The organism is Streptomyces sp. NBC_01268 (assembly GCF_036240795.1).
GTDB lineage: Bacteria > Actinomycetota > Actinomycetes > Streptomycetales > Streptomycetaceae > Streptomyces.
On sequence record NZ_CP108454.1, the window covers coordinates 6,016,646 to 6,073,787 of the forward strand.

A 57,142-nucleotide genomic window follows, 5' to 3' on the forward strand; every position below is an offset into this window, starting at 1 on the left:
GCCGCTCACCCGCCACGAATCCCTCGAAGTGACGGCCGTCCACTCGGTCGCCGGGATCCTCCCGCCCGGCGAACCCCTCGTCCACCGCCCGCCCTACTGCGCCCCCCACCACTCCGCGACCATGCAGTCCCTCGTCGGCGGCGGCAACGGCCTGCCCCGCCCCGGCGCGGTGTCCCTCGCGCACAGGGGAGTGCTCTTCCTCGACGAGGCGCCGGAGTTCTCCACGAAGTCCCTCGACGCCCTGCGCCAGCCCCTCGAATCCGGGCACGTCGTCGTCGCCCGGGCCGCCGGCGTCGTCCGGCTCCCCGCCCGCTTCCTCCTCGCCCTCGCCGCCAACCCCTGCCCCTGCGGCCGCCACACCCTCCACGGCGCCGGCTGCGAATGCCCCGCCTCCCTCATCCGCCGCTACCAGGCCCGGCTCTCCGGCCCCCTGCTCGACCGCGTCGACCTGCGCATCGAGGTCGAACCCGTCACCCGCTCCGACCTCCTCGGCCAGGGCGGCCGCGGCGAGCCGAGCCGCACCGTCGCCGACCGCGTCCGCGAGGCCAGGGCCCGCGCCGCCGCACGCCTCGACGGCACCCCCTGGACCGTCAACAGCGAAGTCCCCGGCCACGAGCTGCGCACCCGCTACGTCACCGAACCCGGCGCCCTCGCCGCCGCCGAACGCGACATCGAGCGGGGCCTGCTCACCGCCCGCGGCCTCGATCGGGTCCTCCGCGTGGCCTGGACCGTCGCCGACCTCGCGGGCCACGCCCGCCCCGGCGCCGAGGACCTCGCCCTCGCCCTCGAACTGCGCACCGGGATCGCCCGGGGCGTCCCCGTCGGCGCGGGGGAGCGGCCGTGACCGCCCGGGAGCCGGACCGCCTCGCCCGCGCCGCCCTCACCCACGTCGTCGAACCGGGCGACGAGCACGCGGGGCGCGCCCTGCGCCGCCACGGGGCCGCCGGCTTCCTGCGGCTGCTCCGGGAGGGGGGCGGGGAGCCGGGGCCCGACGCCTTCCCCGGTACCGGGGCCCGGCGCGTCGACGGCTGGCGGCGCCGGTCCCGCGCGGCCGTACCCGAGCGGGACCTCGACCTCGTCGCCCGGCTCGGCGGACGCTTCCTCGTCCCCGGCGACCCCGAGTGGCCGAGCCAGCTCGACGACCTGGCGGACGCCCGTCCCGTCGGCCTCTGGGTGCGCGGGCCGGCCGACCTGCGCGGCTGGGCGCTGCGCTCCGTCGCCGTCGTCGGCGCCCGCGCCTGCACCCCCTACGGGGCCCACACCGCCGCCACCCTCGCCGCCGGGCTCGCCGAGCGCGGCTGGGTCGTCACCTCCGGTGCGGCCTTCGGCGTCGACGGCGCCGCCCACCGGGGCGCCCTCGGCTCCGGCGGCGCCACCGTCGCCGTCCTCGCCTGCGGGGTCGACGTGCCCTACCCGCCGGGCCACGCCGGACTCCTCCGCCGCATCGCCGAACAGGGCCTGGTCGTCGGCGAACTCCCGCCCGGCGCCCACCCGACCCGCGGCCGGTTCGTCCTGCGCAACCGCGTCATCGCCGCCCTCACCCGCGGCACCGTCGTCGTCGAGGCCGAGTACCGCAGCGGCTCCCTGGTCACCGCCCGCGCCGCGGCCCGGCTCGGCCGGTACGTCATGGGCGTCCCCGGGCCCGTCACCAGCGGACTCTCCGCCGGGGTCCACGAACTCCTGCGCGGCGAGGCCACCCTCGTCACCGACGCCGCGGAGATCGTCGAACTGGTCGGCGCCATCGGCCAGCTCGCCCCGACGCGCCGAGGCCCGGTACTGCCGCGCGACCTGCTCGCCCCCGACACCGCCCGGGTCCTCGAAGCCCTCCCCGGCCGAAGTCCCGCCCCCCTCGCCGAGATCGCCGCCCGCGCCGGCGGGCACCCCGACCACACCCTCGCCAAGCTGTACGAACTCCACTCCCTGGGGTTCGTCGAACGGCGCCAGGACGCCTGGCAGTTGACGAACACGGGGACAGAACCGTCGAACACCCGGCATGGCGGTACTTGACCTGGAGCATTCGGGTGAAAGGGTGACGGGGATGAGCAATCGAGTTCTCTCGGGCACCCCCGAGGGGCCGACGCGCGCCTCGGCCCCCGTTCGAAGGTGTGGCCGACGGTGCCCACCCGGAGCGGCGCGATCCCCCGGTGTTCGCGCACCGCGACGGTCCACTCACGCTACGCTCACGAGGATCCCCCGCCCGACGGACGGACCTACTCCCTCACACCCGACAGCAGAACGGCTCAAGGCGACGCATGCCCCAGCACACCTCCGGGTCTGACCGCGCTGCGGTGCCCCCCGCAGCCCGGGGCACCGTGCGACCGCCCGCACCGACCTCGCTCGACGAGCTGTGGCGCTCGTACAAGGACAGCGGCGACGAGCGGCTGCGGGAGCAGTTGATCCTGCACTACTCGCCCCTCGTGAAGTACGTCGCCGGACGCGTCAGCGTCGGTCTGCCCTCCAACGTGGAGCAGGCCGACTTCGTCTCCTCCGGGGTCTTCGGACTCATCGACGCGATCGAGAAGTTCGACGTCGAGCGGGCCATCAAGTTCGAGACCTACGCCATCACGCGCATCCGCGGCGCGATGATCGACGAACTCCGGGCCCTGGACTGGATCCCCCGCTCCGTGCGCCAGAAGGCCCGCAACGTCGAACGGGCCTACGCCACCCTGGAGGCGCAGCTGCGGCGCACCCCCTCCGAGCCCGAGGTCGCGGCGGAGATGGGCGTCACCCTGGAGGAACTGCACTCCGTCTTCAGCCAGTTGTCCCTGGCCAACGTGGTCGCCCTGGAAGAGCTGCTGCACGTCGGCGGCGAGGGCGGCGACCGGCTCTCCCTGATGGACACGCTCGAGGACACCGCCGCCGACAACCCCGTCGAGGTCGCGGAGGACCGTGAGCTGCGCCGACTGCTCGCGCGGGCGATCAACACCCTCCCGGAGCGGGAGAAGACGGTCGTCACGCTCTACTACTACGAGGGCCTCACCCTCGCCGAGATCGGACACGTCCTCGGCGTCACCGAGAGCCGGGTCAGCCAGATCCACACCAAGTCCGTCCTCCAGCTGCGCGCCAAGCTGGCCGACGTAGGGCGCTGACCGGGCGGACCGCTCCCGCCGTACAGTGGGTCCGTGCCCAGGATTCGAGCGGCCTCCGTGGCCGAGCACCGGACGATGCAGCGAGGCGCCCTGCTGGACGCCGCGCGATCCCTGCTGTCCGAAGGCGGTACGGAGGCGCTGACCTTCCCCGCCCTCGCCGAGCGCACGGGCCTGGCCCGCTCCTCGGTCTACGAGTACTTCCGCTCCCGCGCGGCCGTGGTCGAGGAGCTGTGCGCCGTCGACTTCCCGGTCTGGGCCGCGGAGGTCGAGGCCGCCATGGCCGGCGCCACGACCGCCGAGGGCAAGGTCGAGGCCTATGTGCGCACCCAGCTGGAGCTCGTCGGCGACCGGCGCCACCGCGCGGTCGTCGCCATCTCCGCGAGCGAGCTGGACGACGGCGCCCGCGAGAAGATCCGCGCCGCGCACGGCGGCCTGGTCACCATGATCGTCGACGCCCTCGACGGCCTGGGCCGCCCTCAGCCCCGCCTGGAGGCGATGCTCCTCCAGGGCGTGGTGGACGCGGCGGTCCGCCGTATCGAACTCGGCGCGGCCGAGGACCCGGCGGTCATCGCCGAGGCGGCGGTCTCCATGGCCCTCGGCGGAGTCCGCGGCGCCTGACCCCGGAGCATCGGCCCCAGGGCCGGCAAGGGCCTCGGCCCGGTCACCGGCAGGAGCCTGGACCGGCCGCCGCGCAGCAGGGCGAGCGGGTCCAGATAGCGGTCGCCGCGCAGCAGGCCCCAGTGCAGGCAGGAGCGTGGGCAGTGCCCGCCTGGGGCGACCCGGGCCACCACCTCGCCCGGGCGGACGGCGGCGCCGGCCCCGACGAGGGGCTCCACCGGACCGTACGTCGTCCGCAGGGGCGGCAGGCCGGTGCCCGTGAGGGTGATCGTGAGGACGCCCAGTCCGCCGACCGGGCCCGCGAAGGCGACCGTGCCCGCCGCGGGAGCGAGCACCGGGGTGCCCGGCGGGGCCGCGAGGTCGACCCCGCGGTGACCGGCCGCGTACGGACCGGGCGGCGGCTCGAAGCCGCGCAGGACCTCGGGGCGGGGCGGTCCGACCGGCCAGACCGCCGTGAGCAGGGACAACAAGGGCAGCAGGAACAGCGTGACAGGGCGCATGGCAGCAGGCTGCCCGGTCCGTCGGCGCCGCCACCGCGACGGCCCGGATCTGTGGACGACCGAGCGGTTGTGGACAGCGCCGTCACCCGCCGCCTCCGGGTTCCCGTACACTTTCCATGGCGACCCGGGTCACCGGGTCGACTTCGCACGCCCCGCCATCGGTCTCCGTGACGGGTGGCAGCGCCTTTCGGTCCTTCGTGGCACGGCGCGCCGGGGCGTCAGGAATACAACCGAGAACCCAAGGAGATACGGCCATGGCCGTCGTCACGATGCGGGAGCTGCTGGAGAGCGGCGTCCACTTCGGTCACCAGACCCGTCGCTGGAACCCGAAGATGAAGCGCTTCATCTTCACCGAGCGCAACGGCATCTACATCATCGACCTGCTCCAGTCGCTGTCGTACATCGACCGCGCCTACGAGTTCGTCAAGGAGACCGTCGCGCACGGCGGCTCCATCATGTTCGTCGGTACGAAGAAGCAGGCCCAGGAGGCCATCGCCGAGCAGGCGACGCGCGTCGGCATGCCGTACGTCAACCAGCGCTGGCTGGGTGGCATGCTCACCAACTTCTCCACCGTCTACAAGCGTCTGCAGCGCCTCAAGGAGCTCGAGCAGATCGACTTCGAGGATGTGGCCGCCTCGGGCCTCACCAAGAAGGAGCTCCTGGTCCTCTCCCGCGAGAAGGCCAAGCTGGAGAAGACCCTCGGTGGTATCCGCGAGATGCAGAAGGTGCCGAGCGCCGTCTGGATCGTCGACACCAAGAAGGAGCACATCGCCGTCGGTGAGGCGCGCAAGCTCCACATCCCGGTCGTCGCGATCCTCGACACCAACTGTGACCCCGACGAGGTCGACTACAAGATCCCGGGCAACGACGACGCGATCCGCTCCGTCACCCTGCTCACCCGCGTGATCGCCGACGCCGTCGCCGAGGGCCTCATCGCCCGCTCCGGCGCCGCGACCGGCGACTCGAAGCCGGGCGAGAAGGCCGCCGGCGAGCCCCTCGCCGAGTGGGAGCGCGACCTGCTCACGGGTGAGAAGAAGGCCGACGAGGCCGAGGTCCAGACCTCCGCCGAGACCGAGAAGGTCGCGGACGCCGAGGCTGCCGACGCCGCCGCCGAGGTCGTTGCCGAGGTCGTCGCCGAGGCTCCGGCCGCGGACGCCGAGCAGGCCTGACCCTTCAGGACCCTGAGGACCTTCGGGTGAAGACGGCGGGGGCCCACGAAGCCCCCGCCGTCCCCCCGTGGACCCGCCCGATCTTTCAGACTTCGAGAGAGAAACAGACTCATGGCGAACTACACCGCCGCTGACGTCAAGAAGCTCCGCGAGCTCACCGGCGCCGGCATGATGGACTGCAAGAAGGCCCTGGACGAGGCCGACGGCGATGTCGACAAGGCCGTCGAGGCCCTGCGCATCAAGGGCCAGAAGGGTGTCGCCAAGCGTGAGGGCCGCTCCGCCGAGAACGGCGCCGTGGTCTCCCTCATCGCGGACGACAACACCGCCGGCACGATCGTCGAGCTGAAGTGCGAGACGGACTTCGTCGCCAAGGGTGACAAGTTCCTCGCCGTCGCCAACGCGCTGGCCGCGCACGTCGCCGCCACCGCCCCGGCCGACATCGAGGCGCTGCTCGCCTCCGAGATCGAGGCCGGCAAGACCGTCCAGGCGTTCGTGGACGAGGCCAACGCCAACCTCGGCGAGAAGATCGTCCTCGACCGCTTCGCGCAGTTCGCCGACGGCTACGTCTCCGCGTACATGCACCGCACCATGCCCGACCTGCCGCCGCAGATCGGTGTCCTGGTCGAGCTGGACAAGGAGAACGCCGAGGTCGCGAAGGGTGTCGCGCAGCACATCGCCGCGTTCGCCCCGAAGTACCTGACCAAGGAAGAGATCCCGGCCGACGTCGTCGAGTCCGAGCGTCGCATCGCCGAGGAGACCACCCGCGCCGAGGGCAAGCCCGAGGCCGCGATCGCCAAGATCGTCGAGGGTCGCCTCAACGGCTTCTTCAAGGACGCCACGCTGCTCGGTCAGCCGTACGCCCTTGACAACAAGAAGTCCGTCCAGAAGGTCCTGGACGAGGCCGGTGTCACCCTGAAGCGCTTCGCCCGCATCAAGGTCGGCATCTGAGTCCGTCAGCAACGGACACCGGACCCCGGTAGGGTCTGAGGCAGCCGCCCGCGTTCGCGTCGGACGGCCGCAGATCTGACGAGGAGGCCATTGCCGTACGGGAAGCCGCAAGGACCCCAGGCAATGGCCTTCTTCGTATGTGCACGAGGAGACCTCCATGAATAGCGCCGCACAGGGCGACGACAACAACGGCAAGAAGACCGGCCGCTACATGCTGAAGCTGTCCGGAGAAGCCTTCTCCGGAGGCACCGGGCTGGGGGTCGACCCGGACGTCGTGCACGCCATCGCGCGCGAGATCGCCGCCGTGGTCCGTGACGGCGCGGAGATCGCGATCGTGATCGGCGGAGGCAACTTCTTCCGCGGCGCCGAGCTCCAGCAGCGCGGCATGGACCGGGCCCGCTCGGACTACATGGGCATGCTCGGCACCGTGATGAACTGCCTCGCCCTCCAGGACTTCCTGGAGAAGGAGGGCATCGACTCCCGCGTCCAGACCGCCATCACCATGGGCCAGGTCGCGGAGCCGTACATCCCGCTGCGCGCCGTGCGCCACCTGGAGAAGGGCCGCGTCGTCATCTTCGGCGCCGGCATGGGCATGCCGTACTTCTCCACCGACACCACCGCCGCGCAGCGCGCGCTGGAGATCGACGCCGAGGCCCTGCTCATGGGCAAGAACGGTGTCGACGGGGTCTACGACTCCGACCCGAAGGCCAACCCGGACGCGGTCAAGTTCGACGCTCTGGAGTACGGCGAGGTGCTCTCCCGCGACCTCAAGGTCGCCGACGCCACCGCCATCACGCTGTGCCGGGACAACAACCTCCCGATCCTCGTCTTCGAACTGCTCGCCGCGGGCAATATCGCGCGCGCGGTGAAGGGTGAGAAGATCGGCACTCTCGTGAGCGACCAGGGCACCCGGGCCTGACCCGAACCGGGAACCGCCCCGCGAGGGGATGGACAGAGCCCTGCCGGTCGTACAGCCGTGCAGGACACAACGCGACGACACGCAGGAGCAAGTGGTGATCGAAGAGACCCTCCTCGAGGCCGAGGAGAAGATGGAGAAGGCGGTCGTGGTCGCCAAGGAGGACTTCGCCGCGATCCGCACCGGCCGTGCGCACCCGGCGATGTTCAACAAGATCGTGGCCGACTACTACGGCGCCATCACCCCCATCAACCAGCTGGCGTCGTTCTCGGTGCCGGAGCCGCGCATGGCCGTGGTGACCCCGTTCGACAAGAGCGCGCTGCGCAACATCGAGCAGGCCATCCGCGACTCGGACCTGGGCGTCAACCCCAGCAACGACGGCAACATCATCCGTGTGACGTTCCCCGAGCTGACCGAGGAGCGCCGCCGCGAGTACGTCAAGGTCGCGAAGACCAAGGCCGAGGACTCGAAGGTCTCCATCCGCTCCGTGCGCCGCAAGGCCAAGGACGCCCTCGACAAGCTGGTCAAGGACAAGGAGGCCGGCGAGGACGAGGTGCGCCGCGCCGAGAAGGAGCTCGACGACACCACCGCGAAGTACGTCGCGCAGGTGGACGAGCTGCTGAAGCACAAGGAAGCCGAGCTCCTCGAGGTCTGATGAACGACTCTTCCTGGGGGGCCCCGGCCGGAACCGGCTTCGGGGGACCCGACCAGGGCCCCGCCCCGGCGGGTCCCGCCTACGAAGGGCGGCAGGCGGCGCAGACTCGGCCCATGCCCATCGTGTCCGACGACGTTCCCGCCGGCGACAACCAGGACGATCACGACCGGGGGGCCGCCCAGCAGGGCGGTCCCCCGTTCCGTGACGAGACGCCGCACGAGCACCCGCAGGAGCCCATGTCCAGCCCGTCCCAGCCCACCCCCGCGCCTTCGCCCCGGCAGCAGCCGCGGCAGAAGAAGAGCGCGGGCCGTGACCTGGGCGCGGCCATAGGGGTCGGCCTCGGCCTCGGTGCCGTCATCATCGCGTCGCTGTTCATCTGGAAGCCCGTGTTCGTCGGCGTCATAACGGTCGCCGTGGTGGTCGGACTGTGGGAGCTCACCTCCCGCCTGCAGGAGCGCAAGGGCATCAAGGCCCCGCTGGTCCCGCTCGCGGTCGGCGGCGCGGCCATGGTCGTCGCCGGGTACGTGCGGGGTGCCGAGGGCGCCTGGGTCGCGATGGCCCTGACCGCGCTCGCCGTGCTGGTGTGGCGGATGACGGAAGCTCCCGAGGGCTATCTGAAGGACGTTACGGCGGGCGTCTTCGCCGCGTTCTACGTGCCGTTCCTCGCGACCTTCGTGGCGATGCTGCTGACCGCCGACGACGGCCCGCAGCGGGTGCTGACCTTCCTGATCCTCACGGTGGTCAGCGACACCGGCGCCTACGCCGTCGGCTGGCGCTTCGGCAAGCACAAGCTGGCCCCGCGCATCAGCCCCGGCAAGACCCGCGAGGGCCTGCTCGGCGCGGTGACCTTCGCGATGGCGGCCGGCGCGCTGTGCATGCAGTTCATGATCGACGACGGCACCTGGTGGCAGGGCCTGGTCCTCGGCCTCGCGGTCGCCGCCAGCGCGACCCTGGGCGACCTGGGCGAGTCGATGATCAAGCGCGACCTCGGCATCAAGGACATGGGCACGCTGCTGCCCGGCCACGGCGGCATCATGGACCGACTGGACTCCCTGCTGCCGACGGCGCCGGTGGTCTGGCTGCTCCTGGTGCTGTTCGTGGGCAGCGGCTGACGGCCGCCGCCCCCGCGCTCCTGTTACGAAGGGCTCGCCGCCTCCTGGGCAGCGGGCCCTTCGGCATCCGCCGTCCGGGTGAGGTCGGCGCGGCTCGCCGGTCCGGGGAGGACCCCGCGGGCAGGATCCCGCCATGACACCGAAGGCTCACTCGGCCCGGAAGCCCCCGGGGGCCCTGACCGTCCTGCTGACCCTCGCGTCGGGACAGTTCCTGATGGCGCTCGACAGCTCCGTCATGAACGTGTCCATCGCGACCGTGGCCGCAGACGTCGACACCACGGTGACCGGCATCCAGGGCGCCATCACCGCGTACACGCTGGTCATGGCGATGTTCATGATCCCCGGCGGCAAGGTGGGGGCGCTGATCGGCCGCAAGAAGGCCTTCATGATCGGCTGCTGCATCTACGGCGTCGGCTCGCTCACCACCGCCCTCGCGCCCAGCCTGCCGGTGCTGCTGATCGGCTGGTCCTTCCTCGAAGGCATCGGAGCGGCGCTCATCATGCCCGCGATCGTGGCCCTGGTGGCCGGCAACTTCCCCACCGAACGGCGCCCCTACGCGTACGGCGTCGTGGCCGCCGCCGGAGCCGTCGCCATCGCGCTCGGCCCGCTCATCGGCGGCGTCGCCACGACCTACTTCTCCTGGCGCTGGGTCTTCGCCGGCGAGGTGCTGCTGGTCCTCGTCATCCTCGTGTTCGCCCGCTCCATCGCCGACGCCGTGTCCGAGGAGCGCCCGCGCATCGACCTCGTCGGCGCGCTGCTGTCCGCCGCCGGGCTCGGGATCTTCGTGTACGGCGTGCTGCGCTCCGACGAGTGGGGCTGGGTCCGGCCCAAGGCCGACGCGCCCGCCTGGCTCGGCGTGTCCATGGTCGTGTGGACGGGCCTGGCGGGGCTGTTCCTCATCTGGCTCTTCCTGCGCTGGGAGACCCGGCTGGTCAAGCGGGGCAAGGAGCCCCTCATCGACCCGCACATGCTGCACAACCGGCAGCTCACCGGCGGCCTGACCATGTTCTTCTTCCAGTACCTCGTCCAGATGGGCGTCTTCTTCGTCGTCCCGCTCTACCTCTCCGTCGCCCTCGGCCTCTCCGCGCTGGCCACCGGCGCGCACATCCTGCCCCTCTCGGTGACCCTGCTGGCCGCCGCGATCCTCATCCCGCGCTTCCTCCCGGACGTCTCACCCCGCCGGGTCGTGCGCCTCGGGGTCCTCGCGCTGCTCGCCGGCGCGGTCGTCCTGATGGCGGCCCTCGACGCCGACGCGGGCGCGGAGATCGTCACCCTCCCCCTGCTCCTGATCGGCCTCGGCATGGGTGCGCTCGCCTCCCAGCTGGGCTCGGTCACCGTCTCCGCCGTCCCCGACCGGCAGAGCGCGGAGGTCGGCGGCATCCAGAACTCCGTCACCAACCTCGGCGCCTCCATCGGCACCGCCCTGGCCGGCTCGCTCATGATCGCGGTGCTCACCTCCTCGTTCCTGACCAGCGTGGAGCAGAACCCGGCCATCCCCGCCGACGTCAAGAGCACCGCCTCCGTCGAGCTGGAGAGCGGCGTCCCGTTCCTCTCCGACGCCCAGCTCACGACCGCCCTCGACGAGGCCGGCGTCAGCCCCGAGGTCGCCGACGCCGCGCTGGAGGTCAACGCCGCCGCCCGCCTCGACGGCCTGCGCGCCGCCCTCGCGATCCTGGCCGCGGCCTCCGCCCTGGCCCTCTTCTTCACCTCGTCCATCCCCAGAACCCAGCCAGGCGCACCGGCGCCCCCACGACCGGACGCCTGAGACGCCTGAGACGCCTGAGACGCCTGAGACACCTGAGATGCCTGAGACGTCGCGGGACCGGCCGGGATCCGCGGGGAACGGGCGCACCGGTCCGCGTCTGCGACACTGGTAGCACCATGCCCAAGCCCGGAGAACTCACTTTCGTCGCCCCGCGCGGAGCCAAGCAGCCCCCGCGGCACCTCGCCGACCTCACGCCCGCCGAGCGCAAGGAGGCGGTCGCCGCGATCGGCGAGAAGCCGTTTCGCGCCAAGCAGCTGTCCACGCACTACTTCGCGCGCTACGCGCACGACCCGGCGGAGTGGACCGACATCCCGGCCGGTTCGCGCGAGAAGCTGGCGGGGGAGCTGCTGCCCGACCTGATGTCGGTGGTGCGGCACATCTCGTGCGACGACGACACCACCCGCAAGACGCTGTGGCGGCTGCACGACGGCACGCTCGTCGAGTCGGTGCTCATGCGCTACCCGGACCGGGTGACCATGTGCATCTCCTCGCAGGCGGGCTGCGGGATGAACTGCCCGTTCTGCGCCACCGGCCAGGCGGGGCTCGACCGCAACCTGTCCACGGCCGAGATCGTGCACCAGATCGTCGACGGCATGCGCGCCCTGCGCGACGGCGAGGTCCCCGGCGGGCCGGCCCGGCTGTCCAACATCGTCTTCATGGGCATGGGCGAGCCGCTCGCCAACTACAAGCGGGTCGTCGGCGCCGTCCGCCGGCTCACCGACCCCGAGCCGGACGGCCTCGGCCTGTCCCAGCGCGGCATCACCGTCTCCACCGTCGGGCTCGTCCCGGCGATGCTGCGGTTCGCCGACGAGGGCTTCAAGTGCCGCCTCGCGGTCTCGCTGCACGCCCCCGACGACGAGCTGCGCGACACCCTGGTCCCCGTGAACACCCGGTGGAAGGTCCGCGAGGTCCTCGACGCCGCCTGGGAGTACGCGGAGAAGTCCGGGCGCCGCGTCTCCATCGAGTACGCCCTGATCCGGGACATCAACGACCAGGCCTGGCGCGGCGACCTCCTCGGCAAGCTGCTCAAGGGCAAGCGGGTGCACGTCAACCTGATCCCGCTGAACCCGACGCCCGGTTCGAAGTGGACCGCGTCCCGTCCCGAGGACGAGAAGGCGTTCGTCGAGGCCATCGCCCGGCACGGCGTGCCCGTCACCGTCCGCGACACCCGCGGACAGGAGATCGACGGTGCCTGTGGACAGCTGGCCGCCGCCGAACGCTGACCTTGTACCCTGAGCTCGAACACATCTTCATATTCCGACAGGGGAGCGCCACAGCGCTGAGAGTGCGGTGACCGTCAGACCGCAGACCCTCTGAACCTCGCCCAGGTCATTCTGGGTAGGAAGTTCGGTCGTAACTCGAGCTGTTGCGCCCTGCCCGCGTCCGGTTTCCCGGGCGCGGGCGGGGCCGCGTCTCTTCCTGGAGACCCCAGGAGGAAAACCACGTGAACACCAAGAAGGCCGCCGCCGTCGCGATCGTCGCGGCGCTCGGCGTCACCACCCTCGCCGCCTGCGGCGGCGGGGACGGCGGCAAGGACAAGGCCACCGGCACGCCCGCGCCGAAGACCGTCACGCTCGTCAGCCACGACTCCTTCAACGCCTCCAAGGAGGTGCTGGCGGAGTTCACCCGGCAGACCGGTTTCACGGTCAAGGTCCTCAAGAGCGGCGACGCCGGCGAGGCCGTCAACAAGGAGATCCTGACCAAGGGCTCCCCCCAGGGCGACGTCTTCTTCGGCGTCGACAACACCCTGCTCTCCCGCGCCCTCGACAACGGCATCTTCACGCCGTACGAGGCGAAGGGCCTGAACCGGATCCCCGCCGCGCTCCAGCTGGACAAGGAGCACCGGGTCACCCCGATCGACTCCGGCGACATCTGCGTCAACTACGACAAGCAGTACTTCGCCGGCAAGAAGCTGGCGCCGCCGCAGTCCTTCGACGACCTGGCCAAGCCCGCGTACAAGGACCTCCTCGTCGTCGAGAACCCCGAGCGCTCCTCCCCGGGCCTCGGCTTCCTCCTCGGCACCGCCGCCGAGTACGGCGACGGAGGCTGGCAGGACTACTGGAAGAAGCTCAAGGCCAACGGCGTGAAGACCGTCGACAGCTGGGAGCTCGCCTACAACCAGGAGTTCTCCGGCTCCGCCGGCGGCAAGAAGGCCAAGGGCGACCGCCCGCTCGTCGTCTCCTACGCCTCCAGCCCGCCGGTCGAGGTGCTCTACTCCGAGCCCCAGCCGAAGGTGGCGCCCACCGGTGTCTCCACCGGCACCTGCTTCCGGCAGACCGAGTTCGCGGGCCTGCTGAACGGGGCGAAGAACCCCGAGGGCGGCAAGGCGCTGATCGACTTCCTGATCTCCAAGAAGTTCCAGGACGACATGCCGCTCCAGATGTTCGTCAACCCGGTCACGACCGACGCGACCCTCCCCGAGCTGTTCACCAAGCACGGCGTGGTCGTCGACAAGCCGGAGACCATGGCGCCCGACAAGATCGCCGCCAACCGTGACCAGTGGATCCAGCAGTGGACCTTGCTCGTCCTGAAGTAGCCCGCCCGGGCCGTACGGGGAACGTGGCGCGGCTCGCCCTCATGGTGCTGCCCGTCGCGTTCTTCGCGGTCTTCTTCGCCTGGCCCGTCGCCTCGATCGTCGAGCGCGGGCTCAGGCCGGACGGGCACTGGGAGCTCGGCCGCTTCGCCCAGACGCTGAGCAGCCCGGAGATCCTCGACGTCCTGTGGTTCACGCTGTGGCAGGCGCTCGCCTCCACCGCGCTCACCCTGCTCGTCGCCCTGCCCGGCGCGTACGTCTTCGCCCGGTTCGACTTCCCCGGCAAGGGGCTGCTGCGGGCCGTCGTCACCGTGCCGTTCGTGCTGCCCACCGTCATGGTCGGTACCGCGTTCCTCGCGCTGCTGGGTCGCCGCGGACTGCTCGACGAGCTGTGGGGGGTCCGCCTCGACACCAGCGTCTGGGCCATCCTCATCGCCCACGTCTTCTTCAACTACGCCGTCGTCGTCCGCACCGTCGGCGGCCTCTGGTCCCAGCTGGACCCCCGCCAGGAAGAGGCCGCCCGGGTGCTCGGAGCCTCCCGCTGGCGGGCCTGGCGCACGGTGACCCTGCCGGCCCTCGGGCCGTCCGTCGCCGCTGCCGCGCTCATGGTCTTCCTGTTCACCGCGAGCTCCTTCGGCATCGTGCAGATCCTCGGCGGCCCCGCGTACTCCACCCTGGAGACCGAGATCTACCGGCAGACCGCCGACCGGCTCCAGCTGTCCACGGCCGCCGTCCTCACCCTGGTGCAGTTCGTCGCCGTCGGCGCGATCCTCGCCGTGCACGCCCGGACGGTGCGCCGCCGGGAGACCGCGCTGAAGCTGGTCCCGCCGGAACGGACCGCCGCCCGCCCGCGCGGCGCCGGGCAGTGGCTGCTGCTCGGCGCGGTCCTGCTCTCCATCGGCCTGCTGATCCTCGCGCCGCTCGGCGTCCTCGTCGAACGCTCCCTCGCCACCTCCACCGGCTACGGCCTCGACCACTACCGCGCGCTGCAGTCCGTCGACGAGAACGGCACCTTCCTCGTGCCGATGACCGACACCATCGTCAACTCCCTCCAGTACGCGCTGGCCGCCACCGCCATCGCCGTCGTCATCGGCGGCCTCGCCGCGGCGGCCCTGACCCGGCGTGCCGGACGTCTGGTCCGCGGCTTCGACGCGCTGCTCATGCTGCCGCTCGGGGTGTCCGCCGTCACCGTCGGCTTCGGCTTCCTCATCACCCTCGACGAGCCGCCGCTCGACCTGCGGGCCAGCTGGATCCTGGTGCCGCTCGCCCAGGCCCTGGTCGGCGTCCCCTTCGTCGTACGGACCATGCTGCCCGTGCTCCGCGCGGTCGACGAACGGCTCCGGGAGGCCGCCGCCGTGCTCGGCGCGTCGCCCTGGCGGGCCTGGCACGAGGTCGACCTGCCCCTCGTGCGGCGGGCGCTGCTCATCGCCGCCGGCTTCGCCTTCGCCGTCTCGCTCGGCGAGTTCGGCGCCACGGTCTTCATCGCCCGCCCCGACAACCCGACCCTGCCGGTGGCCGTGGCCCGGCTCCTGGGTCGGCCGGGCGAGCTCAACTACGGCCAGGCCATGGCCCTCTCGACGATCCTCATGGTGGTGTGCGCGGTGTCCCTGCTGCTCCTCGAACGGCTCCGCAACGACCGGACCTCGGGGGAGTTCTGATGCTGACGCTCCACGACGCGACCGTACGGTTCGGGGACCGTGCGGTGCTCGACGCGGTGGACCTGGAGGTCGCCGACCACGAGATCGTGTGCGTGCTCGGCCCCAGCGGCAGCGGCAAGTCCACCCTGCTGCGGGCCGTCGCCGGACTCCAGCCGCTCTCCGCCGGCCGGGTGCTGCTCGGCGGCACGGACCAGACCGGGGTGCCGGTGCACCGGCGCGGGGTCGGCCTCATGTTCCAGGACCACCAGCTGTTCCCGCAGCGGGACGTCGCCGGGAACGTGGCGTTCGGGCTGCGCATGCACGGGGTCGCCAAGGCCGAACAGGGTGCCCGCGTCGAGGAGTTGCTCGACCTCGTCGGCCTTCCCGGGGCCGGCCGCCGGGCCGTCTCCTCGCTCTCCGGCGGTGAACAGCAGCGCGTCGCCCTCGCCAGGGCGCTCGCGCCCCGCCCCCGGCTGCTCATGCTGGACGAACCCCTCGGCCAGCTCGACCGGGGCCTGCGGGAGCGGCTCGTCGTCGAACTCCGCGGCCTCTTCGCGCGGTTGGGCACCACGGTGCTCGCCGTCACCCACGACCAGGGCGAGGCCTTCGCGCTCGCCGACCGGGTCGTGGTCATGCGGGACGGGCGCATCGCCCAGACCGGCACGCCCCTGGAGGTCTGGGGGCGGCCCGCCTCCGAGTTCGTGGCCCGTTTCCTCGGCTTCGACAACGTGGTCGCGGCCACCGTCACCGGAGCCGCCGCCGACACCGTCTGGGGCAAGATCCCCGTCCCCGACGGCTCCCCCCAGGGCGAACGCCGTCTCCTGGTCCGCCCCGGCGGCGTGCGCCTCGTCGCCCCCGGCGAGGGCCTGAACTGCCGCGTCGCGTCCCGTACCTTCCGCGGCAACCACGTCGCCGTCCGGCTCCACCCGGTCGAAGGCCCGCCCCTGGAGGCGGAGTTCCCGCTGCGCGAGGCGCCGGACGAGGGCGCGGAGGCGGACGTGGTGTTCCGCGCCGAGGACGTGGTGGTGCTGGAGGGGCGGTGACCGGAGGCGTCGCCGACGGCCGACCCGCGCGCGGTCGTGGCCGGCCCTCGCGCCGCCCCGCCCGCCCGTCAACAGCGCCCGCACGCCCTGCGGGTCGCCCGCTGGTGGACGTGGGTCGCCCGGCCCAGGGACAGGCCGAAGACGCAGAAGCCGCCGTAGGCGACGGCGACCACCCAGGGGGCGTGGTCGGCGAGACCGGTCTCGACGACCCCGGTCCAGGCCAGGAGACCGAGCACCGCGAGGAAGACGCCGAACGGGGCCAGCGCGCCCGCCCCGGCCCAGCCGAGGCCCAGCAGCAGCGGCCGGGGCAGCCGCCGGCCCCACGGCCGGGTCAGCGCGACCGCCAGCAGCATCCCGATCACGGCCAGGACCGCCGTGACGTCGACCCCGTGGTCGTACAGCCACAGCCCCAGGTCGCTGGTGTACCGCGGATCGGCACCGGGCCTGCCGACGCCCGTGTACCCGGGCGTGAGACCCAGCGCCCACGCCGTCTTCAGGGCGGTGTACGGGACGAGCGCGGCGACGGCCACCCGTCCCGCACGGCTCGCGTCGCCCGCCACCGCCGCCTCCCGGCCGCCGCAGTACGCGCAGCTCCCGAGCCGCGCGCGACGCCCGGCCAGCGCGGCGCACCCCCACAGCACGGCGCCCAGGATCGCCAGGCCCTGGTTGGACCAGGACGCCCAGTCCATCGGCTCCTGGTGACGCGACAGGAAGAACAGCAGGCGCACCGGGCTGAGCAGGAAGACGAACCCCGAGGTCACGCACAGCCCGACGACCGCCCACGCGCCCGCCGTCAGCCCCCGCGCCCCGGGCCTGCGGAGCAGCGCGTACGCGAGGACGGCGGCGGCCCCGTACAGCCCGGCCGCGGCCGCCTCGAAGCCCGGCCCCGTGCCCTTGCCGAGCAGCGCGTACCCGAAGGCCGGTCCGGTGGCGGCGGCGAGGGCCGCGCCCGCCGCGTACAGCACGGACCAGACGAGGGCGGCGCGACCCGCCCACGACGGCCAGTCGGCCAGGAACATCGCTCTCTTCGTGGTCATGCCACGAGCCTTCCGGCCGGGCCCGGCCCGCGCGTCCGACCAGGGTCGTGACCGGGTCCGCCGCGCGGGGGAGCGACCCCGCGTGCCCACGCCCCTGCGCGTCTAGCCGGCGGCCAGCCGCGCCAACGCCTCCGGCGCCTCGTCGATCGAGTCGACCAGCGCGATCCGCGCCGCCATCGGGCGCCCCTCGGCCAGGGTGCGGAGCAGCGGCCAGGCCGGGAGGCGGTCGGTCCAGTGGGCCCGGTCCACCAGGACCATCGGGGTCGGCTCGCCGCGCGACCCGTAGTAGTTCGGCGTCGCGTTGTCGAAGATCTCCTGCACGGTGCCGGCGGCGCCCGGGAGGAAGACGACCCCGGCGTTCGACCGGGCCAGCAGGCCGTCCTCGCGGGTCGCGTTGGCGAAGTACTTGCCGATGCGGGCGGCGAAGGCGTTGGGCGGCTCGTGCCCGTAGAACCAGGTGGGGATGGAGACCGAGCCGCCGCCGCGCGGCCAGCGCGCCCGCACCTCGAAGGCGGCGCGGGCCCAGTCGGTCACCGAGGGCGTGAACGAGGGGGCCTTCGCGAGCAGTTCCAGGGCCTCGTCGAGGACGTGGTCCTGGAACGGGGCGGTGTACGCGCCCAGGTTGGCGGCCTCCATCGCGCCCGGTCCGCCGCCCGTCGCCACCGTCAGCCCCGCGCGCGTCAGTGACCGCCCGAGCCGGGCGGCGCCCGCGAACGCGTCCGTGCCCCGGCCCATGCGGTGTCCGCCCATCACGCCCACGACGCGGGCGAGAGCGAGGTCCTCGTCCAGCGCGTCCGAGATCGCGTCGTCGTGGAGGGAGCGCAGCATCGAGGAGAAGATGTCGCCGTCGCCCTTGGTCCGCTGGAACCAGTCGTACGAGCGGGCGTCGGGCGTCGAGGCGTACGGCTGGGTGGTGACGCCCTCGAACAGTTCCTCGGGGGAGTAGAGCCGGGCCCGGTACGGATCGAACGGCAGGTGCGGCACCGGCGGGAACACCAGCGCGCCGTCCGCCCGGACCTTGGCGGCGGCCTCGGGCTGCATGGGGCAGCCCAGGAAGACGGCGTCCGTGGTGGAGGCGGAGAGCAGGGCGAAGGTGCGGTCGGTCAGGTCGACGGACTGGATCCGGTACGAGGAGAGGGAGCCGTGCGTGCGGAGCACGGCGTCGAACTCGTCCGGGGAATGGATCTCCCGGTCCTGCCGGTGGGTCGCCATGGAGTCACGATAGGGGGTTCGGCCGCGGGGCGGTGGGGGCTGGGCCGTGTGCGGGCCGTGGACGGCCCGGGGCCGGGGACCGCGCCCGGCCTCCGGCCGGGCCGGGCTCCCTGGATGGCGACGGTGGGCGTGGCCTCTCGCCCCCTCAGCCCTTCAGCGGTACCGCCGCCAGTTCTCCCACCGCCCAGGTCAGGGGGACGAAGACGGTCAGGAGGGCGGCGGCCCTCAGGAGGGCCGTGGTGCGCAGGACGCCCGGTGGGGCGCCGATGCGCAGGAGGGCTTCGGTGGTGTGGGCGCGGGACTGCCTGGATTCGAGGGCCGCGGTCAGGAGGGTCGCCGTCGTGCAGGCCACGACCAGGGCGGCGCCCAGGCCGGCCAGCGGGCCGAAGTCGGTGTTCAGGGCGAGCGCCGCCAGCGCGCCCGAGCCGACCGCGCACACCACGCCCAGCGGGCGTCCGATGCGGCGGGACTCGTCCATCAGGACCCGGCCCGCGAGGAGGCGTACCGCTCCGGGGCGCACCATCTGGAGCAGGCGGCCGCACCAGTGGGTCAGGCCGGGGCCGGCCATCGCCAGGCCGATCGCGGTGAGGATCCAGCCGGCCAGGACGCCTCCGCTGCCGTTGCGGCCTGCGTACGTTTCGAGGGCCAGGCCCACGGCCAGCAGCGCCACGCCCCAGGGGAGGCCGGTGGGGTGCGGGGCGACGTCCGGCCGGGGGCGGGGGCGGGGGCGGAGGGACAGGCCGGCCGCCGTGGCCGCCACGACGGGGAGGATCGCGAGCAGGGTGAGCGCCGCCGCGAGCGGGATGGGCTGGTCGGCGGCGAGGAGCTCCGCCGCGGCACCGTCGAAGGGCAGCCCGGTGATGTCGCCGCGCAGGTGCAGGTAGAACAGGAGGGCCAGGGCCGAGCCGAGGGTGGTGGCGACCGCCGTGGAGGCCGCCGCCAGTGCGGTGAGGCGGGTGGGGCCGAGGCCGACCGCGTCGAGGCCCTGCCGGGGCCGGGTGCTGGGGTCGGTGCGGGCGACCGCCACCGCGAACTGCACCGTCGCGGCGAGCGGCAGCGCGCACCACAGCAGGCGCAGCACGGAGGCGGAGGACTGGGCGGGGTGCCCGACCGCGTGGCCGAGGGCGCAGAGCAGGAGGAAGCCCACCCCGGCGGCCGCCGCGGCCACCAGCAGGCGGCGCAGCTGGACGAGGGGGTGGGCGCCGCGGACTAGACGGAGAGCGAGCACGCCGTGACGCCCTCCGCCCCGGTGGCCGGCGGTACGGAGCCGACGCGGCGTCCGTCGAGGAGCGCGACCGAGCGGTCGGCGAGCGCGGCGACCTCGGGGTCGTGGGTCGCGAGCAGCACGGTGATCCGGTGGGAGCGGGCCGCCGCGGTGAGGGTGCGCAGCACCTGGGCGCCGTCCGCGCGGTGCAGGGCGGCGGTCGGCTCGTCGGCGAAGAGCACCGAGGGGGTGGTGACGAGGGCGCGGGCGAGGGCGATCCGCTGGCGCTGGGAGTGGGTGAGGGCGTGCGGCCGCTTCCGGGCGCAGGCGCCGATGTCGAGCCGGTCGAGCCATTCCAGGGCGGCGGTCTTCGCGGCCCGGTGGGAGATGCCGCGCATCAGCAGGGGGAGGGCGGCGTTCTCCCAGCCGGTGAGTTCTGGGACCAGGCCGGGCTCGGGGTCGATCCAGCCGAAGCGCTCGCGCCGGACGCGTTCGCGCTGGGCGGTGCCGAGGGTGTGGACGGGGGCGCTGTTGAACCAGACCTCGCCCTGCTGGGCGACGGTCTGGCCGGAGAGGCACCTCATCAGGGTGGTCTTGCCGCTGCCGCGCGGTCCGACGAGGGCGAGGATCTCGCCTTCCCGTACGCCGAGGGAGACGCCGGTCAGGACGTCCGTGCCGTCCAGGGTGCAGTGCAGGGAACGCGCCCAGAGCACGTCGTTGTCCGGTGGGGCCATCGCGTACACCTCGATGTCGAAGCCAAACAGAGTCCGTTCCCCCGTCCGGGGGAACGAGGAGACGGTCCTGTCGGTCACTGGGACTCTTCGGGCGTCACTGGGCACCGTAAGGATTCAGATCAGCTTGTACGGACAGCACGCGGCCCGGGCCGCCGCCATCCACTCGGATGGCGGCATGCCCGGGCCGGGGTCACGCCGTGAGGGCGGCGTGGCGCACGTCGAGATCTACAGCTTCGTCCAGGCCTCGGTGAGGGTGGCGCGGAGGATCTGCTCGATCTCGTCGAACGTGGACTGGTCCGCGATCAGCGGCGGAGCCAGCTGGATGACCGGGTCGCCACGGTCGTCGGCGCGGCAGTAGAGGCCGTTCTCGTACAGCGCCTTGGAGAGGTAGCCGTAGAGGACGCGCTCCACCTCCTCGTCGTTGAAGGACTCCTTGGTGACCTTGTCCTTGACGAGCTCGATGCCGTAGAAGAAGCCGTTGCCGCGGACGTCGCCGACGATCGGCAGGTCGTGCAGCTTCTGCAGGGTCGAGAAGAAGTTGCCCTCCTGGTCCAGCACGTGCTGGTTCAGGCCCTCCTTGTCGAAGATGTCGAGGTTCGCCAGGGCCACGGCGGAGGACACCGGGTGACCACCGAAGGTGTAGCCGTGCAGGAAGGTGTTGTCGCCCTTGTAGAACGGCTCCGCGATGCGGTCCGAGACGATGCAGGCGCCGATCGGGGAGTAGCCCGAGGTCATGCCCTTGGCGCAGGTGATCATGTCCGGCACGTAGCCGAACTTGTCACAGGCGAACATCGTGCCGAGGCGGCCGAAGGCGCAGATCGTCTCGTCGGAGACGAGCAGCACGTCGTACTGGTCGCAGATCTCGCGGACGCGCTGGAAGTACCCGGGCGGCGGCGGGAAGCAGCCGCCGGCGTTCTGCACCGGCTCCAGGAAGACGGCCGCGACGGTGTCGGGGCCCTCGAAGAGGATCTGCTGCTCGATCTGGTCGGCGGCCCAGCGGCCGAAGGCCTCGGGGTCGTCGCCGTGGATCGGGGCGCGGTAGATGTTGGTGTTCGGCACCTTGTGCGCGCCGGGGACCAGCGGCTCGAAGGGGGCCTTCAGGGCCGGGAGACCGGTGATGGACAGGGCGCCCTGCGGGGTGCCGTGGTAGGCGACCGCACGCGAGATGACCTTGTACTTGGTGTGCTTGCCCTGCAGCTTGAAGTACTGCTTGGCCAGCTTCCACGCGGTCTCGACGGCCTCGCCGCCACCGGTGGTGAAGAAGACCTTGTTCAGGTCGCCGGGGGCGTAGTCCGCCAGACGCTCGGCGAGCTCGACGGCCTTGGGGTGCGCGTACGACCACACGGGGAAGAACGCGAGCTCCTGGGCCTGCTTGTACGCGACCTCGGCCAGCTCCTTGCGGCCGTGACCGGCGTTCACCACGAACAGGCCCGCGAGGCCGTCGAGGTAGCGCTTGCCCTTGTCGTCGAAGATGTAGGTGCCCTCACCGCGGACGATGGTGGGGACGGGGTTGTTCTCGTACGACGACATGCGGGTGAAGTGCATCCACAGGTGGTCGTAGGCGGTTTTCGAGAGGTCCTGGCTCACGGCTATCGGGTTCCCCACATATAGGTCTGCTTCTTGAGCTTCAGGTAGACGAAGCTCTCGGTGGAGCGCACCCCGGGGAGGGTGCGGATGCGCTTGTTGATCACATCCAGGAGGTGGTCGTCGTCCTCGCAGACGACCTCCACCATCAGGTCGAACGAGCCCGCGGTCATCACCACGTACTCGCATTCGGCCATGGCGGTCAGAGCCTCCGCGACCGGATCCAGGTCACCCTCGACGTTGATGCCGACCATCGCCTGCCGCCGGAAGCCCACGGTGAGCGGGTCGGTGACGGCGACGATCTGCATGACGCCCTGGTCGAGCAGCTTCTGGACGCGCTGTCGTACGGCGGCTTCGGAGAGGCCGACGGCCTTTCCGATGGCTGCGTAGGGACGGCGACCGTCCTCCTGGAGCTGTTCGATGATCGCCAGGGAGACGGCATCGATCGTCGGGGACGAACCGGTTCCGGTTCTGGAGTCTGTGCTTCGACTGGCCACGACCTCACTGTGCACCGAACCTCGTCGGTCTGGCAACCCCAGAGTGATGAAATCCGTTGTTCTGAGGTCCGGATCTCACTGAATCCGAAGTTGGCGGGGGTCGGGCCTGTTGAAAGCGTCAGCGGACCGATTAGGCTGAGGTGTCTCGCCCATCGGGACGCCGCACGATGGAGTGCGGAGTACAGAACGTGACAGGAGGGGTGGCAAGTGACCACCGAGCTGCGTCGGCTGCGCAACTACATCAACGGGGAGTTCCGGGATGCGGCCGACGGCCGCACGATCGACGTGATCAACCCTGCCACCGGTGAGGCGTACGCGACCTCCCCGCTCTCCGGCCAGGCCGACGTCGATGCCGCCATGGAGGCCGCCGCGGCCGCCTTCCCCGCCTGGCGCGACACCACGCCGTCCGAGCGCCAGAAGGTCCTCCTCAAGATCGCGGACGCCTTCGAGGAGCGCGCCGAGGACCTGATCGCCGCCGAGGTCGAGAACACCGGCAAGCCGGTCGCCCTCACCGCGAGCGAGGAGGTTCCGCCGATGGTGGACCAGATCCGCTTCTTCGCGGGTGCCGCCCGTATGCTCGAGGGCCGCTCGGCCGGCGAGTACATGGAGGGCATGACCTCGATCGTCCGCCGCGAGCCGGTTGGCGTCTGCGCCCAGGTCGCGCCGTGGAACTACCCGATGATGATGGCCGTGTGGAAGTTCGCCCCGGCCCTCGCCGCGGGCAACACGGTCGTCCTCAAGCCCTCGGACACGACCCCCGCGTCGACCGTCCTGATGGCCGAGATCATCGGCTCGATCGTGCCCAAGGGCGTCTTCAACGTCATCTGTGGCGACCGCGAGACCGGCAAGGCGATGGTCGAGCACCCGACCCCGGCGATGGCCTCCATCACCGGCTCGGTGCGCGCCGGCATGCAGGTCGCCGAGTCGGCGGCCAAGGACGTCAAGCGCGTCCACCTGGAGCTGGGCGGCAAGGCCCCGGTCGTGGTCTTCGAGGACACCGACGTGGAGAAGGCCGTCGAGGACATCTCCGTGGCGGGCTTCTTCAACGCCGGCCAGGACTGCACGGCCGCGACCCGCGTCCTGGTCCACGAGTCGATCCACGACGAGTTCGTCGCCGCCCTCGCCAAGGCGGCGAGCGAGACCAAGACCGGTCAGCCGGACGACGAGGACGTGCTCTACGGTCCGCTGAACAACGCCAACCAGCTCAAGCAGGTCAGCGGCTTCATCGACCGTCTGCCGGCGCACGCCAAGGTCGAGGCGGGTGGCCACCAGGTCGGCGAGAAGGGCTACTTCTACGCCCCGACCGTCGTCTCCGGCCTCAAGCAGGACGACGAGATCGTCCAGAACGAGGTCTTCGGCCCGGTCATCACGGTCCAGTCCTTCACGGACGAGGCCCAGGCGCTGGAGTTCGCCAACGGCGTCGAGTTCGCCCTGGCCTCCTCGGTCTGGACGAAGGACCACGCCCGCGCGATGCGCATGTCCAAGTCGCTCGACTTCGGCTGTGTGTGGATCAACACCCACATCCCGCTGGTCGCCGAGATGCCCCACGGCGGCTTCAAGAAGTCCGGCTACGGCAAGGACCTGTCGGCGTACGGCTTCGACGACTACACGCGCATCAAGCACGTGATGACGTCCCTGGGCTGATCCGGCCCGCTCCGCGCGGCCCCGGCACGTCGATCGACCTGATCGACAAGGTGTCGGGGCCGTGCCGTCCCGGTCGACGGACCGTCCATTGCCGCTGGTCGCCGGGGGCGACCATGCTGTGCGGGTGACAGCCAGAGCCAGAGTTCCCGCCCGTCCGCACCCGTCCCGCCGCGACCTGGTGCGGGGGATCGGCGGTGCCGGCGCCGCCGCGCTCCTCGCCGGATGCGGGGTGCCCGCCGCGTACGTCGATCCGCAGGACCGGGCCGGGCGGGACCTGTCCGCGCGGGACCGGGTGCTGCACTTCGCGAACTGGCCGCTCTACATCGACACCGACGACGACGACAAGTCGAAGCGGCCCACCCTGGACGCCTTCCAGAAGCGGACCGGGATCTCCGTGCGCTACACCGAGGAGATCAACGACAACGACGAGTTCTTCGGCAAGGTCGGCCCGGCCCTGATGAACCACCAGGAGACCGGCCGGGACCTCATCGTGGCCAGCGACTGGATGGCCGCCCGCTACGTGCGGCTCGGCTGGGTCCAGGAGATGGACCGGGCCAGGCAGCCCAACGTCGCCACGCACCTGGACCCGCTGCTGCGCAACCCCGCCTTCGACGAGGGCCGGCTGCACTCGGTGCCCTGGCAGTCCGGGATCACCGGCATCGCGTACAACCGCAGGAAGCTGGGCCGGGAGATCCGCTCCATCAAGGAGCTGTGGGCCGACGACCTGCGCGGCAAGGTCACCCTGCTGTCCGGGCTCGACGAGTCCTTCTCGCTGCTCATGCAGGGCATGGGCGTCGACGTCACCCGCTGGACCGCGGACGACTTCCACGCGCTGTGCGAGGAGATCGAGGGCCTGGTCCGCCGCAAGCACATCCGCCGCTTCACCGGCAACGACTACATCAAGGACCTGTCCACCGGCGACGTGCTCGCCTGCCAGGCGTACTCCGGCGACATCATCCAGCTCAAGGCCGACAACCCCGACATCGAGTTCGTCGTGCCCGAGGAGGGCGCCGAGCTGTGGGCCGAGTCGCTGATGATCCCCAACCTGGCCCAGCACAAGACCAGCGCCGAGCGGCTCGTCGACTACTACTACGAGCCCGAGGTCGCCGCCGAGCTCGCCTCCTGGGTCAACTACGTCTGCCCGGTCCCCGCGGCCCGCGACGTCCTCGCCGACTCGGGCGACGAGGAGCTGGCGGCCCTCGCCGAGGACCCGCTGATCTTCCCGGACGACGCGATGCGCACCCGGCTCGCCATCGCGCGGGACATATCCGCCGACGAGCGTGCCGAGTTCGCGAAGCGGTGGAACTCCATCGTCGGCCTGTGAGCAGGGGGTCCCGCGCGCGGGACCCCCTTTTTTGAACGCGTTCATGGGGGGCGTACGCTGCCCTCATGAACGACACGAACGGGCCCAGAGCCCTCCTCAAGCGCATTCGCGTCTGGCTGGTCGTCTTCATCGTCTGTCTGGTGCTGAGCGGCGCCACCGCGTTCCCGCTCGTCACCGAACTGCGCCTCGCCGACGGGGCGCTGGACACCTGGGCCGCACCCTTGGCCGACGCCTTCCCCGGCCTCGCCGAGTGGATCTCCCGCGTCCGCACCGGCCTCGAGGGCGCCGACGCCCGGGCCCCGTACCTCCTCTACGGCACCGACTGGCTGGCCTTCGCCCACCTCGTCATCGCCGTCGCCTTCTACGGGCCCTACCGCGACCCGGTCCGCAACATCTGGGTGATCGAGTTCGGCATGATCGCCTGCGTCGGCATCATCCCGCTGGCCCTGATCTGCGGACCGCTGCGCGGCATCCCCTTCTGGTGGTCGGTGATCGACATGTCCTTCGGGGTCTTCGGCATCCTGCCGCTGCTCGCCGTCCGCCGGCTGATCAAGCGCCTCGAAGCCCTGCAGACTTCGGCCGCGCCCGTCCTCACTTCGACGGCAGGCCGTACGCCGACACCATGATCCCCAGTGCCGTCCTGTTCATGTCCTGGCCCTTCGCGTCCGTCGCGTTGACGCTGTAGACCAGGGTCCGCTCACCGTGGCGGGTCGAGGCGATGGCGGTGTTGTACCCCCAGCGGCCACCCGTCTTGCCCCACACCTCGCGCCCGCCCAGCTTCTTCATCGACAGACCCACGGAGTACGCGGCCGGGTCACCGGTCCTGAAGTCCGCCACCTTCGGCAGCGTGAACATCTCCTCCAGGAGCGGTCCGCGCACCACCCGGCCCGCGAACAGGGCCTTCGTGAAGCGCTCCAGGTCCGCCGTGGTGGAGATCAGGTCCCCGGCGGCCCAGCCGTCCGTCGCCCCCCACACGGAGACGTCCCGCAGCCCGGTCGTCCCGTCGTCCAGCCGCATCCACTGGTAGCCGTGGTTGTACCGGCCCTCGATCCGGGGGCTCGCACCGGGGAAGTACGTGTCGCGCAGCCCCAGCGGCCGCAGCACGCGCGCGCTCACCTGGTGCTCGTACGAGTCGCCCGTCACGCGCTCGATGATCAGACCGGCGATGGTGTAGCCGATGTTCAGATAGTGCTGCTTCCCACCGGGAGCGAACTCGCGCGGCTGCGCGGTCGCCGAGCGGACCAGGTCGCGCGGGTCGTACTCCACGAAACGGCGCGCGTACCACTCCTCGACCGTCTCGCCCGGCAGCTCGGCCGCCGGGATGCCGTGCGTGTGGTTCAGCAGCTGGCGCACCGTCACCTCGCCGTACGCCGCCGGGATCAGCTCCGGCAGGTACGAGCGGGCCGTCCGGTCCAGGTCGATCCGGCCCTCGCCGGCCAGTTGGAGCGCCACCGCCGCCGTGAACACCTTCGTCACCGAACCCGCCCGGAACCGGGCCCCCGCCTCGGCCGCGCGACCGGACCTCAGGTCCCGCACGCCCGAAGCGCCCTGCCAGACGCCCTCCGTGCCCCCGACCCGGACCAGCGCCGCCGTCGCGTCCTTCGACGGGAGGCCGGCGATCGCCGCCGCCAGGGCGGTGCCCGTCGCCGGGTCCACCGGGGCACCCGCGGAGGCGGTCCGGGCCGTCGCCGACACCGGGGCCGCGCCCGCCGGCAGGACCGCCGGACCCGCCGCGACCCCCAGGACGAGGGCGGCGGCCAGCAGCGTGCGGGTGGTGCTCTTCATGGTCAACTCCGTGGGTGTGAGCCGTTGTTCTCGATGGCTCCATCCTGCTGACCAGGGGCGATCCGCGGATCGCCCGCACCGGCGGTTCCCGCGGCCGGCTTTCCTCAACCGCGCGGGGGAGTCACCTCGGCACGCCTCCCCCGCGCGGGGGAGGGGGCCCCGCCGCCACGAGCCCCGTCTCGTACGCGCAGATCACCGCCTGGATCCGGTCCCGCAGACCCAGCTTCGCCAGCACGTTCCCCACGTGCGTCTTCACCGTGTGGTCGCTCACCACCAGCTCCGCCGCGATCTCCGCGTTCGACAGGCCCCGCGCCAGGAGCAGCAGCGTCTCGCGTTCCCGCCCCGTCAGCACGTCCAGCCGCGCGTCGGCCGGCGCGTCCGCCCGGCGCGGGGTGCCCGAGGTGTACTGCTCCACCAGCCGCCGCGCCACCGACGGCGCGAGCAGCGCCTCGCCCGCCGCGACCACCCGCACCGCGTGGACCAGGTCGTCCCGGCGCACGTCCTTCAGCAGGAAGCCGCTCGCGCCCGCGTGCAGCGCCTCGTACACGTACTCGTCCGAGTCGAAGGTCGTCAGGATCACCGTCCGGCACTCCGACTCCGCGCTGATCACCCGGCACGCCTCGATGCCGTCCATCCGGGGCATCCGGATGTCCAGCAGCGCCACGTCGGGCCGCAGCCGCCGCACCGTCTCCACCGCCGCGGCGCCGTCGCCGACCTCCGCGACCACCTCGATGTCCTCCTGCACGTCCAGGATCAGCGCGAACCCGCTGCGCACCAGCTCCTGGTCGTCCGCGACCACCACCCGCAGCGTCATCCCCGCACCTCCAGCGGGAGCACCGCCCGCAGCTCGAAACCGCGCCCGTCCGGGCCGGGGCCGGCCGACGCCGTCCCCCCGTGGGCGGCCGCCCGCTCCCGGACCCCGACGAGACCGTGCCCGCCGGAACCCCCGGGGCGCGGCCCGCGCCCGTCGTCCGTCACCCGGACCTCCACCTCGTCCCTCCCGTAGCCGAGGCGCACCGACACCGTCGTGGCCCCCGCGTGCCTGACCACGTTCGTCAGCGCCTCCTGCACGATCCGGAAGACGGTCGCCCCGGTCGCGGCCGGCAGCGGGCGCACCGTGCCGTCCGTCCCGTACCGCACGTCCAGGCCCCCGCCCCGAACCCGATCGACCAGCTCCGGCAGCCGGTCGACCCCCGGCTGCGGCTCCCGCGGCGCTTCCGGGCCGCCGCCCTCGTCCCGCAGCACGCCCAGCATCCCGCGCAGTTGCCGCATCGCGTCCCGCCCGGTCTCGGAGATCGCCTCGAACGCGGCCTCCGCCCGCTCGGGCGCCCGGCGCACGGCCAGCGGGCCGGCCTCCGCCTGCACGATCATCAGGCTCACCGCGTGCGACAGGATGTCGTGCATCTCCCGGGCGATCCGCGCCCGTTCCCGCGCGGCGGCCTGCTCCGCCTCCACCCGGTGGGCCCGCTGCCGGGCGTCGGTCAGCCGCCCGAAGGCGTACGCGGCGCCGAACACGAAGAGCGAGAAGGTCAGTTCGCGCGCCGACTGGGTGTTGAGCCAGACCGACACCGGCACCGCGACGAGCATCAGCAGCACCGTCACCAGCCGCTTCCACGGCGGCGACAGCACGGCGATCGTGTAGACGCTCACCAGGCCGGTGTACGGCAGCGGCTGCCCCGGCCCCTCCAGCGCCAGCTTGTACAGCGCGCCGGCCGCCAGCATCGCGAGCAGCACCGCCAGCGGCGCCCGGCGGCGCCACACCAGCGGCAGCACGCTCAGCGTCGTCAGGCCGTACGCGGGCCAGGTCGCCGGCTCCAGTTCGGGCGGGCGCGGAACGACGAAGGGCATCGTCATCGCCGCCTGCACGAGCAGGGCCAGGGCCGTGTCGACCGCCCAGGGGTGGTCCGCCGCCCAGGCCCTCAGCTCCTGGATCCCGCGGACCTCCCGGAGCCCCAGCCGCCCCTCCCGGATCCCCGCCCCGTCCCGTGCATCCCGAGTCCCCCGTATGCCCATTACGGCTTGCGGCCCACCGCTCCGTACTGCGCCACCTCGACCGCCTCCGGCGCCCGCCAGCGCGCGCACGACACGATGCCCGGCTCCAGCAGCTCCAGGCCGTCCAGGAACGACGCGAAGTCCTCCCGGCCGCGCGCCGTGATCGGCGGGGTCGCGTGGGCGTTCCAGAACTCCATCGCCGCGACGTTCCCCTCGCCGCCCAGCTCCGCGTCGAACGTCGGGTGCGTCAGCACCAGATGACTCCCGGACGGCAGCGCCGCCATCACCGTCCGCACGATCTGCCGGGCCTCGTCCGTGTCCAGGACGAAGTTCAGGATGCCCAGCATCAGCACCGCGACCGGCCGCGAGAGGTCCAGCGTCCGGCCGGCCGCCGCCAGGATCGTCCCCGGGTCGTGCGCGTCGGCGTCCACGTACTCGGTGACCCCCTGCGGCGCGCTCGTCAGGAGCGCCCGCGCGTGGGTCAGGACGATCGGGTCGTTGTCGACGTAGACCACGCGGGAGTCCGGCGCCACCCGCTGCGCGACCTCGTGGGTGTTGTCGGCCGTCGGCAGCCCCGTGCCGATGTCGAGGAACTGGCGCACCCCCGCCTCGGCCGCGAGGTACGTGACCGCCCGCCCCAGGAACGCCCGGTCCGCGCGCGCCACCGCGCCGATGCTCGGGTGGAAGGACGTGACCTGGTCGCCGACCGCGCGGTCCACCGGGTAGTTGTCCTTGCCGCCCAGCCAGTAGTTCCACACCCGTGCGTTGTGCGCGATGTCGGTGCGGATCCTGTCGTTCATCCTCGGCCCTTCCGCAGCACGCCGGCCAGCGTGTCGATCCGGTTGGTGGTGATCGAGTCCACCCCGTCGCGGATCAGCTTACGCATCGTCCAGGCGGTGTCCGCGGTCCAGGCCGAGACCAGCAGCCCGTCCTTGTGCACCCGCTCCACCAGCTCCCGACCGGCAAGGCCGAAACGGTAGTTGAGCCACCGGGGGCGCACCGCGTCCAGCAGCGCGCGGCGCGGCGGGACCAGCGTGTTCCAGGTCAGCGCGATCTCCGCGGCCGGGTCCGCCGCCCGCACCTGGAGCATCGCGACCGCCCCGGCGCAGTAGGAGACGCGCTCGCCCGCCCCGGACTCGCGGACGGTGCCCACGATCGTGCGCACCGAGCCCGCGTCGCCACCCGGCAGATCCAGCATCAGCCGGTGCGCCCCGGCCGCGATCAGCGCCTCGCGCAGGGTCGGCACACCCCCTCGGGTGACCTCCGCGACCTCGGCGACCGTCAGTGAGGAGAGCGGGCGCTCGACCTTCCAGAGGCGCTTGAGGGTGTCGTCGTGGAGCAGGACGGGGACGCCGTCCTTGGTGAGCCGGACGTCGACCTCCACCGCGTCCGCGCCCCGCTCGATCGCCGACAGGATCGAGGGGACGGTGTTCTCGCGGACGCGGTAGGGATCGCCGCGGTGGCCTACGACAGTGACGGGGTCCATGACCCCATTCTCCCGACGCTCAGCGCGCCAGCCACTGCTCCGTGTACGTGTCGATCTCCTCGACGATCCTGGCCTTGCCCGCCTCGTCGAGGAACGAGGCCTCCACCGCGTTCTTGGCGAGCGCGGCGACACCGCGCTCGTCCAGGCCGAGCAGGCGGGCGGCGACGGCGTACTCGTTGTTGAGGTCCGTGCCGAACATCGGCGGGTCGTCGCTGTTGACGGTCACCAGCACGCCCGCGTCCACCATCTGCCGGATGGGGTGGTCCTCCAGGCGCTCCACCGCGCGGGTGGCGATGTTCGAGGTCGGGCAGACCTCCAGGGCGATCCGGTGCTCGGCCAGGTGCTTGAGGAGCTCCGGGTCCTGGACCGAGCTGGTGCCGTGACCGATGCGCTCGGCGCCCAGGTCGTTCAGGGCGTCCCAGACCGTCTCCGGGCCCGTCGTCTCGCCCGCGTGCGGCACCGAGCGCAGACCGGCCGCGCGGGCACGGTCGAAGTACGGCTTGAACTGCGGGCGCGGCACGCCGATCTCGGGGCCGCCGAGTCCGAAGGAGACCAGGCCCTCCGGGCGCAGGTCGACCGCCAGGCGCGCGGTCTCCTCCGCCGCCTCCAGGCCCGCCTCGCCGGGGATGTCGAAGCACCAGCGCAGGATCACGCCGAGCTCGGTCTCGGCGGCCCTGCGGGCGTCCTCGATGGCCGCCATGAAGGCGTGCTCGTCGATGCCGCGGCGGGTGGAGCTGTAGGGGGTGATGGTCAGCTCGGCGTAGCGGATGTTCTGCCGGGCCATGTCCCGGGCGACCTCGAAGGTCAGCAGGCGCACGTCCTCGGGGGTGCGGACCAGGTCCACCACCGACAGGTACACGTCGATGAAGTGGGCGAAGTCCGTGAAGACGAAGTAGTCGCTCAGCGCCTCCGGATCGGTCGGAACCTTGGAGTCCGGGTGGCGGGCCGCCAGCTCGGCGACGATCCGGGGCGAGGCGGAGCCGACGTGGTGGACGTGCAGTTCGGCCTTGGGGAGTCCGGCGATGAAGGGATGCAGGTCGGTCATCGGGTCATCGTAGGCCGGGCCCCTCCGCCGTCAGAGGGAGGTCGTAGCATGGCGTGACCACGATGGGGGAGGCCCAATGTCCGAAAACAGCGAACAGCCGGTGGACCCGTGGGCTCCGCCCAACCCGGACCGCGTCGAGCTGGGCAAGCCCGCGACGCCTCCGGTCCATGACCAGAACACCGTGATCTCGATGCCGGGCGCGGACGTCCCGCCGCCGCCGGCCGCCCCGGGCGGCGCCTACGGCTACCCGACGCCGGCCCCGGTGCCGCCGGCCACGCCGTCCTACGGCTACCCGCCGGCGTCGCCGTACCCGAGCTACGGCGCGGGGTACGCGCAGCCGGGCTGGCAGCAGTCCCCGTCCAACGGCATGGGGACGACGGCGATGGTGCTCGGCATCATCGCCGTGGTCGGCTTCTGCATGTACGGCCTGGGGATCATCCTGGGCGTCCTGGCGCTGATCTTCGGCATCATCGGCATGAAGAAGGCGAACCGGGGCGAGGCGACCAACCGGGGCATGGCCCTCGCGGGCGTCATCCTCGGGTCGGTCGGCATTCTGGTGAGCGCGGTGTTCCTGGCGTTCATGATCTGGGTCATCGTCGAGAGCCCGGAATCCCTGGACGACTCCGAGGACCCGTTCGCCACCTCGCTGAGCGTGGACGCCGGGTCCCGCTAGCCGGTCGTGGGGGGCCACGGGCACCCGGCCCGTCCCCCCTTCCCCTCCGCTCGCCCCGGCCCCGCCGGGGCCCCCGCTCACGTCACCGCAGCCGGTCCCGCGCCTCCATCAGCGCGAAGCCCAGGAGGTTCAGGCCGCGCCAGCGCTCCGGGGCCGTCGCCTTCGGGTCGTCCGCCGCCAGGCCGATGCCCCAGACGCGGTCCATCGGGCTCGCCTCCACCAGGACGCGCGAGCCCGTCCCCAGCAGGAACGCCCGCAGGGCCTCGTCCGCGGCGAACTTGTGGACGCTGCCCCGCGTGACGATCTCGGCGCGCTCCCGCACCCAGACGTCCTCGTCGAAGCCGCGGACCAGGCGGCCGGCCTTCTTGGCCTCCGCCGGGGTCCGCGCCGACAGGGCCTTCGCCTCGGCCTCCGGGTCGCCGAACAGCCGCGCCTTCTCGGCCATCATCCAGTGCTCCGCGGTCGCATACCGCACGTCGTCCACCACGAACGGTGACGGCCACCACTGGCTCAGACAGCTTGCCGAGAGCGCGCCGTCGGGCCGCGGACGGTGGCCCCAGAAATGCAGCCACTTGACCTTCTCACCCCGTCTGACCTGGTCAATCAGCCATTCAAGATCCTTCATGCATGCCACCCTCCCACTCGCCACGGACACTCCGTACGGCAATTTCCCGCTGTCCTCGACACATGGTCGACCGATTCCGTCGCGTAACCAAAAGGCAACAACGGAATCACTTGTTGCACCCGTATGTCTCTGTCAGGATCGGCACTCAATTCGAGCTGGAACAACGGAGAGCGTCATGGGCAACCGCTTCCAGGTGTCGGACCGTTTCGCGGACGGCGCGCAGTACATCGGGGGGCGGCTGTGCCCCGGAACCTCGGGGCAGGAGCACAGCGTCATCGACCCGGCCACCGGCGAGAGCGTGTACACGTACACGCTCGCCTCGGTGGCGGACGTCGACGACGCCGTCGCCGCCGCCAAGGCGGCCTTCCCCGCCTGGGCCGCCGCCACGCCGGGCGAGCGGTCGGAGGCCCTGCACCGGTTCGCGAGCGTGCTCGCCGAACAGGCGGAGGACATCGCGGTCGTCGAGTCGCTCCAGTGCGGCAAGCCCATCAAGCTGACCACCGAGTTCGACGTGCCCGGCACGATCGACAACACCGCCTTCTTCGCCGGTGCGGCCCGTCACCTCCAGGGCCAGTCCGCCGCCGAGTACGACGGTGACCACACCTCGTACGTACGGCGCGAGCCCATCGGCGTGGTCGGCTCCATCGCACCCTGGAACTACCCGCTCCAGATGGCCGCGTGGAAGATCCTCCCGGCCGTCGCCGCGGGCAACACGATCGTCCTCAAGCCCGCCGAGCTCACCCCGCTGACCTCGCTGATGTTCGCGCAGGCGGCGACCGAGGCCGGGATCCCCGACGGTGTCATCAACATCGTCAACGGCGCCGGACGCACCGTGGGCGAGCACCTGGTGGGCCACCCCGACGTGGTCATGACCTCCTTCACCGGCTCCACCCCGGTCGGCAAGCGGGTCGCCGAGATCGCCACCGCCACCGTCAAGCGCCTCCACCTGGAGCTCGGCGGCAAGGCCCCCTTCGTGGTCTTCGACGACGCCGACCTGGAGGCCGCCGCGCACGGCGCCGTCGCCGCCTCGCTCATCAACAGCGGACAGGACTGCACCGCCGCCACCCGCGCCTATGTGCAGCGGCCGCTCTTCGACGCCTTCGTGGCGCGGGTCGCCGAGCTCATGGAGACCGTGCGGCTGGGCGACCCGTTCGACCCGTCGACCGACCTCGGGCCGCTCATCAGCCACGTCCAGCGCGACCGCGTCGCCGCCTTCGTCGAGCGTGCCCGCGGCTACGCCACCGTCGTCACCGGCGGCGAAGTTCCCGGCGGCGACCTGAAGGACGGGGCGTACTATCGCCCCACCCTGATCACGGGAGCGGCGCAGGACAGCGAGGTCGTGCAGTCGGAGATCTTCGGCCCGGTCCTGGTGGCCCTGCCCTTCGACAGCGACGACGAGGGCATCCGCCTCGCCAACGACACCCCCTACGGGCTCGCCGCCTCCGCCTGGAGCCGCGACGTGTACCGGGCCAACCGGGCCACCCGCGAGATCAAGGCGGGCTGCGTGTGGGTCAACGACCACATCCCGATCATCAGCGAGATGCCCCACGGCGGCTCCAAGGCCTCCGGCTTCGGAAAGGACATGTCGGTGTACTCCTTCGAGGAGTACACGCAGATCAAGCACGTGATGTTCGACAACACGGCGGTCGCCGCGAAGGACTGGCACCGCACGATCTTCGGGGACCGATAGCAGCCAGCCGTCCGACCAGCGGCGAACCCATCCCGAAAGGGCACAGCGCATGGAGCAGTACCAGCCCGACACTCTGTCCGCGGCGCAGATCGCGGCGATGCGGCGCACTCTCACGAGCGGCCGGGGCGCGCTCACCCGCCGTTCGGTGCTACGGGCGGGGGGCGTCGGCGCGCTCACGGTCGGCGGGATCGCCGGCCTGAGCGCGTGCGGCATCCCGCCGGCCAAGCGGGAGGGGCAGGGCCCGGCGTCCACGGACGTCTCGGCCAGGGAGAAGACCGTGAGCTTCTCCAACTGGACCGAGTACATGGACGTCAGCGAGGACGAGAAGAGCCGGCCCACCCTGGAGGCGTTCGCCAAGCGGACCGGCATCAAGGTCAAGTACACCGAGGACATCAACGACAACGTCGAGTTCTTCGGCAAGATCAAGCCGCAGCTCGCGGCCGGCCAGGACACCGGCCGCGACCTGATCTGCGTCACCGACTGGCTGGCCGCCCGCATCATCCGCCTCGGCTGGGCGCAGAAGCTGGACGCGTCGAACCTCCCCACGGCGTACGCCAACCTCTCCGCGCAGTTCCGCCGCCCCGACTGGGACCCGGGCCGGGCCTACTCGTACCCCTGGACGGGCATCTCCACCGTCATCGCCTACAACTCCAAGGCGACCGGCGGCAAGAAGGTCGACTCCGTCAGCCAGCTGCTCGACGACCCCTCGCTCAAGGGCCGGGTCGGCTTCCTCACCGAGATGCGCGACTCGGTCGGCATGACCCTGCTCGACATGGGCAAGGACCCCGGGAAGTTCACCGACGCGGACTACGACGCGGCCGTCGGACGCCTCCAGAAGGGCGTCGACAAGAAGCAGATCCGCCGCTTCACCGGCAACGACTACACCTCCGACCTCGACAAGGGCGACCTGGCGGCCTGCCTCGCCTGGGCCGGTGACATCATCCAGCTCCAGGCGGACAACCCGGACATCAAGTTCGCGATCCCCTCGGCCGGCTACATCACCTCCAGCGACAACCTCCTGGTCCCCGCCCAGTCCCGGCACAAGACCAACGCCGAGAAGCTCATCGACTACTACTACGAGCTTCCGGTGGCCGCGCAGCTCGCCGCGTACATCAACTACGTCTGCCCGGTCGACGGGGTGAAGGACGAACTCGCCAAGATCGACCCCGAGCTGGCGAACAACACGCTGATCGTCCCCGACAAGGCGATGGCCCGGAAGTCGCACGCCTTCCGCTCGCTGAGCAGCGCGGAGGAGACGGCGTACGAGGAGAAGTTCGCCAAGCTCATCGGTGCCTGACCGGCCGCCGCCCCTTTCCTTTCGACCCTCCGGGACCGCAACCCATGACTGACAAGAACACCGGCGGCGACGTCCGTCTCTCCGGCATCAGCAAGTCCTACGGCTCCTTCCACGCCGTCCGCCCGCTCGACCTGACGATCCCGCAGGGCTCGTTCTTCGCCCTCCTCGGCGCCTCGGGCTGCGGCAAGACCACCACGCTGCGCATGATCGCCGGCCTGGAGGACCCGACGACGGGCACCGTCTTCCTCGGCGACCGGGACGTCACCGACCTCCCGCCGTACAAGCGCCCCGTGAACACGGTCTTCCAGTCGTACGCGCTCTTCCCGCACATGAACATCTTCGAGAACATCGCCTTCGGCCTGCGCCGGCGCGGCGTCAAGTCGGTGAAGCCGCAGGTCGACGAGATGATCGACCTCGTACAGCTCGGCGAGCACGCCCACAAGAAGCCGCACCAGCTCTCCGGCGGCCAGCAGCAGCGCGTCGCCGTGGCCCGCGCGCTCATCAACCACCCGCAGGTCCTCCTGCTCGACGAGCCGCTGGGCGCGCTCGACCTCAAGCTGCGCCGCCAGATGCAGCTGGAACTGAAGCGCATCCAGACCGAGGTCGGCATCACCTTCGTGCACGTCACCCACGACCAGGAGGAGGCCATGACCATGGCCGACCAGGTCGCGGTGATGAACGGCGGCCGGGTCGAGCAGCTCGGCGCCCCCGCCGACCTGTACGAGAACCCGCAGACGACCTTCGTCGCCAACTTCCTCGGCACCTCCAACCTCATCGAGGCCGAGGTCGCCGAGACGGGCGGCGCCGACGTCCTCGCCACGGCCGGCGGCAGCAAGCTGCGCGTGCCCGGCGAGCGCTGTACGGACGCCGTCCGCACGGGCGGCAAGGTGCTGGTCGGCGTGCGCCCGGAGAAGATCTCGATCGCCCACGCCGACGACGAGGGCTCCATCCCCGACGGCCGTAACCGGGTCACCGGCCGGATCGTCGACTCCTCCTTCATCGGCGTCTCCACCCAGTTCGTGGTGAACTCGCCGGCCGGCGCGGAGCTCCAGGTGTACGAGCAGAACATCGAGCGGGACGCGCGCCTGGTCCCCGGCGCCGAGGTCGTCCTGCACTGGAACCCGGCCCACACCTTCGGCCTCGACGCGGCCCAGGACATCGACGCCGGCGTGGAGACGGTGGAGGACGCCGCATGAGCACGCCCACCCTCGTGAAGGAGGAGGCTGCCGCGGCCGGCGACCCGGTCCCGCGCAAGCCCTCCACCCGCAAGCGGCTCGTCCCGTACTGGCTGCTGCTGCCCGGCATCATCTGGCTGCTCGTCTTCTTCGCGCTGCCGATGGTCTACCAGGCCTCCACCTCGGTGCAGACCGGCTCCCTGGAGCAGGGCTTCCAGGTCACCTGGCACTTCCAGACCTACTGGGACGCCTTCCAGGAGTACTGGCCGCAGTTCATACGCTCGCTGCTGTACGCGGGCACGGCGACCCTGCTCTGCCTGCTGCTCGGCTACCCGCTGGCGTACCTGATCGCCTTCAAGGCCGGCCGCTGGCGCAACCTCCTGCTGGTCCTCGTCATCGCGCCGTTCTTCACCAGCTTCCTCATCCGTACGCTGGCCTGGAAGACGATCCTGGCGGACGACAGCCTCGTGGTGAACGCGCTGAACGCGCTGCACGTCCTCGACGTGACCAGCTGGCTCGGCTGGACCGAGGGCAGCCGGGTGCTGGCCACGCCCATGGCCGTGGTGTGCGGTCTGACGTACAACTTCCTGCCGTTCATGATCCTGCCGCTGTACACCTCCCTGGAGCGGATCGACGGCCGGCTGCACGAGGCGGCGCAGGACCTGTACGCCTCCCCGGCCACCACCTTCCGCAAGGTGACGTTCCCGCTCTCCATGCCGGGCGTCGTCTCCGGCACGCTGCTCACCTTCATCCCGGCGAGCGGTGACTACGTCAACGCCGAACTGCTCGGCTCGACCGACACCAAGATGGTCGGCAACGTCATCCAGTCGCAGTTCCTGCGCGTGCTCGACTACCCGACGGCCGCCGCGCTGTCCTTCATCCTCATGGCGATCGTGCTGCTCATGGTCACCGTCTACATCCGCAAGGCGGGAACGGAGGACCTGGTCTGATGCGTTGGATCCGACAGCACCTCGTGGTCATCGCGGGCCTGCTCACGCTCGCGTACATGATCCTGCCGAACGTCGTCGTGATGGTGTTCTCGTTCAACAAGCCGAACGGGCGCTTCAACTACGCGTGGCAGCAGTTCTCCCTGGACGCCTGGAAGGACCCCTGCGGTGTCGCCGACATGTGCGGCTCGCTGTCCCTCTCGCTCCAGCTCGCCGCGTGGGCGACGGTCGGCGCCGTCGTCCTCGGCACGATGATCGCCTTCGCGCTGGTCCGCTACCGCTTCCGGGCGCGCGGCGCGATCAACTCGCTGATCTTCCTGCCGATGGCGATGCCCGAGGTCGTCATGGCCGCCTCGCTGCTCACCCTCTTCCTCAACATGGGTGCCGAGCTGGGCTTCTGGACGGTCCTGATCGCCCACATCATGTTCTGCCTGTCGTTCGTCGTGACGGCGGTCAAGGCGCGGGTGATGTCCATGGACCCGCGTCTGGAGGAGGCCGCGCGCGACCTGTACGCGGGACCGGTGCAGACCTTCCTGCGCGTCACGCTGCCGATCGCGGCGCCCGGCATCGCGGCCGGCGCGCTGCTCGCCTTCGCGCTCTCCTTCGACGACTTCATCATCACCAACTTCAACGCGGGCTCGACCGTGACCTTCCCCATGTTCGTCTGGGGCTCGGCGCAGCGCGGCACGCCCGTTCAGATCAACGTCATCGGCACGGCGATGTTCGTCATCGCGGTCCTGGTGGTAGTGGCCGGACAGATGGTTACGAACCGGCGCAAGAAATCAGCAACAGCCTGACCGAAAGCCGGTCAGGCACCGAAGGAGTTGGAAACCATGGCCCCAGTCGCCATGCGTCTCGCTGCACAATCTCTCTCCGACGCCCAGCCCGTCCCCTTCTGGCTGGAAGACCCCGGCAAGCCGGGAGCACTGCCCGCTCTCACCGGCAGTGAGCGCTGCGACCTGCTGGTCGTGGGCGGCGGCTACAGCGGTCTGTGGACCGCTCTGATCGCCAAGGAGCGCGACCCCTCCCGGGACGTCGTGCTCATCGAAGGCCGCGAGGTGGGCTGGGCCGCCTCGGGCCGCAACGGAGGCTTCTGCGCCGCCTCCCTCACCCACGGCCTCGGCAACGGGCTCGCCCGCTGGCCGGGAGAGCTCGCCAAGCTGGAGCGGATGGGCGAGCACAACCTCGACGCCATCGAGGAGGCCGTCGCCCGCTACTCCCTGGACTGCGACTTCGAGCGCACCGGCGAGATCGACGTGGCCACCGAGGCCTACCAGGTGGACGAGCTCCACGAGCTGTACGAGGAGGCCGAGCGGCTCGGTCTCGCCGAGGGGCTCGAACTCCTCGACGGCGAGGCCGTCCGGGCCGAGGTCGCCTCGCCGACCTTCAAGGGCGGCCTGTGGGACCGCCGCGGCGTCGCCATGCTGCACCCGGCGAAGCTGGCCTGGGGGCTCAAGCGGGCCTGTCTCGACCTGGGCGTGCGCGTCTTCGAGAACACCCCGGCGCTCGACCTGGTCTCGGCGGGCGGCTCCGGCGGCGGCATGGCCGTGCGCACCCCGTACGGCCGGGTCGCGGCCCGCCGGGTCGCCCTCGGCACCAACGTCTTCCCCTCGCTGGTCAAGCGGCTGCGGCACTACACCGTCCCGGTCTACGACTACGCGCTGATGACCGAGCCGCTCTCCGCCGAGCAGCTCGCCTCGATCGGCTGGAAGAACCGGCAGGGCCTGGGCGACAGCGCCAACCAGTTCCACTACTTCCGCATCACCGCGGACAACCGGATCCTGTGGGGCGGCTACGACGCCATCTACCAGTTCGGCGGCAAGGTGACCGCCGAGATGGACAACCGCCCGGAGACGTACCTGAAGCTGGCCGAGCACTTCTTCACCTGCTTCCCGCAGCTGGAGGGCCTCCGCTTCAGCCACGCCTGGGGCGGCGCGATCGACACCTGCTCGCGCTTCTCGGCCTTCTTCGGCACCTCGCACCAGGGCAAGGTGGCGTACGCGCAGGGCTACACGGGTCTCGGCGTCGGCGCCACGCGCTTCGGCGCGGACGTGATGCTGGACCTGCTGGCGGGGGAGCGGACCGAGCGCACCGAGCTGGAGATGGTCCGCTCCAAGCCGCTGCCGTTCCCGCCGGAGCCGATCGCCTGGGCGGGCATCGGGCTGACCAAGTGGTCGCTGGCCCGGGCCGACGAGAACGGCGGCCGACGCAACCTGTGGCTGAAGACCATGGACAAGCTGGGCCTGGGCTTCGACAGCTGACCGGCCCCGCGCGGGTGCCGGGGCGTGATCCGGATGCGATGCGTCTGTGATCCAGATCACAACCCGCGGGTAGGAAACCCGCGTAAGAGAAACCCCGCACCGCCCTCTCTCCGTACGGACACCCCAACCGAGGTGCCCGTACGGAGAGAGGAGACCGTCGCGATGACTGGTTCGGGGGCCGCTGGGGCCAGGAGTGCCGTGGAGTGGCTGGCCTCGGTCGCGCCGGATCCCGACGCCTGCCGCTGGGAGTGGGAGCGCAACCCGCACGGGGTCGCGCTGCTGCCCGCCGGCAGGCGTTGGGACGTGCTGATCCTGCCGTCCGAGCTCGGCTATCCGACGCTCGACGTGCTGAGCCGCCTGGTGGACCGGCCGGGCCCGGTGCTCGCCGACTTCGGCGACGCCCGGATGGGCTTCTTCGTGCCGCCGGGCACCACCGCGCGCTGGCTCGGCACCGGGGTGCGCGGCGCGGGCGGCGGCACCTGGATCGTCGTCCCGTACCCGGGCCGGGTGACCGGCCGGGTGCGCTGGCTGGTGACCCCGGATGCGGCGGGCACCCTCACGGACGCCTCGCTGCTCGAACTGGCGATGCACGAGGCCGCGGGCCGGCTGGCGCGGGGCGAAGGGGGTGCCGAGGGCAGCTGACGACGCGTCATACCCGGCAAAGGTCTTGACCACTCAATTGGTCTGGACCATGCTGTGGCGCGCTCCACCTCGATTCCCCCCACCCCGGAGGCAGTTGTGGACCGCACCAGACCCCTCACCCTGCTGCTGGCGGGCGTCCTCGCCGCCGGCGGACTCGTGGCGCTCACCCCCCTGGCCCAGGCCGCCGACACCGAACTCGCCCGCAACGGCGGCTTCGAGGCCGGCCTGGACGGCTGGAGCTGCACGGCCGGCAGCGGGGCCGCCGTCTCCTCGCCCGTGCACGGCGGGACGAAGGCCCTGCAGGCCACGCCCGCGGGCAGCGACAACGCCAAGTGCTCGCAGACCGTCACCGTGAAGCCGAACTCCACCTACACGCTCAGCGGCTGGGTCCGCGGCAGCTACGTCTACCTCGGCGCCTCCGGCACCGGCACCGCCGACGCCTCCGCCTGGACCCAGTCGGCCCCGGACTGGCAGCGGCTCGCCACCACCTTCACCACCGGCGCCTCGACCACCTCGGTCACGCTCTACACCCACGGCTGGTACGGCACCGGCGCCTACGGCGCCGACGACCTGTCCCTCCTCGGCCCCGGCGGCGACCCGGTCCAGATCCCGGCGACCCCGACCGGCCTGACCGCGGGCTCCGCGACCTCCTCCTCGGTCACGCTGAACTGGCCGGCGGTCTCCGGCGCCACCTCCTACAAGCTCTACAAGGACGGCGCCGCGCTCGCGACCGTCACCGGCACCTCGTACACGGCGACCGGTCTGGCCGCCGCCACCGCGTACAGCTTCCAGGTCTCCGCCGCGAACGGCGCGGGCGAGTCGGCGAAGTCCACCGCCGTGACCGGCACCACGACCAGCGGGGGCGGCGGCAACCCCGGCGGCTCGCTGCCCGCCCACGCCCTCGTCGGCTACCTCCACGCCAGCTTCGCCAACGGCTCCGGCTACACCCGCATGGCCGACGTCCCCGACTCCTGGGACGTCATCAACCTCGCCTTCGGCGAGCCGACCTCGGTCACCTCGGGCGACATCCGCTTCAGCCTCTGCCCGGCGACCGAATGCCCGGGCGTCGAGTCCCCCGCCGACTTCAAGGCCGCCATCAAGGCCAAGCAGGCCGCCGGGAAGAAGGTCCTGATCTCCATCGGCGGCCAGAACGGCCAGGTCCAGCTCTCCACCACCGCCGCCCGCGACACCTTCGTCTCCTCCGTCTCGAAGATCATCGACGAGTACGGGCTCGACGGCCTCGACATCGACTTCGAGGGCCACTCCCTGTCGCTGCAGACCGGCGACACCGACTTCCGCAACCCGACCAGCCCGGTCATCGTCAACCTGATCTCGGCGGTCAAGACCCTCAAGGCCAAGTACGGCGCGACGTTCGTCCTCACCATGGCCCCGGAGACCTTCTTCGTCCAGCTCGGCTACCAGTACTACGGCTCCGGCCCCTGGGGCGGCCAGGACCCGCGCGCCGGCGCCTACCTCCCGGTCATCCACGCGCTGCGCGACGACCTCACCCTGCTGCACGTCCAGGACTACAACTCGGGCTCGATCATGGGCCTCGACAACCAGTACCACTCCATGGGCGGCGCGGACTTCCACATCGCCATGACCGACATGCTCCTCACCGGCTTCCCCGTCGCCGGCAACACGGACCGCGTCTTCCCGGCCCTCCGCCCCGACCAGGTCGCCATCGGCCTGCCCGCCTCCACCCAGGCCGGCAACGGCCACACCACCCCGGCCGAGGTGAACAAGGCCCTCGACTGCCTCACGAAGAAGACCGACTGCGGCGGCTACCAGACCCACGGCACCTGGCCGGCCCTGCGCGGCCTGATGACCTGGTCGATCAACTGGGACCGCTACAACCAGTACGCGTTCAGCCGGAACTTCGACGCGTACAACTGGAGCTGACGAACAGGACCAGCACCCCCAGGCAGCAACTGGCCAGCACGTCCAGCGGCCAGTGGTAGCCGCGCAGCACCAGTCCGGTGCCCGTCACCGCCGTGAGCACGGCGGCGACGGGCACCAGGCGCCGGGACACCAGGAAGGCCGCGCCGAAGTACGCGACGAGGGCCGTGGCCGTGTGGCCCGACGGGTAGTAGCCGTGGGCCCAGGGTTCGAGGGGGCCGGGGCGGGCGGTCCACTCCTTCAGGGGGACCACCAGGAGCGGGACGGCGGCCATGGCCAGCCCCGCGAAGAGGGCCGCGGCACGGCGGCCGCGCCGGTAGGCGTACGCCATGGCGGCGGCGAGCACCGGCAGCGCGACCGTCAGGTTCCCCAGGTCGGAGGCGGCCTCGCTCAGACCGCGCGGGACGGTGTCCACCAGGGCGCGGGAGAGGCGTGCGTCGAGGCGGGCCAGCGGGCCGTCGGCCAGGACCTGCCAGGTGACGAGGGTGAGGGCGACCAGGGCCCAGAAGACAGCCGACCGCCCCGGAACAGGGGGGGTGGTTCCGGGGCGGTCGCCTTGACCGGGCTGCCGCGCGCCCCGGGGGGTGTGGGGCGGGCGGCCATCCGATCGGTGAGGAGTTCCGGAGCCCAGGGCTCCAGTGGTGTGCGCCAGGGCACGGTGTGGGCGGGGCTGGGGAGGCTCCGCCCGGGGTGTTTCTTTCATCTGCTGAAACCGTACGCCACGAAGAAGGGGACCGACAGCCGGAACTCCATCCCGCCATCGGCCCCCCACAGCTTCTTCACACGGAGCGTCAGATCGTGGCGAACGCGCTCTCGATGACGTCCAGGCCCTCGTTCAGGAGGTCCTCGCCGATGACCAGCGGCGGCAGGAAGCGCAGCACGTTGCCGTAGGTGCCACAGGTCAGGACGAGGACGCCCTCCGCGTGGCAGAACTTGGCGAGCGCGGCGGCGGCCTCCGCGTTCGGCTCCTTGGTCGCCTGGTCCTTGACCAGCTCGATCGCGATCATGGCGCCGCGGCCGCGGATGTCGCCGATGACCGGGAACTTCTCCTGCATGGCCGTCAGGCGGGCCTTCATGAGGGACTCGATCTTCTTCGCCGCGGCGTTGAGGTCGAGCTCCTTCATGGTCTCGATGGCGCCGAGCGCACCGGCGCACGCGACCGGGTTGCCGCCGTAGGTGCCGCCGAGGCCGCCGCCGTGGACGGAGTCCATGATCTCGGCGCGGCCGGTGACCGCGGCGAGCGGCAGACCGCCCGCGATGCCCTTGGCGGTGGTGATGAGGTCGGGGACGATGCCCTCGTCCTCACAGGCGAACCACTGGCCGGTGCGGCAGAAGCCGGACTGGATCTCGTCGGCGACGAAGACGATGCCGTTGTCGTTGGCGAACTTCACGATCGCCGGCAGGAAGCCCTTGGCCGGCTCGATGAAGCCGCCCTCGCCGAGCACCGGCTCGATGATGATCGCGGCGACGTTGTCGGCGCCGATCTGCTTGGTGATCTGGTCGATGGCCTGGGTGGCGGCCTCGGGGCCGCAGTTCTCCGGGCCGGTGGGCCAGCGGTAGCCGTAGGCGACCGGCACGCGGTAGACCTCGGGCGCGAACGGGCCGAAGCCCTGCTTGTACGGCATGTTCTTCGCCGTCAGCGCCATCGTCAGGTTGGTGCGGCCGTGGTAGCCGTGGTCGAAGACGACGACGGCCTGGCGCTTGGTGTACGAACGCGCGATCTTGACCGCGTTCTCGACGGCCTCGGCGCCCGAGTTGAACAGGGCGGACTTCTTGGCGTGGTCGCCCGGGGTCAGCTCGGAGAGCGCCTCGCAGACCTCCACGTAACCCTCGTACGGCGTCACCATGAAACAGGTGTGGGTGAAGTCCGCGAGCTGCGCGGAGGCGCGGCGGACCACGGCCTCGGCGGAGGCGCCCACGGAGGTCACGGCGATGCCGGAGCCGAAGTCGATCAGCTGGTTGCCGTCGACGTCCTCGATGATGCCGCCACCGGCCCGCTTGGTGAACACCGGCAGCGTGGAGCCCACGCCACCGGCGACCGCGTCGAGACGGCGGGCCTGAAGCTCCTGCGACTTCGGGCCGGGGATGGCGGTGACGACGCGCCGCTCCTGCGGGACAGCGTTCATGCGGGGCTCCTGGGGGTGTTCTGGACGCACTTGCGGGTTTCCTCCGCAGGCTAGGCGCGAGGGAGGGGGAGAGGCATGCGCCGATCGGGAGTGGTGGGGGGTGTGTCGTTGTCCGCGGTGGACATGACGGCACGGATTCGCCCGGCTGGGCGAAACGGCTCGGCCGGGACCGATCACCACTAGATTGACGCTTGCACGGATGCGGCGACCTGGCTGGTCAGGGGGCAGGGGTTCATGGAGACCGAAGGCACGTACGAGTCACGCGACCGGTCCGGCGGCGGGGCGCCCCGGGCGGGGGACGGCGCGGCGCGGGGGGTCCCGTCGGTCCCTCCGGTACCCCGCCCGGCGGGCCCGCCCCCCCTGCCCCCGACCGCCCCCGCCTCTCCTCCGACAGCACCCCCGCCCACCCCCGCCACTCCGCCGCCCCCCGCCGCCCCGCCCCGGCCGGACCAGGCGCCGGCGGCCCGGCATCCCGTGGCCGAGTGGCTGGACGCGCCGCGGCCGGAGGCGGGGCTGGGGATCTGGCGGTTGCGGTATGTGCCGGGGGTGGCGCCGGCGTCCGCCGGGATCACGCCGGTCACCGTCGCGGGCATGCTGATCCCCGTACTCGTCGGGCTGCTCTTCTGGTCGGCCTGGCAGCGCGGCGCCATTCCGTACGGGTACCTCGTGCTCAAGACCCTCACCCCCGGCGAATGGTGGTGGCCCGGGACCACCGCGCCGAGGGACTGGCACGGCTCCGCGGCCCACGACGTCTTCGGCGGCCTCGTCTTCCTCGGACTGGTCTGGGTGATCGGCCGGCTCGGCGCCTGGGGCCGGATCGCCCGGTACTTCCTCGACCGCCACCGCCCCCCGGCGCGCGCCGCGCTCACCGGCGGTCTCGCCCTCGTCGTGCTCGCGTTCGTCTGGCCCGAGGCCTTCGGCCTCGGCTGGGACCCGCTGCCGGTGGCCTCCCCGGTGTTCTCCCTCGTCGCCCTGCTCACCGGCGGCTTCGAGGTGTTCGCCTCGCCCTTCCTCGTCTACCCCCTGTACGCGGTGATCACGGCGGCGGTCCTCTGGCCCTTCGCCCGGCTCGGACGGTGGCCGGCGCTCATCCGCGCCTGGCGGACCGGATCCGCCGAAGCCGCCACCCCCGCCCCCGCCCCGGCGGGCCCTCCGCCGTCCCAGTGGCCGCCGCTCAGGGAGTCGGGCGAGCACCGCGCCGCCGACCTGCTCGCCGCCGAGGTGGCCGGCGGGCGGATGAACGACGTCGACTGCGCACGCGTGCGCCGCAGCTGGCGGGAGACCGCCCGCGACGCCGTGGGGCGCGCCACCCTCGTCCGCACTCTGCTGGAACAGGGCGCCGCGGCGGGCGCGCACCCCTCGGGCGCCCGCGACCTCCCGCACCGCTCGGCCGCGCACGACCTGCTGGTCGGCCAGGTCCGGGTCGGGCGGTACGCGTCAGCCGAGCGCACCCCGTACGCGTACCGCGGTGCCGGGCTCGCCCTCGACCCCGGGCTCCTCGCCACCTCCCTCCTCGCGGTCGGCCCCTCCGGCGCCGGCAAGAGCCGCGCCCTCGTCGGGCCCGTCGTCGAGGCGCTCACCCTCCAGGCCCTCACCGGCGGCTGCGCCGTCGTCGCCGTCGGCGCGCCCGGCGCCCCACTCGGCTCCGACGCGGCGTACGACGTCGTCGTCCGGCTCGGCGACCGGTCCTCGCCCTACGACCTGGACCTGTACGCCGGGGCCACCGACCCCGACGAGGCCGCCGCCGTCCTCGCCGAGGGCCTGGTCGGCGACATGGAGGGTGTGGAGACCCGGCGCGCCGCCACCGCCCTCGCCCAGCTCATCGGCCCCTACCGGACCGCCCACGGCCGCTTCCCGAGCGTGCCGGTCCTCCGCGAGCTGCTCGAAGCCCACCCCGACACGCTCCGCGCCCTGCTCGACCTGCTGCCGGCCGAGGGCGCGCAGGCCATGCGCCGGGAGCTGGACTCCCGGATGCGCCAGGTCGGCACCCCGACCGACGTCGGCCCCGTCCTCGCCGACCGGCTCGCCGCCCTCGACCGTCCCGCGTTCGCCGAGTTCTTCGGCGGCGGCAGCGAAGTGCGGCCCTTCTCTCTGCGGGCCGTCGCCCAGCATCCGATGCGGGTACGGATCAGCCTGCCGGAGGGCGGCCACGAGGAGGCCGCCCGCCTGCTCAACCGGCTCGTGCTCGCCCAGTTCCAGTCCGTCGTCCGGGACCGGGGCGGGCACGGTCCCTTCGCCTGTCTGGTCCTGGACGACGCGGCCGGTGCGCTGACCCCGGGGACCGTCCGGGCCCTCCAGCGGCTGCGCCCGCAGAACGCCGGCGTCGTGCTCGCCCTGCGCACCCTCGCGGACGTGCCCGCCGCGCTGCACGGGCCGCTGCTCGCGGTGGTCGGCTGCCGGATGGCCTTCGCCGGGCTACCCACCTGGGACGGCCGGGCCTTCGCCGAGGCCTGGGGCACCGAGCGGGTCGAGGCCACCGAAGTGGCCCACCACACCGTCTTCGCCGACCAGCCGATGACCCGCGCCTACCACCGGCTGCGCAAGATGGTGACCGGCAAGGCCGTCACCACCGAAGCCGTCACCGTCCGGGAGGTCGAGCGCGAGCGCTGGTCCGCCTCCGATCTCGCCCACTCCGTCCCCCCGGGCCACGCGGTCCTCTCCCTCACCCACGTGCGCGGCGAACAGACCCCCCCGTTCCTCGTGGACCTGCGCGGCTGAGGTCCCGGGGCGCCCTCGGCCGAGGGCGCCCCCGGTGGCGGGCTGGCACAATCGGGGGCGCGCCGCCCGACGGTCAGCGCCTCCCCTCCCCCCGAAGGTCCACCGGTCCCCAATGCCGCCCACCCTCGCCTCACTCGTCCAGCACTCGGCGCTCAAACTCACCGTCCGAGCAGGTGAGGACCGCCTCGACACCCCCGTGCGCTGGGCGCACGTCAGTGAGCTCGCCGATCCCGTCCCCTATATGGAGGGCGGCGAGCTGCTGCTCACCACCGCGCTGACCCTCGACGCCGAGGACCCGGAGACGATGCGCCGCTACGTCCGGCGGCTGCTCGGCGCCGGGGTCGTGGGGCTCGGCTTCGCCGTGGGCGTCAACTACGAGGCCATCCCGCAGGCGCTGCTCGACGCGGCCCGCGACGAGTCGCTGCCGCTGCTGGAGGTGCCGCGCCGCACCCCGTTCCTCGCGATCAGCAAGGCCGTGTCGGCCGCCATCGCCGCCGACCAGTACCGGGCGGTGACCGCCGGCTTCGAGGCGCAGCGCGAGCTGACCCGCGCCGCGCTCGCCGAGGGCCCGGACGCCGTCGTCGCCCGACTGGCCGCGCACGTCGACGGCTGGGCCGCGCTGTACGACACCTCCGGCAGCGTCATCGCGGTCTCGCCCGAATGGGCGGCCCGCCGCGCCGCCCGCCTCACCGCCGACGTGGAACGGCTCCGGGAACGCCCCGCCCCCGCGAGCGCCGTCGTCGGCGGCACCGACGACCGGGTCGAGCTCCAGTCCCTGGGCAGCGGGCGACGGATGCGCGGGGCCCTCGCCGTCGGCACGGGCGCGCCGCTGGGCACGGCCGAGCGGTACGCGGTGCACTCGGCGATCGCCCTGCTCACCCTCACGACCGAACGCTCCCGCTCCCTCCAGGCCGCCGAGCAGCGGCTCGGCGCGGCGGTGCTGCGGATGCTGCTTGCCGGGCAGCCGGACCACGCCCGGGCTGTCGCCGGGGACCTGTACGGCGGGCTGCTCGACGCCCCCTTCCGGCTGCTCATCGCCGAGGCCACGGCGGCCGAGACGCCCTCGGGCGAGTCGCCGATGTCCGTGCTCGCCGAGTCCCTGGAGACCGCCGCGGCCCGGGCGGGCGAGTCGGTCCTCGCCGTGCCCGAGAGCGAGGGGCGCCTGGTGGTCCTGGCCGGGGACGGGGGAGCGGTGGTCACGGCCTGCGAGGGGTACGCCTCCCGGGAGGCCGAGGAGGCCGGGATCGTCGTCGGGCTGTCCGCCCCCACCGGCCCGATCGCGGCCGCGGCCGCGTACAAGCAGGCCGAGCAGGCCCTGTCGGTGGCCCGCCGCCGGGGCAGGGCGCTGGTCGAGCACGAGGAGCTGGCGGCCGGGTCCGTGCTGCCGCTGCTCGCCGACGACGCGGTCCGCGCCTTCGCCGACGGACTGCTGCGCGCGCTCTACGAGCACGACGCCACCGGCCGCGGCGACCTGGTCGCCTCGCTGCGCGCCTGGCTCTCCCGCCACGGCCAGTGGGACGCGGCCGCCGCCGACCTGGGCGTCCACCGGCACACCCTGCGCTACCGGATGCGCCGCGTGGAGGAGATCCTCGGACGCTCCCTCGACGACCCGGACGTCCGGATGGAGCTGTGGCTGGCGCTGAAGGCGACGGGGGACGGGTCGGCGGGGGAGTAGGGCGGCGGGGCGTGGGCCGGGCGGCGACCACGGTCCGCACCGCCCCTCGTCGTCCCCGGCCCCAGCCCCGACCTCCGATCCCGCTCCCGCTCCCGCTCCCGATCCCGATCCCGCCCCCGCTCCCGCCCCCGCTCCGGATTCCGATCCCGATCCCGCTCTGGATTCCGCTCCCGCTCCTGCTCCCACCCCCACCCCCACCCCCACCCCCGATCCCGCCCCCGCTCGCACTCCCGCCCTCAATCTCGTCACCACTGCCCGAATCCGGGCAGATTTCCTGGTCATCCACCCCCTCCCTGCCTAATCTCCTGCACATGACAAGCTCCGCCGCCGATCCGGCCCCCCAGCTCCACCTGCCCCCCGCCGAGAAGCCCGGGGGCCTCGGGGGCCCCGGGGATCCGGTCGGCCCCGTCCGCCGGATCCCCGCCGCCGTGTGGGCCGCGCTCGGGATCGTGTACGTCGTGTGGGGGTCCACCTACCTCGGGATCCGGATCGTCGTCGAGACGCTGCCGCCGTTCCTCTCCGCCGGCACCCGTTTCGTCGCGGCCGGGCTGATCCTCGCCGGGATCATCGCCTGGCGGCAGGGACCCGCCGCGCTCAAGGTGACGCCCCGGCAGCTCGCCTCCGCCGTCGGGGTCGGCCTGCTGCTGATCCTCGGCGGCAACGGACTCGTCGTGCTCGCCGAGACCTCCATCCCGTCCGGGCTCACCGCGCTGCTCATCGCCGTCGTCCCGGCCTGGGTCGTCATCCTCAAGGCCCTCTCCGGCGCCCGTCCCACCGCGGGCGGCCTCGCGGGCGTGCTCCTCGGACTCGTCGGGCTCGGCGTGCTCACCCTGCCGGGCCTCAGCGGCGACGTGAAGGCGGGCGGGGTCGTCCTCGTGGTCGCCGCGACGCTCTGCTGGTCGGTCGGCTCGTTCTCGTCCTCCCGGCTCCCGATGCCCGGCAACCCCTTCACCGCCAGCGCGTACGAGATGCTCGCCGGCGGTCTCGCGGGCCTCGGCGTCGGCCTGGTCCGCGGCGAGCAGCACGGCCTCGACCTGTCGGCCGTCTCCGGGCGCTCCTGGGCCGCCCTCGCCTATCTCGTGGTCTTCGGCTCGCTGCTCGCCTTCACCGCGTACGCCTGGCTCCTCCAGGCCGCCCCGCTCTCGCTCGTCGCCACCTACGCGTACGTCAACCCGGTCGTCGCGGTCGCCCTCGGCGCCCTCGTCCTGAACGAGGCCCTGACCTGGCCCATCGTGCTGGGCGGTGCGATCGTCGTGGGCGGGGTGTGCCTGATCGTCTCGACGGAGCGCCGCGGGTCCGCGCCACGCGGCCGCACCTGACCGGCACCGCCCACCGCCGTCGGCCCCGGCCCGCCCGCCCCGGCCGTCCCCGCCCGCCTTCAGCCAAACCGGACAGCCCCGACACCCCACCACTCCACACCGGACAAACCCACGTTCGCCCGCTCGGCCCTAACGTGTCACGAGAGCGATCGCTCGCACCCCCGATACGGAAAGGGCCGGGACGCAATGACGACCACCCACGCCTTCTGGCTCGCCGGCCGTGAGGCCACCGGCGAGGCCACCTTCGACGTCACGAACTCCTTCGACGGACGTCTGGTCGGCAAGGTCAGCGTGCCCACCGAGGCCCAGGTCGAGGAGGCCGTCGCCGCCGCGCACGCCGTCGTCGACGAGTTCGCCGCCACCCCGGCGCACGTGCGCGCCGCCGCCCTCGACCACGTGTCGAAGCGTCTCGCCGAGCGCACCGAGGAGATCGCCCAGCTGATCTCCGCCGAGAACGGCAAGCCCATCAAGTGGGCGCGCGGCGAGGTCGGCCGTGCCGTGTCGGTGTTCCGCTTCGCGGCCGAGGAGGCCCGTCGCTTCAACGGCGGCGAGGCCCAGCGCCTCGACACCGAGGCCGGTGGCGTCGGCCGCCTGGCGCTGACCCGCCGTATCCCCAAGGGTGTCGTGCTCGGCATCGCGCCGTTCAACTTCCCGCTGAACCTCAGCGCGCACAAGGTCGCCCCGGCCATCGCCGTCGGCGCCCCGATCATCCTCAAGCCGGCTCCGTCCACGCCGATCTCCTCCCTGATCCTGGGCGAGATCCTGGCCGAGACCGACCTGCCGGCCGGCTCCTGGTCGATCCTGACCGTGCCGAACGACCGCATGCCCGCCCTGGTCAAGGACGAGCGCCTCCCGGTCATCTCCTTCACCGGCTCCGACACGGTCGGCTACGCCATCCAGGAGTCCGTGCCGCACAAGCACTGCACCCTGGAGCTCGGCGGCAACGCGGCCGCCGTCGTCCTGTCCGACTGGTCCTCCGAGGCCGACCTGGACTGGGCGGCGAGCCGCATCGCCACGTTCTCCAACTACCAGGGCGGCCAGTCCTGCATCTCCGTGCAGCGCGTGATCGCCGACGCCTCCCTCTACGAGCGCCTGGTCCCGAAGATCGTCGCCGCCGTCGAGGCCCAGGTCACCGGTGACCCGGCGGACGACGCCACCGACGTCGGCCCGCTCGTCGACGAGAACGCCGCCAAGCGCGTCGAGGCCTGGGTCGACGAGGCCGTCGCGGCCGGCGCGAAGCTGCTCGCCGGCGGCAAGCGCGAGGGCGCCACGTACGCCCCGACCGTCCTCACCGAGCTCCCGGCCGGCGTCACCCTGGCCCGCGCCGAGGTCTTCGGCCCGGTCCTGACCATCGCCCAGGTGGACGGCGAGGCCGAGGCCTTCGCCGCGGTCAACGACTCGGACTTCGGTCTCCAGGCCGGTGTCTTCACCCACGACCTGCAGTCCGCCTTCCGCGCCCACCGCGCCCTGGAGGTCGGCGGCGTGATCGTCGGCGACGTCCCGTCCTACCGCGCCGACCAGATGCCGTACGGCGGTGCCAAGCGTTCCGGTGTCGGCCGCGAGGGCGTCAAGTACGCCATGGACGACTACACCTACGAGCGGGTCCTGGTCCTCACGGGCCTGGCGCTGTAACCCGTACGGACGCACCACAGACCGACGGCCGGAGCCCACTGTGCGGGGGCTCCGGCCGTCCCCGTTCCCGCGGCGCGTCCGGCGTTCCCCGGGCCTCCCGCCCCCGCCGCCAGGCCCGGGTGCCCGCCAGGCCCGGGTGCCCGCCAGGCCCGGGCGCCCGCCGAGCCGGCGCGCCCGCCCCGTCACGCGACCCGCGCGTCCTCCAGCCGGACGACCTCGGCCGGCCCCGCCCGGAAGGCCTTGTTCGCCGCGTCCGCGGACACCATGTGCGGGGCGGCGTCGTGCGCGGCGAGCGCCTCCGCCGAGGCCCAGCGCTCCAGCAGGACGAAGCGGTCGGAGTCGTCCGCGACCCGGTGCAGGTCGTACTGCAGGCAGCCGTCCTCCGCCCGCACGACGGGCGCGAGCCGCTCGAAGGCGGCGACCTGCTCGCCGCCCCGGCCGGGCAGCGCGGTGATGTGGATGAGGAGCCTGATCGTCTGGGACATGGCGGGGACCCTACGCGTCCTCCGTACGCCCCGCCCGTCTTTCCCAACCCGTGGATATCGGGTACCACGGACAGGTAGCCCCACAACGACGAGCGTCGAGGTGAGCTCCTCATGTCCGCACCCACCCAGCGGCAGCCCAAGGTCTCCGAACGCGAGGCCCGGCAGGTCGCCGAGGCGGCCCGCCAGCAGGACTGGCACAAGCCCAGCTTCGCCAAGGAACTCTTCCTCGGCCGTTTCCGACTCGATCTCATCCACCCCCACCCGCTCCCCGCCGACGAGGACGTCCGCCGCGGCGAGGCCTTCCTCGCCAAGCTGCGGGAGTTCTGCGCGACCCGCGTCGACGGCGCCCGCATCGAGCGCGAGGCCCGCATCCCCGACGAGACCGTCACCGGCCTCAAGGAGCTGGGCGCGCTCGGCATGAAGATCGACCCCAAGTACGGCGGCCTCGGCCTCACCCAGCTGTACTACAACCGGGCGCTCGCCCTGGTCGGCTCGGTCAGCCCCGCGCTCGGCGCGCTGCTCTCCGCCCACCAGTCGATCGGCGTCCCCCAGCCGCTGAAGCTGTTCGGCACCCAGGAGCAGAAGGACGCCTTCCTGCCCCGGCTGGCCCGCGACTCCCTGTCCGCCTTCCTCCTCACCGAGCCGGACGTCGGCTCCGACCCGGCCCGGCTCGCCACCACCGCCGTACCGGAGGGGGACGAGTACGTCCTCGACGGGGTGAAGCTGTGGACCACCAACGGCGTCGTCGCCGACCTCCTCGTCGTCATGGCCCGCGTCCCCGCCTCCGAGGGCCACAAGGGCGGCATCACCGCCTTCGTCGTCGAGGCCGACGCGCCCGGCGTCACCGTGGAGCACCGCAACGCCTTCATGGGCCTGCGCGGCCTGGAGAACGGCGTCACCCGCTTCCACCGGGTGCGGGTCCCCGCCGCGCACCGCATCGGACCCGAGGGCGCCGGCCTGAAGATCGCCCTCACCACGCTCAACACCGGCCGCCTCTCGCTGCCCGCCGCCTGCGCGGGCGCCGGCAAGTGGTGCCTGAAGATCGCCCGCGAATGGGCCGCCGAACGCGAGCAGTGGGGCAAGCCGGTCGCCCGGCACGAGGCCGTCGGCACGAAGATCTCCTTCCTCGCCGCCACCGCCTTCGCCCTGGAGGCCGTCGTCGACCTGGCCTCCCAGATGGCCGACGAGGACCGCAACGACATCCGCATCGAGGCCGCCCTCGCCAAGCTCTACGGCTCCGAGATGTCCTGGCTGATGGCCGACGAACTGGTACAGATCCGCGGCGGCCGCGGCTACGAGACCGCCGACTCGCTCGCCGCCCGCGGCGAACGCGCCGTCCCCGCCGAACAGCTCCTGCGCGACCTGCGGATCAACCGGATCTTCGAGGGCTCGACCGAGATCATGCACCTGCTGATCGCCCGCGAGGCCGTCGACGCCCACCTCGCCGTCGCCGGCGACATCATCGACCCCGACAAGGCCCTCGCCGACAAGGCGAAGGCGGGTGTCCGCGCGGGCGGTTTCTACGCCCGCTGGCTGCCGAAACTGGTCGCGGGACAGGGGCAGCTGCCCGGCGCCTACGGGGAGTTCGGCGAGCTCGCCACCCACCTCAGGTTCGTCGAGCGCACCTCCCGCAAACTGGCCCGCTCGACCTTCTACGCCATGTCCCGCTGGCAGGGGAAGATGGAGCTCAAGCAGGCCTTCCTCGGCCGGATCGTCGACATCGGCGCGGAACTCTTCGCGATGAGCGCGGTCTGTGTACGGGCCGAACTCCTGCGCACCACCACCGACCACGGCCGCGAGGCCCACCAGCTCGCCGACGCCTTCTGCCGCCAGTCCCGGCTGCGGGTGGACGAGCTTTTCGGCCGACTGTGGGCCAACACCGACGACCTCGACCGCAAGGTCGTCGACGGCGTCCTCGCGGGCTCGTACACCTGGCTGGAGGAGGGCATCCTCGACCCCAGCGACGACGGCCCCTGGATCGCCGACACCACTCCAGGACCGTCGACGGAGGAGAACGTCCACCGCAAGATCCCGTAGGCCGCGCGCCCGCGCGGCCCGGCCCCCGGCCGGTGGGCGGGCGGAAGCCGCCCGTCCACTGGCCGAAACGCCCCGCCCCCCGTCCGGCCCCCACGGCAGACTGGGGCCCGTGACCGTCATAGACATCCCCGGCTCCAAGTCCGTCACCGCCCGCGCGCTCTTCCTCGCCGCCGCGGCCGAAGGCACCACCACGCTCCTGCGGCCGCTGCGCTCCGACGACACCGAGGGCTTCGCCGAAGGGCTGAAGGCCCTCGGCTACGTCGTACGGCAGGAGCCCGGCGCCTGGCACATCGAGGGCCGGCCCGCCGGCCCCGGCGTCGCCGAAGCCGACGTGTACTGCCGCGACGGCGCCACCACCGCCCGCTTCCTGCCCGCCCTCGCCGCCGCCGGCCACGGCACCTTCCGCTTCGACGCCTCGCCCCAGATGCGCCGCCGCCCGCTCGGCCCGCTCACCACCGCCCTGCGCGAACTCGGCGTCGAGCTCGCCCACGGCGAGCGCGAGGGCCACCACCCGCTCACCGTCACCGGCCGCGGCATCAAGGGCGGCGAGCTCCGCCTCGACGCCGGCCAGTCCTCCCAGTACCTCACCGCCCTGCTGATGCTCGGCCCGCTCACCGCCGACGGCCTCGCGATCACCGTCACCGACCTGGTCTCCGCGCCCTACGTGGAGATCACCCTCGCGATGATGCGGGCCTTCGGCGCCGAGGTCGGCCGCGAGGACGGCCCCGAGGGCCGGACCTACACCGTCGCACCCACCGGCTACCGCGCCACCACCTACGCCATCGAGCCCGACGCCTCCACCTCCAGCTACTTCTTCGCCGCCGCCGCCCTCACCCCCGGCGGCGAGGTCACCGTCCCCGGCCTCGGCACCGGCGCCCTCCAGGGCGACCTCGGCTTCGTCGACGTCCTGCGCCGGATGGGCGCCGAGGTGACGATCGGGGCGGACCGGACCACCGTCCGCTCCACCGGCGCCCTCGGCGGACTCACCGTCAACATGCGCGACATCTCCGACACCATGCCGACCCTCGCCGCCCTCGCCCCCTTCGCCGACGGGCCGGTCCGCATCGAGGACGTCGCCAACACCCGGGTCAAGGAGTGCGACCGCCTCGACGCCTGCGCCGAGAACCTGCGCGCGCTCGGCATCACCGTCGACACCGGACCGGACTGGATCGAGATCCACCCCGGCACCCCCGCCGGACCCGTCGAGATCGCCACCCACGGCGACCACCGCATCGTGATGTCGTTCGCCGTCACCGCGCTGCGGACGCCCGGCGTCACGTTCGACGACCCCGGCTGCGTACGGAAGACGTTCCCGGACTTCCACACCGTTTTCGAGGCGTTCGCCCGGGGGCTGTGAGGAGCCCACAGTCTTTGCGGCAAGAATGGGGGGCATGAGCGACCGCCCCTCTCCTCTCGCCGACCCGCACATCGCCTTCGACGTGTCCACCGGACGCCGCGACATCGTCGTGCTCGGCTCCACCGGGTCCATCGGCACCCAGGCCATCGACCTGGTCCTGCGCAACCCCGACCGGTTCCGGGTCACCGCCCTCGCCGCGTCCGGCGGCCGGATCGGACTGCTCGCCGAGCAGGCGCACCGGCTGCGGGTCGGCGCGGTCGCGGTGGCCCGCGAGGAGGCGCTGCCCGAGCTGCGCGAGGCGCTGACCGCGCTGTACGGCTCCGAGCCGCTGCCGGAGCTGCTCGCCGGCCCCGACGCCGCCACCCGGCTCGCCGCGTCGCCCTGCCACACCGTCCTCAACGGCATCACCGGCTCCATCGGCCTGGCGCCCACGCTCGCCGCCCTGGAGGCCGGACGCACCCTCGCGCTCGCCAACAAGGAGTCGCTGATCGTCGGCGGCCCGCTGGTGAAGGCGCTGGCCAAGCCCGGCCAGATCATCCCCGTCGACTCCGAGCACGCGGCCCTCTTCCAGGCGCTCGCCGCCGGCACCCGCGACGACGTCCGCAAGCTGGTCGTCACCGCCTCCGGAGGCCCCTTCCGCGGCCGCACCCGGGCCGAGCTGGAAGGCGTGACCCGCGAGGACGCGCTGGCGCACCCGACCTGGGCCATGGGCCCGGTGATCACGGTCAACAGCGCGACCCTGGTCAACAAGGGCCTGGAGGTCATCGAGGCCCACCTGCTCTACGACATCCCGTTCGACCGCATCGAGGTCGTCGTCCACCCCCAGTCGTACGTCCACTCGATGGTCGAGTTCACGGACGGCTCGACGCTCGCCCAGGCCACCCCGCCGGACATGGGCGGCCCGATCGCCATCGGCATCGGCTGGCCCGAGCGGGTCCCCGACGCGGCCCCCTCCTTCGACTGGTCCAAGGCCTCCACCTGGGAGTTCTTCCCCCTCGACAACGAGGCCTTCCCCTCGGTCGACCTGGCCCGCCACGTCGGCGAGCTCGGCGGCA

Annotated in this window: 49 protein-coding genes and 1 pseudogene (2 of these 50 cut by a window edge); 33 read left to right on the forward strand and 17 right to left on the reverse strand. The window is 72.4% G+C overall.

What is annotated here, in order from left to right:
• The 4 genes from OG309_RS27245 to OG309_RS27260 all read left to right on the forward strand — a co-directional run.
• A protein-coding gene (locus tag OG309_RS27245) for a YifB family Mg chelatase-like AAA ATPase (RefSeq protein WP_329424636.1) crosses the window boundary here: on the forward strand, nucleotides 1-844 show its 3' portion. 770 nt of this gene lie to the left of the window's left edge; only the last 844 of its 1,614 coding nucleotides appear in the window; its start codon lies beyond the left edge, outside the window; it ends in the stop codon at nucleotides 842-844.
• Entirely contained in the window at nucleotides 841-2,007 is a 1,167-nt protein-coding gene (dprA, locus tag OG309_RS27250) for a DNA-processing protein DprA (protein WP_329424638.1), read from the forward strand. The genes OG309_RS27245 and dprA overlap by 4 nt, the downstream gene beginning before the upstream one ends.
• 245 nt (nucleotides 2,008-2,252) lie before the next feature.
• Nucleotides 2,253-3,089 (forward strand): RNA polymerase sigma factor WhiG, encoded by an 837-nt coding sequence (whiG, locus tag OG309_RS27255; RefSeq protein WP_329424639.1) that lies wholly within the window; start codon nucleotides 2,253-2,255, stop codon nucleotides 3,087-3,089.
• Nucleotides 3,090-3,146: 57 nt separating this feature from the next.
• On the forward strand, nucleotides 3,147-3,707 hold the full coding sequence (locus OG309_RS27260; RefSeq protein WP_329428557.1) for a TetR/AcrR family transcriptional regulator: 561 nt from the start codon (nucleotides 3,147-3,149) through the stop codon (nucleotides 3,705-3,707).
• A gap of 146 nt (nucleotides 3,708-3,853) precedes the next feature.
• On the opposite strand, the pseudogene OG309_RS27265 reads toward OG309_RS27260, so the two are convergent.
• Nucleotides 3,854-4,207, reverse strand: a pseudogene (locus tag OG309_RS27265) (peptidoglycan DD-metalloendopeptidase family protein); the annotation flags it as partial.
• 254 nt (nucleotides 4,208-4,461) lie between these two features.
• Here OG309_RS27265 and rpsB point away from each other — a divergent pair.
• The 10 genes from rpsB to OG309_RS27315 all read left to right on the forward strand — a co-directional run bounded on the left by rpsB (nucleotide 4,462) and on the right by OG309_RS27315 (nucleotide 15,985).
• Nucleotides 4,462-5,376: a 30S ribosomal protein S2 gene (gene rpsB, locus OG309_RS27270; protein WP_329424641.1), complete on the forward strand. Its 915-nt coding sequence runs from the start codon at nucleotides 4,462-4,464 to the stop codon at nucleotides 5,374-5,376.
• Nucleotides 5,377-5,487: 111 nt separating this feature from the next.
• A complete protein-coding gene (gene tsf, locus OG309_RS27275; RefSeq protein ID WP_329424642.1) occupies nucleotides 5,488-6,324 on the forward strand; it encodes a translation elongation factor Ts in 837 nt (278 codons plus the stop codon).
• Between the two features lie 157 nt (nucleotides 6,325-6,481).
• Entirely contained in the window at nucleotides 6,482-7,243 is a 762-nt protein-coding gene (pyrH, locus tag OG309_RS27280) for a UMP kinase (protein ID WP_329424644.1), read from the forward strand.
• 94 nt (nucleotides 7,244-7,337) lie between these two features.
• Nucleotides 7,338-7,895: a ribosome recycling factor gene (gene frr, locus OG309_RS27285; RefSeq protein ID WP_329424646.1), complete on the forward strand. Its 558-nt coding sequence runs from the start codon at nucleotides 7,338-7,340 to the stop codon at nucleotides 7,893-7,895.
• A complete protein-coding gene (locus tag OG309_RS27290) occupies nucleotides 7,895-9,007 on the forward strand; it encodes a phosphatidate cytidylyltransferase (RefSeq protein WP_329424647.1) in 1,113 nt (370 codons plus the stop codon). Before frr ends, OG309_RS27290 begins: the two co-directional genes overlap by 1 nt.
• A 133-nt stretch (nucleotides 9,008-9,140) precedes the next feature.
• A complete protein-coding gene (locus OG309_RS27295; protein ID WP_329424649.1) occupies nucleotides 9,141-10,772 on the forward strand; it encodes an MFS transporter in 1,632 nt (543 codons plus the stop codon).
• Nucleotides 10,773-10,888: 116 nt separating this feature from the next.
• Nucleotides 10,889-11,995 (forward strand): 23S rRNA (adenine(2503)-C(2))-methyltransferase RlmN, encoded by a 1,107-nt coding sequence (gene rlmN / locus OG309_RS27300; protein ID WP_329424650.1) that lies wholly within the window; start codon nucleotides 10,889-10,891, stop codon nucleotides 11,993-11,995.
• Nucleotides 11,996-12,216: 221 nt separating this feature from the next.
• Nucleotides 12,217-13,308 carry a thiamine ABC transporter substrate-binding protein gene (locus tag OG309_RS27305; RefSeq protein ID WP_329424652.1) on the forward strand — a complete coding sequence of 364 codons (1,092 nt, stop codon included), beginning with the start codon at nucleotides 12,217-12,219 and terminating at the stop codon, nucleotides 13,306-13,308.
• A 41-nt stretch (nucleotides 13,309-13,349) separates the two neighbouring features.
• The gene (locus OG309_RS27310) at nucleotides 13,350-14,963 is read left to right on the forward strand and encodes an ABC transporter permease (RefSeq protein ID WP_329428558.1); all 1,614 of its coding nucleotides are present in this window, start codon (nucleotides 13,350-13,352) and stop codon (nucleotides 14,961-14,963) included.
• Entirely contained in the window at nucleotides 14,963-15,985 is a 1,023-nt protein-coding gene (locus OG309_RS27315) for an ABC transporter ATP-binding protein (protein WP_329424653.1), read from the forward strand. The genes OG309_RS27310 and OG309_RS27315 overlap by 1 nt, the downstream gene beginning before the upstream one ends.
• A gap of 68 nt (nucleotides 15,986-16,053) precedes the next feature.
• Here the strand turns inward: OG309_RS27315 and OG309_RS27320 are convergent, their stop codons facing one another.
• From OG309_RS27320 to OG309_RS27345, 6 genes are all read right to left on the reverse strand, one after another.
• Nucleotides 16,054-17,022: a hypothetical protein gene (locus tag OG309_RS27320; protein WP_329424655.1), complete on the reverse strand. Its 969-nt coding sequence runs from the start codon at nucleotides 17,020-17,022 to the stop codon at nucleotides 16,054-16,056.
• Between the two features lie 102 nt (nucleotides 17,023-17,124).
• A complete protein-coding gene (locus OG309_RS27325) occupies nucleotides 17,125-18,234 on the reverse strand; it encodes an LOG family protein (RefSeq protein ID WP_329424656.1) in 1,110 nt (369 codons plus the stop codon).
• 145 nt (nucleotides 18,235-18,379) lie between these two features.
• On the reverse strand, nucleotides 18,380-19,462 hold the full coding sequence (locus OG309_RS27330) for a hypothetical protein (protein ID WP_329424657.1): 1,083 nt from the start codon (nucleotides 19,460-19,462) through the stop codon (nucleotides 18,380-18,382).
• The gene (locus OG309_RS27335; protein WP_329428560.1) at nucleotides 19,444-20,172 is read right to left on the reverse strand and encodes an ABC transporter ATP-binding protein; all 729 of its coding nucleotides are present in this window, start codon (nucleotides 20,170-20,172) and stop codon (nucleotides 19,444-19,446) included. Before OG309_RS27335 ends, OG309_RS27330 begins: the two co-directional genes overlap by 19 nt.
• A gap of 225 nt (nucleotides 20,173-20,397) precedes the next feature.
• Entirely contained in the window at nucleotides 20,398-21,777 is a 1,380-nt protein-coding gene (locus OG309_RS27340) for an aspartate aminotransferase family protein (protein ID WP_329424659.1), read from the reverse strand.
• A complete protein-coding gene (locus tag OG309_RS27345; RefSeq protein ID WP_132918998.1) occupies nucleotides 21,762-22,268 on the reverse strand; it encodes an Lrp/AsnC family transcriptional regulator in 507 nt (168 codons plus the stop codon). Before OG309_RS27345 ends, OG309_RS27340 begins: the two co-directional genes overlap by 16 nt.
• A 192-nt stretch (nucleotides 22,269-22,460) precedes the next feature.
• Here OG309_RS27345 and OG309_RS27350 point away from each other — a divergent pair, with 192 nt between their 5' ends.
• From OG309_RS27350 to OG309_RS27360, 3 genes are all read left to right on the forward strand, one after another.
• A complete protein-coding gene (locus OG309_RS27350; RefSeq protein WP_329424661.1) occupies nucleotides 22,461-23,897 on the forward strand; it encodes a gamma-aminobutyraldehyde dehydrogenase in 1,437 nt (478 codons plus the stop codon).
• 124 nt (nucleotides 23,898-24,021) lie between these two features.
• A complete protein-coding gene (locus OG309_RS27355; RefSeq protein ID WP_329424663.1) occupies nucleotides 24,022-25,221 on the forward strand; it encodes a polyamine ABC transporter substrate-binding protein in 1,200 nt (399 codons plus the stop codon).
• 65 nt (nucleotides 25,222-25,286) lie between these two features.
• Entirely contained in the window at nucleotides 25,287-25,847 is a 561-nt protein-coding gene (locus OG309_RS27360; RefSeq protein WP_329424665.1) for a hypothetical protein, read from the forward strand.
• On the opposite strand, the gene OG309_RS27365 is transcribed toward OG309_RS27360, so the two are convergent.
• The 6 genes from OG309_RS27365 to OG309_RS27390 all read right to left on the reverse strand — a co-directional run bounded on the left by OG309_RS27365 (nucleotide 25,813) and on the right by OG309_RS27390 (nucleotide 31,529).
• The gene (locus OG309_RS27365; protein ID WP_329424667.1) at nucleotides 25,813-27,006 is read right to left on the reverse strand and encodes a serine hydrolase domain-containing protein; all 1,194 of its coding nucleotides are present in this window, start codon (nucleotides 27,004-27,006) and stop codon (nucleotides 25,813-25,815) included. The two genes, OG309_RS27360 and OG309_RS27365, sit on opposite strands and share 35 nt — an antisense overlap.
• Nucleotides 27,007-27,127: 121 nt before the next feature.
• Nucleotides 27,128-27,820 (reverse strand): response regulator transcription factor, encoded by a 693-nt coding sequence (locus OG309_RS27370; protein WP_329424668.1) that lies wholly within the window; start codon nucleotides 27,818-27,820, stop codon nucleotides 27,128-27,130.
• Nucleotides 27,817-29,019: a sensor histidine kinase gene (locus OG309_RS27375; protein ID WP_443067593.1), complete on the reverse strand. Its 1,203-nt coding sequence runs from the start codon at nucleotides 29,017-29,019 to the stop codon at nucleotides 27,817-27,819. The genes OG309_RS27370 and OG309_RS27375 overlap by 4 nt, the downstream gene beginning before the upstream one ends.
• A complete protein-coding gene (locus OG309_RS27380; RefSeq protein ID WP_329424669.1) occupies nucleotides 29,019-29,798 on the reverse strand; it encodes an SAM-dependent methyltransferase in 780 nt (259 codons plus the stop codon). Before OG309_RS27380 ends, OG309_RS27375 begins: the two co-directional genes overlap by 1 nt.
• On the reverse strand, nucleotides 29,795-30,484 hold the full coding sequence (locus OG309_RS27385) for a glycerophosphodiester phosphodiesterase (RefSeq protein WP_329424671.1): 690 nt from the start codon (nucleotides 30,482-30,484) through the stop codon (nucleotides 29,795-29,797). Before OG309_RS27385 ends, OG309_RS27380 begins: the two co-directional genes overlap by 4 nt.
• Before the next feature lie 19 nt (nucleotides 30,485-30,503).
• Complete coding sequence (locus OG309_RS27390; RefSeq protein WP_329424672.1) at nucleotides 30,504-31,529, reverse strand: adenosine deaminase; 1,026 nt, start codon at nucleotides 31,527-31,529, stop codon at nucleotides 30,504-30,506.
• A 76-nt stretch (nucleotides 31,530-31,605) separates the two neighbouring features.
• On the opposite strand from OG309_RS27390, the gene OG309_RS27395 reads away from it, so the two are divergent.
• Complete coding sequence (locus OG309_RS27395; RefSeq protein WP_329424674.1) at nucleotides 31,606-32,202, forward strand: DUF4190 domain-containing protein; 597 nt, start codon at nucleotides 31,606-31,608, stop codon at nucleotides 32,200-32,202.
• An 82-nt stretch (nucleotides 32,203-32,284) separates the two neighbouring features.
• On the opposite strand, the gene OG309_RS27400 is transcribed toward OG309_RS27395, so the two are convergent.
• Nucleotides 32,285-32,827 (reverse strand): NADAR family protein, encoded by a 543-nt coding sequence (locus OG309_RS27400; protein WP_329424676.1) that lies wholly within the window; start codon nucleotides 32,825-32,827, stop codon nucleotides 32,285-32,287.
• Between the two features lie 175 nt (nucleotides 32,828-33,002).
• Between OG309_RS27400 and OG309_RS27405 the strand changes: the two genes are divergently transcribed.
• The 8 genes from OG309_RS27405 (at nucleotide 33,003) to OG309_RS27440 (ending at nucleotide 42,741) form a co-directional block, all read left to right on the forward strand.
• Complete coding sequence (locus tag OG309_RS27405) at nucleotides 33,003-34,517, forward strand: gamma-aminobutyraldehyde dehydrogenase (protein ID WP_329424677.1); 1,515 nt, start codon at nucleotides 33,003-33,005, stop codon at nucleotides 34,515-34,517.
• A 49-nt stretch (nucleotides 34,518-34,566) separates the two neighbouring features.
• Nucleotides 34,567-35,814 carry an ABC transporter substrate-binding protein gene (locus tag OG309_RS27410; protein ID WP_329424679.1) on the forward strand — a complete coding sequence of 416 codons (1,248 nt, stop codon included), beginning with the start codon at nucleotides 34,567-34,569 and terminating at the stop codon, nucleotides 35,812-35,814.
• A gap of 44 nt (nucleotides 35,815-35,858) precedes the next feature.
• Nucleotides 35,859-37,010, forward strand: a complete 1,152-nt coding sequence (locus OG309_RS27415) for an ABC transporter ATP-binding protein (RefSeq protein WP_329424681.1) — start codon at nucleotides 35,859-35,861, stop codon at nucleotides 37,008-37,010.
• Nucleotides 37,007-37,939 (forward strand): ABC transporter permease, encoded by a 933-nt coding sequence (locus OG309_RS27420; RefSeq protein WP_329424682.1) that lies wholly within the window; start codon nucleotides 37,007-37,009, stop codon nucleotides 37,937-37,939. The genes OG309_RS27415 and OG309_RS27420 overlap by 4 nt, the downstream gene beginning before the upstream one ends.
• Nucleotides 37,939-38,733: an ABC transporter permease gene (locus OG309_RS27425; protein WP_329424683.1), complete on the forward strand. Its 795-nt coding sequence runs from the start codon at nucleotides 37,939-37,941 to the stop codon at nucleotides 38,731-38,733. The genes OG309_RS27420 and OG309_RS27425 overlap by 1 nt, the downstream gene beginning before the upstream one ends.
• A 36-nt stretch (nucleotides 38,734-38,769) precedes the next feature.
• Nucleotides 38,770-40,197 (forward strand): NAD(P)/FAD-dependent oxidoreductase, encoded by a 1,428-nt coding sequence (locus tag OG309_RS27430; RefSeq protein ID WP_329424684.1) that lies wholly within the window; start codon nucleotides 38,770-38,772, stop codon nucleotides 40,195-40,197.
• 162 nt (nucleotides 40,198-40,359) lie between these two features.
• On the forward strand, nucleotides 40,360-40,839 hold the full coding sequence (locus tag OG309_RS27435; RefSeq protein ID WP_329424687.1) for a hypothetical protein: 480 nt from the start codon (nucleotides 40,360-40,362) through the stop codon (nucleotides 40,837-40,839).
• Nucleotides 40,840-40,935: 96 nt separating this feature from the next.
• Nucleotides 40,936-42,741, forward strand: a complete 1,806-nt coding sequence (locus tag OG309_RS27440; protein ID WP_329424689.1) for a chitinase — start codon at nucleotides 40,936-40,938, stop codon at nucleotides 42,739-42,741.
• Here the strand turns inward: OG309_RS27440 and OG309_RS27445 are convergent.
• Both OG309_RS27445 and gabT read right to left on the reverse strand, forming a co-directional pair.
• Complete coding sequence (locus tag OG309_RS27445; protein WP_329424691.1) at nucleotides 42,707-43,153, reverse strand: phosphatase PAP2 family protein; 447 nt, start codon at nucleotides 43,151-43,153, stop codon at nucleotides 42,707-42,709. The two genes, OG309_RS27440 and OG309_RS27445, sit on opposite strands and share 35 nt — an antisense overlap.
• A 376-nt stretch (nucleotides 43,154-43,529) precedes the next feature.
• A complete protein-coding gene (gene gabT / locus OG309_RS27450; protein ID WP_329424693.1) occupies nucleotides 43,530-44,864 on the reverse strand; it encodes a 4-aminobutyrate--2-oxoglutarate transaminase in 1,335 nt (444 codons plus the stop codon).
• A 234-nt stretch (nucleotides 44,865-45,098) separates the two neighbouring features.
• Between gabT and OG309_RS27455 the strand changes: the two genes are divergently transcribed.
• The 4 genes from OG309_RS27455 to OG309_RS27470 all read left to right on the forward strand — a co-directional run bounded on the left by OG309_RS27455 (nucleotide 45,099) and on the right by OG309_RS27470 (nucleotide 52,208).
• Nucleotides 45,099-47,582: an ATP/GTP-binding protein gene (locus OG309_RS27455; RefSeq protein ID WP_443067594.1), complete on the forward strand. Its 2,484-nt coding sequence runs from the start codon at nucleotides 45,099-45,101 to the stop codon at nucleotides 47,580-47,582.
• A gap of 112 nt (nucleotides 47,583-47,694) precedes the next feature.
• Nucleotides 47,695-49,257, forward strand: coding sequence for a PucR family transcriptional regulator (locus OG309_RS27460; protein WP_329424696.1), 1,563 nt, complete (start codon nucleotides 47,695-47,697; stop codon nucleotides 49,255-49,257).
• Nucleotides 49,258-49,568: 311 nt separating this feature from the next.
• A complete protein-coding gene (locus tag OG309_RS27465; RefSeq protein ID WP_329424697.1) occupies nucleotides 49,569-50,576 on the forward strand; it encodes an EamA family transporter in 1,008 nt (335 codons plus the stop codon).
• Between the two features lie 186 nt (nucleotides 50,577-50,762).
• Nucleotides 50,763-52,208 (forward strand): aldehyde dehydrogenase family protein, encoded by a 1,446-nt coding sequence (locus OG309_RS27470; RefSeq protein ID WP_329424699.1) that lies wholly within the window; start codon nucleotides 50,763-50,765, stop codon nucleotides 52,206-52,208.
• A gap of 182 nt (nucleotides 52,209-52,390) precedes the next feature.
• On the opposite strand, the gene OG309_RS27475 is transcribed toward OG309_RS27470, so the two are convergent.
• The gene (locus OG309_RS27475) at nucleotides 52,391-52,693 is read right to left on the reverse strand and encodes a putative quinol monooxygenase (RefSeq protein ID WP_329424701.1); all 303 of its coding nucleotides are present in this window, start codon (nucleotides 52,691-52,693) and stop codon (nucleotides 52,391-52,393) included.
• Between the two features lie 111 nt (nucleotides 52,694-52,804).
• Here OG309_RS27475 and OG309_RS27480 point away from each other — a divergent pair, with 111 nt between their 5' ends.
• The 3 genes from OG309_RS27480 to dxr all read left to right on the forward strand — a co-directional run.
• On the forward strand, nucleotides 52,805-54,730 hold the full coding sequence (locus OG309_RS27480) for an acyl-CoA dehydrogenase family protein (RefSeq protein ID WP_329424703.1): 1,926 nt from the start codon (nucleotides 52,805-52,807) through the stop codon (nucleotides 54,728-54,730).
• Between the two features lie 109 nt (nucleotides 54,731-54,839).
• Complete coding sequence (gene aroA / locus OG309_RS27485) at nucleotides 54,840-56,087, forward strand: 3-phosphoshikimate 1-carboxyvinyltransferase (RefSeq protein WP_329424704.1); 1,248 nt, start codon at nucleotides 54,840-54,842, stop codon at nucleotides 56,085-56,087.
• Between the two features lie 34 nt (nucleotides 56,088-56,121).
• Nucleotides 56,122-57,142 carry the 5' portion of a 1-deoxy-D-xylulose-5-phosphate reductoisomerase gene (gene dxr, locus OG309_RS27490; RefSeq protein WP_329424706.1) on the forward strand. It continues 230 nt past the right edge of the window, so only the first 1,021 of its 1,251 coding nucleotides appear in the window; it begins with the start codon at nucleotides 56,122-56,124; the stop codon falls past the right edge of the window.

Coding starts and splice junctions, on each gene's coding strand:
- whiG (WP_329424639.1), top strand. CDS start 2,253: ATGCCCCAGCACACCTCCGGGTCTGACCGCGCTGCGGTGCCCCCCGCA.
- rpsB (WP_329424641.1), top strand. CDS start 4,462: ATGGCCGTCGTCACGATGCGGGAGCTGCTGGAGAGCGGCGTCCACTTC.
- tsf (WP_329424642.1), top strand. CDS start 5,488: ATGGCGAACTACACCGCCGCTGACGTCAAGAAGCTCCGCGAGCTCACC.
- pyrH (WP_329424644.1), top strand. CDS start 6,482: ATGAATAGCGCCGCACAGGGCGACGACAACAACGGCAAGAAGACCGGC.
- OG309_RS27290 (WP_329424647.1), top strand. CDS start 7,895: ATGAACGACTCTTCCTGGGGGGCCCCGGCCGGAACCGGCTTCGGGGGA.
- OG309_RS27295 (WP_329424649.1), top strand. CDS start 9,141: ATGACACCGAAGGCTCACTCGGCCCGGAAGCCCCCGGGGGCCCTGACC.
- rlmN (WP_329424650.1), top strand. CDS start 10,889: ATGCCCAAGCCCGGAGAACTCACTTTCGTCGCCCCGCGCGGAGCCAAG.
- OG309_RS27310 (WP_329428558.1), top strand. CDS start 13,350: ATGGTGCTGCCCGTCGCGTTCTTCGCGGTCTTCTTCGCCTGGCCCGTC.
- OG309_RS27315 (WP_329424653.1), top strand. CDS start 14,963: ATGCTGACGCTCCACGACGCGACCGTACGGTTCGGGGACCGTGCGGTG.
- OG309_RS27320 (WP_329424655.1), bottom strand. CDS start 17,022: ATGACCACGAAGAGAGCGATGTTCCTGGCCGACTGGCCGTCGTGGGCG.
- OG309_RS27325 (WP_329424656.1), bottom strand. CDS start 18,234: ATGGCGACCCACCGGCAGGACCGGGAGATCCATTCCCCGGACGAGTTC.
- OG309_RS27335 (WP_329428560.1), bottom strand. CDS start 20,172: ATGGCCCCACCGGACAACGACGTGCTCTGGGCGCGTTCCCTGCACTGC.
- OG309_RS27360 (WP_329424665.1), top strand. CDS start 25,287: ATGAACGACACGAACGGGCCCAGAGCCCTCCTCAAGCGCATTCGCGTC.
- OG309_RS27365 (WP_329424667.1), bottom strand. CDS start 27,006: ATGAAGAGCACCACCCGCACGCTGCTGGCCGCCGCCCTCGTCCTGGGG.
- OG309_RS27370 (WP_329424668.1), bottom strand. CDS start 27,820: ATGACGCTGCGGGTGGTGGTCGCGGACGACCAGGAGCTGGTGCGCAGC.
- OG309_RS27375 (WP_443067593.1), bottom strand. CDS start 29,019: ATGGGCATACGGGGGACTCGGGATGCACGGGACGGGGCGGGGATCCGG.
- OG309_RS27380 (WP_329424669.1), bottom strand. CDS start 29,798: ATGAACGACAGGATCCGCACCGACATCGCGCACAACGCACGGGTGTGG.
- OG309_RS27385 (WP_329424671.1), bottom strand. CDS start 30,484: ATGGACCCCGTCACTGTCGTAGGCCACCGCGGCGATCCCTACCGCGTC.
- OG309_RS27390 (WP_329424672.1), bottom strand. CDS start 31,529: ATGACCGACCTGCATCCCTTCATCGCCGGACTCCCCAAGGCCGAACTG.
- OG309_RS27395 (WP_329424674.1), top strand. CDS start 31,606: ATGTCCGAAAACAGCGAACAGCCGGTGGACCCGTGGGCTCCGCCCAAC.
- OG309_RS27400 (WP_329424676.1), bottom strand. CDS start 32,827: ATGAAGGATCTTGAATGGCTGATTGACCAGGTCAGACGGGGTGAGAAG.
- OG309_RS27405 (WP_329424677.1), top strand. CDS start 33,003: ATGGGCAACCGCTTCCAGGTGTCGGACCGTTTCGCGGACGGCGCGCAG.
- OG309_RS27410 (WP_329424679.1), top strand. CDS start 34,567: ATGGAGCAGTACCAGCCCGACACTCTGTCCGCGGCGCAGATCGCGGCG.
- OG309_RS27415 (WP_329424681.1), top strand. CDS start 35,859: ATGACTGACAAGAACACCGGCGGCGACGTCCGTCTCTCCGGCATCAGC.
- OG309_RS27420 (WP_329424682.1), top strand. CDS start 37,007: ATGAGCACGCCCACCCTCGTGAAGGAGGAGGCTGCCGCGGCCGGCGAC.
- OG309_RS27425 (WP_329424683.1), top strand. CDS start 37,939: ATGCGTTGGATCCGACAGCACCTCGTGGTCATCGCGGGCCTGCTCACG.
- OG309_RS27430 (WP_329424684.1), top strand. CDS start 38,770: ATGGCCCCAGTCGCCATGCGTCTCGCTGCACAATCTCTCTCCGACGCC.
- OG309_RS27435 (WP_329424687.1), top strand. CDS start 40,360: ATGACTGGTTCGGGGGCCGCTGGGGCCAGGAGTGCCGTGGAGTGGCTG.
- gabT (WP_329424693.1), bottom strand. CDS start 44,864: ATGAACGCTGTCCCGCAGGAGCGGCGCGTCGTCACCGCCATCCCCGGC.
- OG309_RS27455 (WP_443067594.1), top strand. CDS start 45,099: ATGGAGACCGAAGGCACGTACGAGTCACGCGACCGGTCCGGCGGCGGG.
- OG309_RS27460 (WP_329424696.1), top strand. CDS start 47,695: ATGCCGCCCACCCTCGCCTCACTCGTCCAGCACTCGGCGCTCAAACTC.
- OG309_RS27465 (WP_329424697.1), top strand. CDS start 49,569: ATGACAAGCTCCGCCGCCGATCCGGCCCCCCAGCTCCACCTGCCCCCC.
- OG309_RS27470 (WP_329424699.1), top strand. CDS start 50,763: ATGACGACCACCCACGCCTTCTGGCTCGCCGGCCGTGAGGCCACCGGC.
- OG309_RS27475 (WP_329424701.1), bottom strand. CDS start 52,693: ATGTCCCAGACGATCAGGCTCCTCATCCACATCACCGCGCTGCCCGGC.
- OG309_RS27480 (WP_329424703.1), top strand. CDS start 52,805: ATGTCCGCACCCACCCAGCGGCAGCCCAAGGTCTCCGAACGCGAGGCC.